We start from the raw sequence: 57,671 nt of genomic DNA, 5'->3' as shown, positions 1-57,671 counted from the left end.
GCCTCGGAGGTGCCCAACCGATCCGCCATCAACACCAGCATGATGCTCGGCGGCACCAGAATGCCCAGGGTTCCCACCGAACAGGCAGTGCCCACCGCCAGCGGTTTGTTGTACTGGGCCTGCATCATCGGCCCCAGCGACAACATGCCCAGCAACACCACGGAAGCACCAACGATGCCGGTGGACGCCGCCAGCAGAATACCGACCACCACCACCGTGATCGCGTAGCCACCACGCAGCGGCCCGAGCACCCGCACCAGACTGTGCATCAGTTTTTCGGCGATCCCGGAGCGGTCCAGCATGATGCCCATGAAGATGAAAAGCGGCAGCGCCACCATCAGTTCATTGGCCACGATGCCGTAGATGCGGGCATCCAGAACACCGATGGTGCCGGCCCAGGTGAACCAGAGATCGGCGTCGAAATACTGAACCAATACACTGCCAATAACGGCGAACAACAGTCCCACGCCCGCCAGCGCCCAGGCCACGGGAAAGCCCAACAGCAGCAGTCCCATGAAACTGGCGAACATGGTGATAACCAGAGTTTCTTCCAGACCCATAACAGTGATGCCTCTTGATCAGGGGTGGGGATGAGTGCCGTCGCGCTCATCCGTGCCGGGCTGGATTTCACGAGGAAAACGGAACAGGAAAGTGGCGCAGCGCAGTCCCCGGGAGAACAACGCCACGGCCACCAGCATCAGCCCCAGTGGCAACACACTTTTGAAAATGAACCGGTGCGGCAGCCCGCTGGGAGCCTGGGAGCGTTCGCTGAAGGTGTAGGCCTTGTAGGCGTAGGGCACCAAGGCATCGATCATCAGATAAAGGATCGGCAAGGCCAGCAATACGATGGCCACCAGTTCGATCCACGCCTGGGCTTTCAGGGAGAATTTTTCCCGCAAGACATCCACCCTGACGTGGTCATCCCGGACCACCGCGTAGCCCAGGGTCAACATCATGGCGGCGCCGAAAAAGTGCCAGGACAATTCCTCCAGAGCGATGGAGCCTTCGTTCATCACGAAACGGCTGAACACATTGCTTAATACCACCGCCAGAACCGCCAGCCAGAGCCAGGAGCACCAGCGCCCGACCCCGGCCACCAGCCGGTCCAGCCACCAGGACAGCCGGTTGTACGGCAAGGCATCGACCGCCGCATCAAGGGAAACAGGCTTGTTAGTCACGGTCACCTCTGCATCGGAAAGCAAATGACATCAGCAGGCACCGGACGGTGCCTGCCCCGGGGGTTATCCGGTTCGGGTCAGTCGTACTGTCGGATCAGTCGTACTGATAGAAATCCCGCGGCAGATACCCTTTGCTGTGCCAGATGGCGTGATGCTTCATGAACTCACGCTGACTGGTGAGCACGCGCTTGAACATGGCGTCCTTGGCGGCCATGTCGTCGAGCACCTTGTTGGTGACCTTCTCCAATTCGCGCAGCACCGGTTCCGGCAGGGTCTGGGCGGTGACGCCTTCCTTCTGGTATTCCCGCAGGGCGGTGGGCTGAGCCCATTCGCTCTGGGCAAATCCCTTGAGAACGGCGGATTCACAACCCATTTCGATCAAGGCGCGGCTTTCCGGCTTGAGCTTGTTCCAGGCTTCCTTGTTGACCAGCAGATGAGAAGTGGTCAGGGTCTGGTGCCAGCCGGGCATCACATAGTTCTTGATGATCTGATCCAGGCCCAGCATCTTGTCGATGGCCGGCTGGGAGAACTCGGTGGCGTCGATGGTCTTGCGCTCCAGGGACTGATACAGCTCGCCGCCGGGGATCATGGTGACCGAGGCGCCCAGTTCCTCCAGCACCTTGCCGCCGATACCGGCGAAACGGATCCGCAGCCCCTCGATGTCCTTCAACTCGGTAATCGGTTTGGCGAACCAGCCCGCGCCCTCGGGGCCGATGATGCTGCACAACATCGGATGGATGTTGCGCGCGTCGTAGATCTCCTCCAGCAGCGCCTTGCCATCGCCTTCGTAGTACCAGGCCAGATAGGCGGGCGGCTCCATGTTGAACGGGGCGCCCGAGTACAGTGGCAGAGCCGGAATGGTGCCCTGATCGTAGCCGACCCAGGTGTAGCCCGCCGGGTACTTGCCCTCACTGACGGCGTCCATGATTTCAAACGGCGGCACCAGTTCGCCGGGCTCGTAGTAACGCAGTTGAATATCGCCACCGGAAATCGCTTTCAGGTTGTCCGAGAGATATTTGATCGGGGTGGTCAGACCCACCAGGTGGGAAGGGAATGCCAGCGGTACCTGCCAGCGTATTTTTTCCTCCGCCACGGCCTGACCGCTGATCAGACTGGCGGACATCACCGTGGCGGAAAAAAGAGCAGCGAAAGTGGCGCCGCGCCCGAGATTGGAGAGCTGTTGCTTGAGCGACATGAAAAGAATCCTTCTTGTTGTTGTGCGATTGTCGGGGTGGTTGTTCCCACCTTCTGCGCACACCAACTAGCAGGCACCGTGCCAGCCCGAAAACCCTTTATAAAACAATAAGGTAGAGAAGTTATGGTGATTCTTCTTTGTTTGAGTGTCCGGAATTCAGAACAGTTTTAGACAAAGGTCTAACGAATTTGTCCTGAATCATGGACATCTGTCCTGATATCAGGACAGTTTATTCAGCTTTTCATACAGCGCCGAGCGGGAGATCCCCAGTATCCGCGCCGCGCGGGAACGGTTGCCACGGCTGGCCACCAGCGCCGCTTCGATGGCCTGGTGTTCCGCCTCCGCCAGCACCTGAGCCAGCGGACGGGCCGGTTGAGCCGCCCCCACCGGTTGCAGGCGTCCGCTTTTGCGCGGCAGCACTTTGAAGATGGCGTCGGCATCCAGCAGGCCGGTTTCCTCCCCCATGGTCAGGCCCCGTTCGAGCACATTACGCAACTCGCGGACATTACCGGGCCAGTCATAGCTGCTGAGGGCCGACACCGCGGCATCGGTGATCTCGGCACGCAGTTCCAGGCCGGCCCCGATATCCTCCAGAATCGCTTCACACAGCACGCCCAGATCCGGCAGGCGTTCCCGCAGGGGCGGGATGGTGATCTCCAGCACATTGAGCCGGTAATAGAGATCCGAACGGAAGCGGCCCTCGTCCATCATGGTTTCCAGATTACGGCTGGTGGCGGCGATCACCCGCACGTCCACTCGGGCCACCTTGTTGGAGCCCAACGGTTCGATCTCCCCTTCCTGTAACGCCCGCAACAGCTTGGCTTGCAGCGCCAGTGGCATGTCGCCCACTTCATCCAGAAACAAAGTGCCGCCATTGGCCAATTGGAATTTGCCGTCCCGGGTACGCCGGTCAGCGCCGGTGTAGGCGCCGGGCGCCACGCCGAAGAACTCCGCCTCCAGAAGGTTTTCCGGTATCGCCGCCACATTGACGCCGACGAAGGGACGCTCCGCCCGTCGCGACAGAGCGTGGATGGCCTGGGCCAGCACTTCCTTGCCGGTGCCGGTTTCCCCCAGCAACAGCACCGGCATGTCCCGCCCCGCGGCCAGCCGGGCCCGACGCTTGACCTCGAGAGCCGCCGGGCTGGCGCCGACGAAATCCCCCAGGCTGTAACGGGTACCGCGATTTTTTTTCGCCAGCGCCTTGCGGGCCGCCACCAAATCCTGGTGCAAACGGCGGTACTTGCTGACCAGCGGCGTCAACGGCTGCAGATCGTCGTACAACACGAACGCCACCGCGCCCATGACCTTGCCGCTGTCGTCGAAGTAAGGCAGCCGCGTCACCACCAGTTGCTGGGATTCGTATTCCATGATGTCCAGCAACAGGGGACGGCCGGTTTCCACCACCTCCGGCATGCGCGTCATGGGAATCACCCGGCGTACCGGTTCACCGATCACCGCCGCCGGATCTTCGATGCCCAGCAGCGAAGCGTAGCTGGCGTTGATCCAGGTAATCCGCGCCTGCCGGTCCACCGCGATGCCCCCTGCGCTGGCTTGCTCGAACATGGGAAACAGGGCTTCGATCAGGTCGCGGGTCAGCCCGCTCTTATCGTTTTTGCTGAACAGCTGTGTCATGCAAGTACCGCCGGAGACAGGGTCTCATGATAGGCCCACGCCATCGCGGGGCCGCGGGAGGTGGGATTGCGGAAAGTATAGGGGGGCGGCGTGAACAGGGTAAACGCCGGCACAATCGGACGCCGCCGGATGAAAGGTCCGGTTTGCTGCAATTTCGTCTGAATCGACGAATATCCCCAATCCTCACTGAGGAACACTCAAGCATGAATTTGCTGGGGCCGTCGCCCAAGCCACATCGAAACAAAGGATTCTACATGAGCAGTCCCGACCCGCGCTGTCTTCCCGTCCTTGTGGGCGTGGGTGAAATCACCGATCAGCCGCAACAACTGGAGCGGGGACTGGAACCGCTGGCGCTGATGGAGCATGCCCTGCGTCGGGCCGAACAGGACAGCGGCGTCGCCCTGCTCGATCAACTGGATTCCGTCGACATCGTTTATCAGTTGTCCTGGCCTTATCCGGACACCGAGGCGCAATTGTGCCAGCGCCTGGGGCGGCAGCCGCAACGGGTGGTACTCGGTCCCATGGGCGGGGAATCGCCGTTGCGCTACCTCCATCAGGCCGCCCTGGCCATCGCACGGGGTGAATGCCGGGTAGCGGCGGTGGTCGGCGCCGAATCCCGGCACACCACGGAACGGGCGGCGAAACAGAATCTGGATCTGCCCTGGCCCCCGCGCGATCCGGCGCCGAAGGTGCGGCGCGGCAAGGACATTCTGCATCCGCTGTCGCTCAAACACGGCATTCTGATGCCGCCAACGGTGTATCCGTTCTACGAAAACGCCCTGCCTCACCGCTATGGCCAGACGCCCCGCGCGGCCATGGAGGAATCCGGCCGACTGTGGGCGCGAATGGCCCGCATCGCGGCGGACAATCCCTATACCTGGTCCGAGCGCACCCCGAGCGCCGAGGAGATCATCACCCCGACAGCGGAAAACCGGGCGGTGGCCTGGCCCTACACCAAGTGGCAGGTGGCCAATCCGATGGTCAATCAGGGCGCCGCCCTGTTGCTGACCAGCGCCGCCGTGGCCAGGGAAATGGGGATTCCCGAGGAGCGCTGGATCCACCTTTGGGGCGGAGCGGCGGCGGTGGAGCCGGAGGATTATCTGCAACGGGATCAGTTCCACCGCTCCCACGCCCAGGACACGGTACTGGAAACCGTGCTGCAGTGGGCCGGCGGCGACGTCGGTGGCTTCCGCCATCTGGAGTTGTACAGCTGCTTCCCCTGCGTGCCCAAGATGGCCCGCCGCACTCTCGGTCTGGACGAGGATTTCGCGCCCAGCGTGACCGGCGGTCTGAGTTTTTTCGGCGCGCCAATGAACAACTACATGACCCACGCCGCCGCCGCCATGGTGCGCCACCTGCGCGACAGCGCCCCGGGCGAGGGGTTGCTCTACGGCCAGGGCGAATACGTCACCAAACACCATGCCGTGGTGCTTTCCAACCGGCCACCACCGGCACCACTGGCCGAGGACTACAGCGTGCAGGCGCAAGCCGATGCCCGCCGCGGACCGGTGCCGCCGCTGCGCGAACACTATCAGGGACCAGCCACGCTGGAGACGTTCACCGCGCTGTTCAACCGTGCCGGCGAGGTGGATTACGCCGTGGTGCTGGCTCTGACGCCGGCCGGCGAACGCGTGATGGCACGGGTTCCAGGCACCGATCGCGCCACCCTGGACACCCTGCTCGACCCCGAAAACAGCCCCATCGGCGCTGCCGGCGAAGCCATGCCGGGCGAAAACGATCTTCTGCACTTTGGCATCACAATACCTGGATGAGAGCCACAATGTCCCAGACCATGCTCGAGGGCGTACGCATCATCGACATGACGACGATGATCTTCGGCCCTTATTGCACACAGATGCTCGCCGATCTGGGCGCCGACGTGATCAAGGTCGAGGCGCCCGCCGGAGATCTCATGCGTATCGCCGGCAATCCGGCGAAAACACCGGGCATGGGGCCGGCGTTCGTGACCACCAATCGCGGCAAACGGTCGGTGGTGCTGGATCTGAAACAGGAGCAGGGCCGGCGCGCGCTGGCGGCCCTGCTGGGCGACGCCGATGTCTTCATTCATAACGTGCGCGCCGACGCCATCGCCCGCCTCGGCTTCGACTATGCCAGCGTCAAAGCGCTGCGCCCGGACATCATTTATGCCCACTGTGTCGGCTTCGGCTCCGGTGGCCCCTATGCCGGCTTGCAGGCTTACGATGACGTGATCCAGGCCGCCAGTGGCATGACCGATCTGGTCGGCCGCTACGACGGCGACGGCCGGCCCCGCTATGTCCCTTCGGTGATCGCCGACAAGGTGGGCGCCTTGTACGCCAGCCAGGCGGTACTGGCGGCGGTGGTGCACCGGCTGCGCAGCGGCGAAGGCCAGCAGGTGGAGATCCCCATGTTCGAGACCTTCACCCAGTTTCTGTTTCAGGAACATTTATTCGGCCAGACGTTTCAGCCGCCCACCAGCGAGGAAGCCGGTTATTTCCGGCAACTGGACCCGCACCGCAATCCTTTTCCCACCGCCGACGGCCACATCAGTATCGTCCCCCACAACGATCACTGCTGGCTGACCCTGCTGGATCTGCTCGGCTGTCCAGAGCTCACCGAACGGCCGGAGTTCAGCGGCCAGCCCGAGCGCCGCGCCAACATCTCCCTGCTCTACAAGGAAATGGCGCAACGCACGCCACAAAAAACCACCGCTGAATGGATGACACTGTGCCGGACGGCGTCGATTCCGGCCATGCCGGTGTGTCCCTTTGATCGCGTTCTGGAAGACCAGCATTTGTGGGCCACCGGCCTGTTCCAGCGCCGCCGCCACCCCAGCGAAGGGGATTACGTGGAAATGCCGCTGCCCACCCGTTTCAGTGCGCGGGCACCACGGCCGGCCCGGCCGGCACCGCACCTGGGCCAGCACACCGATGAAGTGCTGGCCGAATACAAAATCACGGAGCCTCCCCGATGATCACTCTTTACCACTGCCACAACGCCCGCTCGTTCCGCTGCCTGTGGGCGCTGGAAGCGCTTGAATTGCCGTACCAACTGAACATGATGCCGTTCCCACCGCGTGTCGAATGCCCGGATTACTTGCAGGAAAACCCGCTCGGCACCATTCCCCTGCTGGTGGACGGCGACACGCGCATGACCGAGTCCTCGGGCATTGTCCATTATCTGGTGAGCCGCTACGGAGCGGATTCGTCACTGGCGCTGCCGGCGGACCATCCCGAATACGGCGCCTGGATCAATTGGTTGTACTTTGGCGAGGCCACGCTGACTTTCCCGCAGACGCTGGTGCTGCGTTACACCCAACTGGAAGCGGAAGAACGGCGACTGCCGCGAGTGGCGGAGGATTATACGCGCTGGTTCCTGTCGCGTTTGAAAGGCGTGGAGCGGGCCTTGAGCGACCGCGAATGGCTGTGCGCCGGCCGCTTCACCGGCGCCGACATTTCCGTGGCCTATGCCCTGTTACTGGCCCAACGGCTCGACCTGTCCCAGTACTTCCCGCCACGCGTCAGCGCCTATTGGCAGCGAGCACAACAGGAGCCGGCCTACCTGCGGGCTCAACGTTCCCAGGACCGGCACCAGCCGTCCTCAGCCGCCGTTAGTCCGCTGGTGTAATTCGCGCCCGGCCGCCAGCACCTGCTCGGCGGTCATGCCATGCAATCGTTGCGGCTCCACATCCATAATCAGCTTCACCGACTGGTCGAACTCGATACGCAGGTCTTCCGGCAGTGACGAACGCACCCGGTCCAAGGACTGTTGCAGGGATTCCTCGGTGCCGGTATCCAACACCGGCGCGTTCCGGCCGGAAGAGCCGGCCTGATTATCCGTGGCGGCGTGGTTGGTGGTGGCATTGTTCATGATGGCATTGTCGGAGGCCGCATCCGCTGAATCATCCGCGGACGGGTTATCGGACGGGCCACAGCCCGTTACCATCGCCACCATGATCAGAGCAGCGGGCAGTTTCCAGATCGACATCTTGTTCCTTGGCGTTTTCCTGAGTGATTCTGCACGGTTGTCGAACCGGCTCAGAATAGCGCCGACGGGGAAGTTTGTCTGTCGTATTCGCGCTAGTATTAGGCGGTTTTCAGGTAAGAGCCTCAGACCAATCCGCGCCATCATAGGAGTTTCATCCTAGCCCCATTGACGGAGTCACCATGTCTCAGGATTCACCCTCGTCCAACCAGGCGCTGCTGACCGCTTTGCATGGTCAGCTCGAACGCATCGCCCACGCTTTGGAAACCGCCACCGGCACCGCTACGGTGACCTTTCCCGAAGACGCCCCGGCCTATCGCTGGGAACGGCGTCAGGGCCCCTTTGGTGGCGGCCGCCTGGTGCCGATCGAGAATCCCGCGCTGATCCGCTTCGATGATCTGCGCAACGTGGACCGCCAACGGCAGGCGATTGAACGCAACACCCGGCAGTTCGTCGCCGGCCGGCCCGCCAACAATGTGCTGCTCACCGGTGCCCGGGGTACCGGCAAGTCGTCGCTGGTGAAGGCCTGCCTGCAGGCGTTCCACGATGAAGGGCTGCGCCTGATCGAAATCGACAAGGAAGATCTCGCCGATCTGCGCCAGGTGGTAGCCCTGATCCGTCAGCGCCCGGAACGCTTCATCCTGTTTTGCGATGATCTCTCTTTCGAGGAAGGCGAAGGCGGTTACAAGGCACTGAAGACCGCCCTGGACGGTTCGCTGACCGGTGCCGCCGCCAACCTGCTGATTTACGCCACCTCCAACCGGCGTCATTTGCTGCCGGAAAAGATGAGCGAGAACCTGGAGGCCCGCCCCGGCGAGAACGGTGAGATTCATCCCGGCGACACCACCGAGGAAAAAGTGTCGCTGTCGGAGCGGTTCGGGCTATGGCTGAGTTTTTATCCCTTTACCCAGGACGACTATCTGCGCGCCGTGGACCACTGGCTGCATTACTTCGGTTTCAACGATGAGGACGCGGCGGCGTTGCGCGACGAAGCGGTGCTGTGGTCCCGCACCCGCGGCGCCCGCTCCGGCCGCATCGCCTGGCAGTTCGCCCGCGATCAGGCCGGCCGGCGAGGCTGATCCGGCGCGTGAGCCGCGATTCCCGGACCTACTCCCCCTCGGCTTCCATCACCAGCAACTCCTCGGTGGGCGCCTGCAGGTAATAACCTTGCAGGTAATCCACCCCGCCCAGGGTCCACAGTGCCTGCATCTGCGCGGCGGATTCGACGAAACCGACCACGGTGCGGCAGCCCTTTTCCCCGGCCCGCTTGACCAGTTCAGCGAAGCGGTCGCGGCTTTCCGGTTTGCCCAGTTCCTGGGTGAAGGACCCCTCGAACTTGACCATGCTGGCGGGCAGATGTTCGAGCAGTTTGAACGGGTCCAGACTGCCGCCGAAACGGCTGATCGACAGACCACAGCCCAGTTTGCGAAGGTCCCGGCCGAACGCCGCCGCCTGCTTCAGATGATTGACCGCGTCCCCTTCGGTAAGCTGGAAGGTAACCTGGGCCGGGCGCAACCGTGCCGCGCGCAAGGCCTTGGCCAGCCAGTCCACCAGACCGGCCTCGCCCACCGAAAAGCCACTGAGGTTGATCAACAGCCCCGGCACCCGCGATTGCGCGGCGGCGGCGCGCATGGCGTTCAGTATGATCCAGCGATCCACCCGTCCGGCCATGCCCATTTCCGCCGCCACCGGCATGAACTCAGCGGCGGCCAACGGCTCACCCTGACGTTGCGGCATCTGCACGAACACCTCGAACAGTTGCTCGCGATCATCGTCAAGGTTCATCAGAGGTTGATAGCGCAGTTGGAAACCGTTGTGTTCCAACGCTTCGCGCAGACTCAGCACGATCGCTTCCTGTGACCCGGAAGCGACGTCGTCCATGGGATCGTGCACCTTCACCGCATTGCCCGTGCCGCCGTTCTCGCGCTGGGCCTGGTGACAGCATTTCAACGCCAGCGTCAGGATCGAATGGCTGCTATGGGCGTCCTCACGGGCGAAGGCCAGCCCGACACTGGCACTGATATGAACGGTACGGGAAGCCACTTCCGGCATCAGCCCGGCGATGCCGGCACACAAGGACTCCGCCATGGCGCGGGCCTCGTCGATGTCGTTGACCGGCCGCAGCACGGCGAAATCCTCACCGTCCATGCGCGCCAGCTTGGCGTCGGCGCAGTGCCGGCGCAGCCAGTCCGCCACCGCCCGCAGCACCTGGTCCGCATCCTCCATGCCCAAAGCGGACTGGTGCTGCTCGAAATCATCCACGCGCAAATACAACACCGCCGCCAGTTGGCCCTGGCGTACCGCGTCACCGACCGCCTGATCCAACTGCTCCATGAACCAGGAACGGCTGTACAGGCCGGTGACCTGATCGGTCTGCACGATCTCGTCCAGCCGCGCCTGGATCGCGCTTTCATCCACTTCACTGACGCGAATGACGATCTGGGTGCAGGTCTCGCCGTCATAGGTACTGGGGGAGAACACAAAAGTCGCGTCGAACTCTTCGCCGTCGGTGCGCAGCCCTCGGCATTGCAGTTCGTCGGTCTGGCTGGCGTCGGCGGCGCGGCCACGCAGCAGCTGCTTCAGGCGGGCGTGGTCACTGGCGGAGATCAGGTCCATGATCGGCACGCCGGCCAGGTCGTCGGCGCCCTGATAGCCGAAAATCGAGACATAGTTGTCGTTGGCGTGGATGTGCATGCCGTCGAGGACGTAGGCGATGGCGTCCCGGCTCTGGTCCATCAGCAGTGCCAGCCGCTTCTCCGCCTCATGGCGAATGATCTCCGAGTGCTGCAGTTCCCGGCGCAGACGCAGGAACTCGATCATCCGATCCACCATCAGCATCAGCAATTCGCGGTCGTCCACCGGCACCACCGCCCTGGCGCCCGCCGCCATGGCGGTGCGCACCCGGTCCGCGGAGTAGTCATCGCACAGCAGCACCACCGGCAGGGCCCGCCCGAGGCGGTTGATGTGTTCCAGCGCCCGCTCGAAGCTGCCGTCACCAAAACGGGGCCGGCACAGCATCAGTTCCCAGGTACCGCCCTTGAGGGCCCGGACCAGATCGTCGTCGTTCAGGGCCAGGTGAGCCCGGGTGGCGCGCCCGGCATTGCGCAGGGCATTCATCAGTTGTTCCGCGTCGTCCTGGGAATCGTGCGCGATCAGCAGGCGAAGGGTATCGAGAGCGTAACTCATCGGCGCAGGTACTCATCCATTATTCGTAGACAAGCTATTGTGCCTGACCCTTTCGGGTTCTCCAAAACGATACTTCGATCGTATGGAAAGGGATCAGCCGCAATCCTGCGTCGATGCCCTGGACACGGGCTCCGGCTCCCAGGCCCAACGCAAATGATCATGCAAGCGCCGCGTCTCCCCCTCGCCCCGCCGGGTCAGGGCCGCGGCCAGTGGCCGGGGGTCGAAGTAACGTGTGTTGAAGCCGCCGCCGGAATCGGCGCGGGAAGGCGGCCGGTCGGAGTCCAGGTCCACCCGGAACAGAGCCTGCCCTTCCAGCGGCTCCAGAGTCAGCCAGCGCGCCCATTGCGCGGCGGCCCGGTACAGCGCCAGCACCGCCGACCGTGACAAGGACCCCGGTTGAGCGCTGGCCAGCAACACCAGGCGGCCGTAGGTCACCGCCACCGAGGTTTCCCGTCCCGGCCAGTCCACGTCGTCCACCGCCACAGCCGCCAGCCCCTGATGCTCGGCTACCGCGTAGAGGCGGTGCAAGCGCCGCCACAATCCCGGCTCGGGAGGGCGATGCAGCAGCAGATACAGCAACAGAGCGTGCCCCAGTTGCTCCAGGGTTCGCTGCAATGCCACGGCCGCCGCCTGCCGCGACGGCAGTCCCCGGCCCACCAGAGCCGAACGCGCCACGCCCTGATACCCCAGCGCCAGGCGATCATGCAGGCGCACGCCCAGGTACAGCGTGTCCAGATCGGCGCCCCGTGGCGACAACGGCAGGTTGAGCAGGTAGCTGTCCAGGGCCTGGCGGCATTGCCGGACCCGCGGCCGGCACAGTTCCAGCAGAGTCATCCGCAACGGGGCCTCGGCCCGCAGGCGGCAGAGATCGGAAAGCACCACGGCCAAGCGCTCCGCGCTTTCCAGGGGTTCCTCCATGGGCAACGTTGCCAGCCAGGCGGCCAGACGGCGGGGGCGGTGATTGGCGAACGGCAAGCGATCCAGGTCCGGCGCGCGTTCCTCGGCCGGTATGGTCCAGATGACCTCATCCATGACGGTGCTTCCCCAATAATTCGGGGCCCTTGATTCGGAGGTTCCTTAGAATCCGGGGGCCGATTCAATGATTATTTGTGACACAAGTCACAGAATTTAATTGAATAAAGAGAAAATGTAAAATCAATCACGCTCCGCATTCCCTTCACCCCGCCAATACGGTTTTCGCGTCCTCCCCGGGCTCTTCACGCGCCAGCCGCGGCACCAGGAAGCCCGGCAGGCGCCCGCGCATTTCCCGCACCAGCGCCAGAGCCCGCTGGTCATCCACGGCGAAGTGAGCCGCGCCAGCCACCGCGTCCAGTTGATGCAGGTAATAGGGCAGCACACGGGCCTCGTGCAGCGCCTCGGACAAGGCCACCAGGGCATCGCTGTTGTCGTTCACGCCGGCCAGCAACACCGCCTGGTTCAGCAGGGTGACCCCCGCCGCGCCAAGACCGGCACAGGCCACCGCCAGCTGTGGCGAAATCTCCCGGGCGTGATTGGCATGAAACACCATGGTGGTGCGCCAGCGCGGCCGGGCCAGCAACTCGATCAGTTCCTGATCCAGCCGGGCCGGCAGCACCACCGGCGTGCGCGTATGCACACGCAGCCGGCGCAGATGCGGCAAGGCCGCCAGTTCATCCAGCAACTGCCGCAACCGGCCGTTACTCAGGGTCAGCGGGTCCCCGCCACTGAGAATCACCTCCTGAATGTCCTCGCGTCGCGCCAGCCAGTCCAGTGCCGCCCGCCAGCGTCCGCCGCTGAGATGGGTCTGATAGGGAAAATGGCGGCGAAAACAATAGCGGCAATGCACCGCGCAGGCGCCGGTCACCACCAGCAAGGCACGCCCGTGGTACTTGTGCAGCACCCCCGGCACCGGCGTATGTACACTCTCATCCAGCGGATCCGGCCCGTAACCGGGCACCTCCCGGCGTTCATCCCGGTGCGCGAGCACCTGCCGCAGCAGCGGGTCCGCGGGGTTGCCCTTTTCGATCCGGTCCAGATAGGCCCGTGGCACCCGCAGGGGAAAATCACTGTCCGGGTCGGCCCCGTCGGCCAGTTCGGCACGGTCCAGTTCCAGCAGCTCGCAGAGTTGGTCCAGGTCGGTAACCAGGTCCGCCTGCTGCCGACGCCACTCTGGCACCTGCCAACCGTCGGCCTCCTGCGTTATCATGGCCAACCTTTGTAACGCCATCGAAAGATTCCTGAATCAACGGAAAGGGTTTATGGCCAACTATTCTACCAGTGAATTCAAGTCCGGCTTGAAAGTGATGCTTGATGGGGACCCCTGTTCCATCATCGAGAACGAGTTCGTCAAGCCCGGCAAGGGCCAGGCATTCAACCGGGTCAAACTGCGCAACCTGAAATCCGGCAAGGTCTGGGAAAGGACCTTCAAGTCCGGGGACAGCCTGGAAGGCGCCGACGTCATGGACGTGGAGATGCAGTATCTCTACAGCGATGGCGAATTCTGGCACTTCATGGATCCGCAGAACTTCGAACAGAAAGCCGCCGATGCCGCCGCCGTGGGCGACGCCAAGCAGTGGCTGAAGGAAGAAGACCTGTGCGAAATCACCCTGTACAACGGTGAGCCGCTGTCGGTGTCCGCGCCCAACTTCGTCGAACTGGAAATCGTGGAAACCGATCCCGGCCTGAAAGGCGACACCGCCGGTACCGGCGGCAAGCCCGCCACCCTCACCACCGGCGCGGTGGTCCGGGTACCGCTGTTCGTACAGGTGGGCGAGGTGGTCAAGGTGGACACCCGGACCGGCGAATACGTCGGCCGGATCAAAGGCTGAGCCCCGCCTGGCCGTGTCCTGACGCCGGATAACCATGCCGCCCCGGATCTGGCAACCCGCCGCCTCCCCGGAGGCCATGAAAGCGCGTGCCGCCCTGCTTCAAGCGGTGCGCGCTTTTTTTGATGCCCATGGCGTGCTGGAGGTGGAAACCCCGGCACTGGCCGCTCATGGCGTCACTGACCCGCACATCCACTGCATCGAAGTGCCCGGCTACGGCTGGCTGCAAAGCTCGCCGGAGTACCACATGAAGCGGCTGCTGGCCGCCGGCAGCGGCCCGATCTATCAGCTGTCCCGGGTGTTCCGCCACGGTGAGTCCGGCCCGCGCCACAATCCGGAATTCACCATGCTGGAGTGGTATCGGCCCGGTTTCTCCCTGGAACAACTGATCGACGAATGTCTGGCGCTGTTGGGTCAGTGGCTCCGGCGGCCCAATGTGATCCGCCCCTTCCGGCGCCTGTTCGCCGAGGTCACCGGGCTGGATCCGCTGACCTGCCCGCCAGCGGCGCTGGTGGCCGCCGCCGTCGAGGCCGGCGCGCCGCCAGGTCTGGATCACCGTCAGTCGGTGGACTTCCTGATGGCGACACGAGTGGAAACCGCGCTGGATCCGACCACGCTCACCGTGGTCACCGACTTCCCCGCTTGGGCGGCGGCGCTGGCTCAGGTGCGGGAAGATGAGGACGGTGTGCCGGTGGCACGGCGCTTCGAGATTTACCACGGCGGCCTGGAACTGGCCAACGGCTATCAGGAATTGACCGACGCCGGCGAGCAGGCCCGGCGCTTCGCCGCCGACAACCAAGAGCGTGCCGGGCACGGTGACCGCGCCATGGCACCGGACCCGCATCTTCTGGCCGCCTTGCAAGCTGGCCTGCCGCCCTGCAGTGGCGTGGCCATGGGGGTCGAACGGCTATTGATGGCCATCCACGGATATCGCGACATCCGCCAGGTGCTCACCTTCCCCACCCAACGGGCGTGACGCCCCGGCGCGCTGCGCGGTGGCGGCAATCAGCTCCCCGACACGCGGCAACACGGCGGGGGGCAGGTCATGGCCCATCCCTTCCAGAATCGCCAGACGGGCGCCGGGAATCGCCTTGGCCGAGGCCTTGCCGCCGGCGGGACGGATCAATGGATCACTGCCACCGTGAATGATCTGCGCCGGGCAGCGGACCCGGCGCAAATACCGATTGAGGCTGCCGGTGGCGAGAATGGCCATGAATTGATTACGGATACCGCGCGGATTCAAGCCGCGTTCCCAGCTCTGCCGGAACGCCCGCTCCAGATCCTCCTGATCCTGCGGCAGGGTGCCGCCGATCCTGCTCATCATGTCACGGCCAAACGCCAGATACTGATCCAGTGTTTCCACCTGCACCTTGGGCGCCACCAGGGTTTTCAGCGCCGCCGGTTTCGGTGGCGGCAGGAACGGGCTGTTGTTGCTGGACATGATCGAGGTAAGACTGAGCACCCGGCTGACCTGGGTTGCCGCGGTCAGTTGCGCGATCATGCCGCCCATGGAAGCGCCCACCAAATGCGCCTTGGCAATTCCGAGTGCGTCCAGCAGGCCCACGGTATCCGCCACCATATCCACCAGGGTGTACGGCGCCGCCACCGGCATCCCCAGCATGTAGCGCGCCATCGCGCCCACCGGTCCCTGCCGGATCGGCGCACGAATGGCGGTGGACATGCCCGCGTCCCGGTTATCAAAAGCGATCACCCGGTAACCGCGGCGCGCCAGATCATCCAGCAGCGCCTCCGGCCAGAACACCCACTGGGCGGATAATCCCATGATGAACAGGATCGGCTCGCCGTCCTCGGGCCCGCGGGCATCGTAGTACAGCTCCATACCATTGCTTTTGATGATTCCGGATGACACCTGGACGCTCCTCACCTGTGGCTGTCCGCCCGCTCCTGACGGGCGCCGACGCGATAACGGATTAAAGGTTAAGCAAGGCCGGGAAGGTCAACAAGACGTCCCCCACGGTTTGGCCCCGCCGGCATGACATTCAGCCTTCGTCATCCTGCAGACAACGGCGCAGTAACCGCGTCAGGGAGGCCTGATCGGAAGCGGATAACGGCTCACAGAGATGGTGCAACGCACGCCGCTCAATGCGGGCGCAGAGGGAGGCGGTGCTCAAGCCCTTGGCGGTCAGCGAGACCCTGGCGGCACGGCGATCCAGATCATTGACCTGGCGTTCCACCAATCCCGCGTCCACCAAAGCGGTTACCAACCTGGTCAATTGCCCCTTGTCCCTGCCGGAGCAAACCGCCACATCGCGCATCCCCATCGCCCCGCGCCGCTGCAGCAGCAACAGCACCTGCACCGCCGGCGGTGGCAAGCGGATTCCCTCGCGACGCAACCCGTCGCGCAACTCCCGGCGCAAGCGGATCAATACGCCGTCCAGAGCCTGGGACAGCTCATTCAATACGTCCAAGCCGAGTTCCTCTTGCCGCGATTCCCGATCGGATCATTCACCCAATCCGAATTATTGACCAAGTCTATCAAAGCCCCCACCAGGAAGCGCGGGACGCGGACGGCGCGACCGTTTTTTTACTTCATCTCATTCAGAGGGAAACACGATTGCCCACCATCAGGGACGCTGATCGGCGTTACGCCTTTGCGGGAACGCCCACGTACAGCCCCGTGCCCTCGATGGCGGGAGGCAGCGAGGCGCGGACGGTCGATCCGTCCGCGCCGCCGCGTTTTACTGGCTCAGTTCGGTGATGGAGATACTCTGTTGCCTGATCTGTTCCTCGGTGAACGGGAACTCGAGCCACTTCTTCTCTGAATAATCCTCGGTGGCCTCGCTGTAATACGGGCTGGCCGGATCCGTGGTCACCGCATGGGTGAGCATGGTGTAGGCCCGCACCGGCTCGCCTTCCGGGAAATCCACCACATGCATATAGGTGTTGCGCAGCACCGTGAAGTAGCCTTCATAACCCTCACCGCCATACTGCGGGATGTCGGTGCCGGCCTTGGCGTACTTCTGCCAGTCCGCGACGGTGGCGCCCAGAGGCACGCCAGAATCCACCACTTCCTGTACGGCTTCGGAGAAAGCGGCATCCACCGCCGCGACCACATCGGCGTTACCGGTATTCAGACCATTGGGCGTGTGCACCGGATCTTCCGGGTTGAACGGGGTGGCATAAAGATCGTCCTGGTTGCGGATCTTGAGCCAGAACGCGCTCCAGATGTGAACACCAGCGGCATCCAGGTTGCCGGTGTTGTCCCAGACGGTCAGCACGTCACAGGCGGTCTCCTCGTTACCGCTGGCGGTCCCGCACACCGTGGACAAAACGTCATCCTTGAGCAACTCCGCGCTCAGGTTGCGGCTGTTCAGCACCATCTCCCGAACCGTCTCACTGCTGGCGCCGGCCGTGCCGAGGCCATCGGTGCCCACCTTGCGGTCTTCCACCATCATGTGCCCCATACGGGTACGCAGACTTTGCTCATAGTCTTCCTGACCCATGATGCCGGCGTAACCGGTCAGCGGCTGGTCCGGATTACTCAGCCAGTAGCTGTCGTTCATGTTGGCGATGTAATCCGTGGTCAGCAGTACCGGCAGGTTGGCCGGACCAAAAGTCCCCGGCGCGACGGAATCCGAGTCGGTTTTCCAGTCACACTCGGAACGGCTGCCGTCCAATAATGGCAGACCGGGTACCGCCTGCAGGATGACCGGTCCCAGGGTCGGCACCAGACAGCCCGCCAACATGCTGTCCGGTACGTTGGGCACCGCGGTGATATCGGAATACAGCGCACGCTCATCGTCGCGGCCAATGGCGGAGGTATTCACCCAGGGAATGCCCACGTACTGCTTGATGCTGGCCACAAACTCGTCCAGCGAACCGGCATGGCCGAAGGCGAAGAAGTTCTTGAAGGAACGGGTGTTTTCCAGGTTCACGTCGCGCAATGTGAACGCCTGATTGGTGTCCCAGGCCAGCGCTGGATGCAGGGATGACAGATTGATCATCGGCCCATATTCGGAACGATAAAGCGTGCGGGACACCGGCGCCAGAGAACCGTCCTCCTGCAGCACCTGAACGGTGATGGTTTCCTCTTGCAGGGGCTGTTCCGCGCCATCCTTGATGTAGGTGGTCGGGTCGCCGTCCTTCAAAGCGAGGCGATAAAGCGTGAACCGCCGCGCGGTGGAAACCGTATGCGACCAGGACACATTGTTGTTGAAACCCAACAGCACCATGGGCGCGCCGATGATGGAAACCCCGGCCACATCGAGCTTGCCCGGCAAGGTCATGTGCATCTGATAAAAGCGATCCACGCCTTCCAGATACCAATGGGGGTTACCGAAGTTGAGCGAGCGGCCATTCTGGGTGGCTTCGCCACCAAAGGCATAGGTGTTACTGCCAATGCCGAACTGGCGCCCAAGCTGGAACCGCTCCGGATCCAGATTGATCCCGCCGTCGCTTTCAAGGGAAGGGTTACGCAGACGCTGCGGCGCCGCCGAAGGTGGCATGGCGGCGGTGATCTCCTCGACCCAGTTGGCGGAACTGGCCGCCAGATTCAACGCCACCAGACGACGAAATACGGCTTTTTCATCGATTTCGCCAAGCCATTCCGCGTCACGGCAATCGGCATGGCGACCGGTATGCTGGCCGGCTTGGATTTCATTCAGGTAGCGGTTGTAGCCGACGGCGAAGCCATCGGACAGGTCACGCATCTCCCGCGGCTGCTCCGCCATGAAGTCCTCGACCGCCTGGTCATTGACAACAAACCGGAAGAAGAAATCCGCTTCCAGGTTCGACGGGGAACCGAAAGTCCCCATCACCGCCGCCGGTTCGTCCGGACCGAAATACCGTGACCGTTCTCCGCGGAAGGTCACATAAGCGTCCGCCAGCACACAAAGATTGTCCTCGGCAATGGCATAGCCGTGGCCATAACCGAGACCACGATAGTCGTCCGCGGTGATGTGGGGGATACCCTGAGTGGTCCGTTCGATGGTGGCGTTGTAGGAAACCGAGGATCGGTTGGAGGAGGAACTCCCGCCACAGGCGCTCAGAGCGACCGCGGCGGATAGTACGCAAGCGGCGGATAAACCGCCCCTATAGCGAAGGGAAAAGTCAGGAAAAGGCATTACAGCACTCCCGTTCTTGTTATTAAAACAGCGTTATTGAAACCGTGTTATTGAAACAAGGAAGTCTAGGGGCGTACTGACGGGTAGGCTTGAACGCAGCGGCTATTTCATGTGCAGGTGCATGCTTCTTGCCAGAAACGATGGCGTCAATCCAAAAAACGCCTTCAAGGTACGGGCAAGGTGAGCGGAATCGGAGAAACCCACATCATGGGCCACGCTGATCAGAGTATCGCCGCGGGCAATGCATTCCACCGCCCGGCGCATGCGGGCCCACAATAAATAGCTTTTTATGGAAATCCCGAGGGACTCGGAAAACAGGTGGGTCAGGCGGTCCTGGGACAGCCCCACTTCTTCCCCCAGCTCCGCTACCGTGCTGGTCAGCGGTAATTCCTTTTTGATCTTCTGGGCAATGTGCATGACGCGCATGTCAATGGGCATACGGATCGGTTGGTATCCGACGATGGCGCGTGGCAACTGCGTGGTGAGCCGGAAAAACGCCGAGTCCTCGAAAGCCTCGCTGGTACAGCGACGAACCCAGTCCGACGGCAAGGCAGCGTCATCCAGAGTCACCGCCTTGACCCCCTCCTCCCCGAGAAAAGCCGAAAGCGCATGATACTCATAACTTTGTGGGTCGAAATTGAGCGACAACAAAGGAACCGAGCCGGCATCCAGCGATCGGGTCACCTGTTTGCCCACCAAAGCCGCGTGGTAGGGCTGCACCGCACCGTCGGATTCACACAGCGTGAAGGGCGTGTCATTCAATGACAGCAGCAAGGTGACGGTGTGACGCTGGGTATACCCGGACGCAATCCCTTCGGTCAGGTATAAAAAGCGGTCGTCCCAGACATAAAGCACATTGGGAAATCCCATCTCGGTTTCTCGTTGTTATTGTCCATTTTTTGTAAGCAGCGTAATAAACCGCGTTCCGGGCGGCCTTGCCCTGGCCGCCTCATCGATACCGGAGATCTACCACATCAGATCGTCGGGCACCTCGTAGCCGGCATAGGGATCGTCTTCATCCTGCTTCTTCGCGGATGGGGTGTTGCACACCAGGACGACGCCTTCATCCCGCTCGCGGATCTTGTCCACCACCTCGGCGGGCACCAGCTCATAACCTTCCCCCAGCGCCACCAGGGCCAGCCGTCCATTGGCCAGTTGAGCTTGCTGGGCAGCGGTAACATAGATGGTTTTCACCTTGCGCTCCTGCACAAAGCGGAATCCCACCTCGCCCTGTTCCCGGGGCAGGCGATGGGCTTCGATCAGTTGCCGCACCTGGGCCTGCTTCTCCTTTTCCTCACGCTCGGCCTGCCGCTGGACCTCCAATTGGCGGTCCCGCTCGGCCTGCTCCTGGCGCTGACGGCGGGCACGCTCCGCGGCGTCTTCGTCACCCCCTTCACGGCGGGCTCGGTTGACGTCCTCACGTTTTTGCTGCTTGGCTCGGCGGGCGGCTTTCTTGTCCGCCAGCCCGGCTTTCATTAACTGCTGTTGCAGGGAATTGGCCATGGTTCTGTTCCCGGTCTGTCCGAACCCACAAGGATAGCCGTGAAGGGCCCCCGGGGCCATCGGCGTGGCCGCTTTTCCGGGGTTGGTCTGCGGCGAAGGCGATGCAATACTGCGCCTCAACCGCAGCCCTCAAATGCAACAAGGATACCCTGATTATGAAACGATTGATGCTTGGCGCCCTGGTACTGGGCGCGCCCCCCCTGGCTCAGGCCGCCCCGCTGGTGGATGCGTATTTCGGGGCCTACACCTGGGACGCGGAAATCAGCGGCGACATCGCCTCCGGTGGAGGCAACATTGACGTGGAACACGACCTGGGGCTGGACGACAGCCGCGAGAACGTGCTGTTCGTGGGCGTGGAGCACGCCATTCCTCTGATTCCCAATGCGCGCATCCGGCATATGGAGTTCTCCGAAGGCGGCAGTCATACCCTGGGCCGTGGCATTTCCTTCAACGGCCAGGACTTTCTGGCTGGTGAGGAAGTCAGCGGCGACCTGGATCTGGAGCTGCTCGACGGCACCCTTTACTGGAGCCCGCTGAATAACGTGGTGAAGCTGGATCTCGGGGTGACGGTGCGCCGCATGGAAGCTGACTTCAAAGTGAGCGGCCTCGGTCGCAGCGCTTCAGAGAGCGCCAACAAGACCTTCCCCATGGGCTACCTGGCGGCCCGCGTCAATCTACCACTCACCGGTTTGTATGTGGGCGGGGAAGTCAACGCGATCACCTACGATGGCAGCGACATGCGCGACTATACCGCCCGGGTCGGCTGGCAGTCCGACTTCCTGCTCGGTGTGGAAGCCGGCTACAGCCGGTTGGAAGTGGAACTGGATGACATCAGCGGCGTGGATACCGACCTGGAGATCGGCGGGCCTTATCTGGCGGCGACACTGCGGTTCTAATATCGCCTGGCGGCCATGAATTCAGAAGTTGCCACGAAGCCTCTGTAGGAGCCAGCCCTGCAAGCGAATTGGGTTTCAGACCAAAAGATTCGCCAGCAGGGCTGGCTCCTACAGCGGCTTCGTAGTCCGGTCTCTGTGGGAAGCTCTGCCTAGGAGGCCTTGCGGGTCGCGGGACTCACACTGCTCGGGTTGCGATCCGCCAGCTCATCAATCAAGGCGTCTTTTTCCCGCCACAAATCGTTGACCCACCGTTGAATCACGGTACGGAATTTGGGGTCGTTCTCGTAGTCCCCCTGCCACAACGCCGGATCCAGCTCACGCATGCGCAGGTCCACGATGACCCGTTCCACCCGGCCGCTGATCAGATCCCAGAAGCCCGGCGGTGTGTCATGCGGGTAGACGATGGTCACATCCAGCAGGGCGTCCAGGCTGTCACCCAGCGCCGCCAGCACAAAGGCGACGCCGCCGGCCTTGGGTTTGAGCAGATGCTTGAAGGGGGAGTTTTGCCGGGCCTGCTTCTCCGGGGTACGCCGAGTCCCCTCCAGGTAATTCACCACCGTCACCGGCATATCCTTGAATTTTTCGCAGGCGGCTTTGGTGATTTCCAGGTCCTTACCGAGTAATTCCGGGTGCTTCTTCAGATAGCTCTTGGTGTAGCGTTTCATGAACGGGTAATCCAGCGCCCAGAACGCCAGCCCCAGAAACGGCACCCAGATCAGCTCTTTCTTGAGAAAAAATTTGAAGTAGGGCACTTGCCCATTGAGCACTTGCACCAGCGCCGGAATGTCCACCCAGGATTGATGGTTGCTGACCACCAGATAGGAGGTGTTTCGGCGCAGCCCCTCTGCGCCGCGCACTTCCCAGCAGGTCGGCGTCATCAAAGAGAAAATCGCCTTGCAGATCCCCGCCCAGGTCTCGGCGATCCACATGACGCCGCGGGAACAGCGGTTACGCAGGGTCTTGCCCGGCAAAACCAGTTTGAGCAGGGCGACCACCATCATCGGCCCGATCAGGATCAGCGTATTCAGCAGTAACAACAGGGCGGTGGTAACACCGGTCAACATGGCACGCATGACGCGGCTACTCCTTTTGGTCTAAGAGCCTGTTTACGATCTATTCGCCACCGCGTTGCTGCTGGAAAAGCCGCCAGAGGGCGTTGCGGACTGCAGGCTCTGGTGGGTCCAAAGTCAAAGGCCACAACGTCGTCTGGCGGCTTTTCCAGCGCAACCCGAAGGGCCGGGCCCCTTTTGCCGCCAGGCCGCGATTACGTTTGTTTATGTAGATTGACTACACCGCACAATCGGAATCACGGCCTGACGACACTTTCTACCAAGTGAGAAGGGAGCTCCGGCGCGGCGGTGAATAGATCGTAAACAGGCTCTAACCCGGATCATAACCAAAAGCGGCGATTCGGGCGCCCCCTGGCTCAGTCGCGGGGCTCCACATCCATGGTGTCCACATTCTGGAAACCGCGCGGCAACTTGGCGCCACGGCGCCCCCGCTCTCCCATGTAGTGCTCCAGGTCCGCGGGTTTGAGTTTCAAATGACGCTTGCCGGAACGCACCACCAGGGCATCCTCGGGGCCAAGCACCTGGATGTCCTGCACGAATTCCACCCGGTCCGCCACTCGCGCCGACGGAATGGAGACCATCTTGTTACCCTTGCCACGGGCCATTTCCGGCAGATCCGCCGCCGGGAACACCAGCAGCCGGCCTTCGTTGGACACCACCGCGATCAGCGCCTGATCGATCGCCGGCATCGGCTTCGGCGCCATTACCTTGGCGCCTTTGGGCACGGTCAGCACGGTCTTGCCGGCTTTCTTGTTGGCAAGCAGATCAGCGTAACGGACCACGAAACCGTAGCCGGCGTCGGTGCTCATCAGGAAGGCGTCTTTTTCCTTGCCCATGATCGCCGCCACGAACCGGGCTCCGGAAGGCGGATTCACCCGCCCGGACAACGGCTCGCCCTGGCTGCGGGCGCTGGGCAGGGTGTGGGCCGGCAGTGAGTAGCTGCGGCCGGTGGAATCGAGGAAGCACACCGGCTGGTTGGATTTGCCCTTGGCGGCGGTCAGGAAGCCATCACCGGATTTATAGCTGAGCCCCTCCGCGTCCACATCGTGGCCCTTGGCGGCACGCACCCAGCCTTTCTCGGACAACACCACGGTGACCGGGTCCGAGCCCAGCAGATCCGCTTCGTCCATGGCCCGGGCCTCGCCACGCTCCACCAGCGGGGAACGGCGGTCATCGCCGTAAGTGACGATGTCTTCTTCCAGCTCCTTGGCCACCAGTTTCTTCATCTTGGCCATGGAACCGAGGGTCGCCTCCAGGTTGTCGCGCTCCTGGGACAGGTCGTCACGCTCACCCTTGATCTTGAATTCTTCCAGCTTCGCCAAATGACGCAGCTTCAATTCCAGGATCGCTTCCGCCTGCTTGTCGGAGAGCCCGAAGCGCTCCATCAGCACCGGCTTGGGCGCGTCCTCGCGACGAATGATCTCGATCACTTCATCGATATTGAGGAAGGCGATCAACAAACCTTCCAGGATGTGCAGTCGATCGAGCACCTTGTCGAGTCGATGCTGCAGCCGGCGGCGCACGGTGACCATACGGAATTGCAGCCACTCGTTGAGGATCACGTCCAGGCTCTTCACCTGCGGCCGCCCGTCGATACCGATCATGTTCAGATTGACCCGGTAGTTCTTTTCCAGATCGGTGGTGGCGAACAGGTGCGCCATCAACTGCTCCACGTCCACCCGGTTGGAGCGCGGCGTGATCACCAGGCGGGTGGGGTTCTCATGGTCGGATTCATCGCGCAGGTCACTGACCATGGGCAGCTTTTTCTTCTGCATCTGATCGGCGATCTGCTCCAGCACCTTGGCGCCGGAGACCTGATAAGGCAGCGCGGTGACCACGATGTCCCCCTCTTCCCGGTCGTAAACCGCGCGCTGCTTGAGCGTTCCCCGACCTTCCGAGTACATGCGGATGATGTCGTTGCGGGAAGTGATGATTTCCCCTTCGGTGGGGAAGTCCGGTCCCTGGATGTACTCCATCAGATCATCCAGGGAGGCACCGGGGTCCTTGAGCAGATGGATACAGGCCTGAGCCACTTCGCGCAGGTTATGCGGCGGGATATCCGTGCTCATGCCCACGGCGATACCGGTGGTGCCGTTCAGCAGCACATTGGGCAGACGCGCCGGCAGCAGTTTCGGTTCGTCCATGGTGCCGTCGAAGTTCGGCGCCCATTCCACCGTGCCCTGGCCCAGTTCCGCCAGCAGCGTCTCGGCATAGGGCGCCAGCTTCGACTCGGTGTAACGCATGGCGGCGAACGATTTGGGGTCGTCCTGGCTGCCCCAGTTGCCCTGCCCGTCCACCAGCGGGTAGCGATAACTGAACGGCTGCGCCATCAGCACCATGGCCTCGTAGCAGGCACTGTCGCCATGGGGGTGGTACTTACCCAGCACGTCGCCCACGGTACGGGCGGACTTTTTGTACTTGGCGGTGTTCTTCAGGCCCAGCTCGCTCATCGCATAGACGATGCGACGCTGCACCGGTTTCAGGCCATCGCCGAGGTGCGGCAGGGCCCGGTCCAGAATCACGTACATGGAATAATCCAGGTACGCTTTCTCGGTGTAGTCCCGGAGGGAAAAATTCTCGAAATCGTCGGCCATAATGATTCGCTTCGCTCATTGGCTCGCACGCTAACACGCAACACGCAACACGCAACACGCTTTGGCATATCGCGATCTGTAATCCTTGCGGCTAGATGCCCACCTCTGTTTACAATCCTCAATAATCCAGAAAACGCCAAACCAACCCGCTTCATCGCCAACCTGAAAAGAATGTTTCTTTCGCGTGCAAGCGTGAAGCGTGTTTGCGTGTATGCGCGTCTATATTTCCGCCAGGTTGCCCTTCTCTTCCAGCCAGCTCTTGCGGTCGGACGCGCGCTTCTTGCTGAGCAGCATGTCCATGAGCTGATGGGTGTCGTCGCCGCTGGTCATGGTCAATCGCACCAGGCGGCGGGTATCCCGGGCCATAGTGGTTTCCCGCAGCTGCATCGGATTCATCTCGCCGAGGCCCTTGAAGCGGGTGACGCTGACCTTGCCGCGTTTCTTCTCGGCCTTGATGCGATCCAGCACGCCTTCCCGCTCTTCTTTATCCAGGGCGTAATAGACGTCCTTGCCGATGTCGATGCGATACAGCGGCGGCATCGCCACGAAAACGTGCCCGTCGCGCACCAGCGCCGGGAAATGACGCAAGAACAGCGCGCACAGCAGGGTGGCGATGTGCAAGCCGTCGGAATCGGCATCGGCAAGGATGCAGACCTTGCCGTAACGCAGACCGGACAGGTCGTCGGCGCCCGGCTCGATGCCCAGGGCCACGGCGATATCGTGAATTTCCTGACTGCCCAGCACTTCCGTCGGATCCACTTCCCAGGTGTTCAGGATCTTGCCGCGCAGCGGCATGATCGCCTGGTAAACCCGGTCCCGGGCCTGCTTGGCGGAACCGCCGGCGGAATCCCCCTCCACCAGGAAAATCTCGGTTTGGGCCGGGTCATCGCTGGTGCAGTCGGCCAGCTTGCCGGGCAACGCCGGACCACTGGTGACTTTCTTGCGGGTGACCTTACGCGCCGCGCGCAGGCGTTTCTGGGCGTTGCTGATACACAGCTCCGCCAGCTGTTCCGCCTCGGTGGTGTGCTGATTGAGCCACAGCGAGAACGCATCCTTGACCACCCCGGATACGAAACTGGCGGTTTGCCGGGAACTGAGCCGTTCCTTGGTCTGGCCGGCGAACTGCGGGTCCTGCATTTTCACGCTGAGCACGTAGCAGGCCCGATCCCAGATGTCTTCCGGGGTCAGCTTCACGCCACGCGGCAATAAATTACGGAATTCACAGAATTCGCGCAGCGCGTCCAGCAGGCCGGAACGCAGCCCGTTCACATGGGTACCGCCCTGGGGGGTAGGAATCAGGTTCACATAAGACTCGGTGATCAGCTCGCCGCCTTCCGGCAGCCACAGCACCGCCCAGTCCACCGCTTCGGTATCGCCTTTCATGGCGCCATCGAAGGGCTCCGCCGGTACCCGCTCCCAGCCCCGGGTACTCTCCAGCAGATACTCCACCAGGCCATCACTGAACTGCCAGTTCTCGGTCTCGCCGGTGGCCTGGTTTTCCAGTGTCACCGCCAGCCCCGGGCACAACACCGCCTTGGCACGCAGCAGGTGACGCAGACGCGCCACCGAGATCCTGGGCGAATCGAAATAGCTCTCATCCGGCCAGAACCGCAGCAGAGTGCCGGTATTGCGTTTGCCGACGGTATCGACCACTTCCAGCTCACTGGTCTTTTCGCCGCCGGCAAAGCTGATGTGGTGCAACTGGCCGTCCCGTTTGACCAGGACTTCCAGTTTGCGTGACAGGGCGTTCACCACCGAAACCCCGACGCCGTGCAAACCGCCGGAGAACTGGTAGTTATTGTTGGAGAACTTACCGCCGGCGTGCAGGGTGGAGAGGATCACTTCGACGCCGGGCTTCTTCTGCACCGGGTGCAGATCCACCGGCATGCCGCGGCCATCGTCTTCCACTTCCACGCCGCCGTCCTTGAGCAGGGTGACGCGGATACTGCTCGCATGCCCGGCCAGGGCTTCGTCGACGGAGTTGTCCACCACTTCCTGGATCAGGTGGTTGGGGCGGGTGGTGTCGGTGTACATGCCGGGACGCTTGCGCACCGGCTCCAGGCCCGAAAGGACCTCGATATTCTCTGAGGTATAGGTGTTGGTCATAGATCCCTGAAAACAGTCAACGGCCCGGCATTCGGACAGACTCGCCGGGCGGTACCGGACGTCACAGGCCGGACGTCAGGCGAATTCCACAAAAGCGCAACACTAACGGAATAAAGGCATCGAAGTCATCGAACCCGTGGCTGCCGCCCAACCCGCAGTAGCGATGGCAGTCGGCATAGTATTCCCAGCCGTCGGTCCAATCCAGGGACTCATCCCCGGTTTGTGTCAGCAGCAGCATGCGCTCGGGCTTGCTGACCTCCGGTACCTCGTAACGCTTGAGTTCATCAAGCCAAGCCGGATCAAAGTCATAGGCCTGGCCGGTGTGATAGTTATGATTGATACCTGTGTATTTGTCCAGTAGTGCCCAGGGGCGAACCACCGGATTCACCAGCACCGCGGGCAAATCGTGGTGCTCCGCCAGCCAGGTGGCGTAGAACCCCCCCAGGGACGACCCCAGCAGGGCCACCGGACCGGCACCGGCGATTTCCGCCTCCAGCGCGGCCATGGCCCGTTTGGGCTGGGGCTCCAGAGCCGGGATATGCAGGCGGTGCCCGGCGCCGGCGGCCTCGAATACCTGCCGCAACAGCCCTGCTTTGTGGGACCGCGGCGAGCTGTTGAAACCGTGGATGTAGATCAACGAGGTTTCGGTCATGGTCTTCAGCCATTCATGATGTTTTACATCGGGCCGGCACGAACACCATCCGCCGAGCCGAACCAGGCCCAAGGCTCCCGAGTTTGCCGGTCAGCGTCAAGCACCATGGGGGCAACCGAGGTTAAGGGCCTGTTCATGATCTTAAAGGCTCAACACCGGCCGGAATCCGCCCCACATCATCCGCTTGCCATCGAAGGGCATGGTGGCCGGATCCATGCCGGCGATGCGCGGATCCTGCATCACCTGCTCATTGATGCGATCCCGCTCCTCCCGCGAGGCGTAGGTGATCCAGGAGAACACCACCACTTCTCCGGGCTCCAGCTTGACGCTCATGGGAAAGGAGGTGACTTCACCGTCCGGCACATCATCGGCCACGCATTCCACGTAATCGATGGCGCCGTATTCCTTCCACACTTCTCCGGCCTTGCGGGACATCTCCAGATAAGCGTCCAGGTCCTCTTTCGGTAAAGGCAGTAAGAAACCGTCCACGTAGTTCATCGTTATCTCCTTGATTTAAGAGCCTGTTTAAGGTCTCTAAGGGCTTTCCTGATCTGGTCGAACCGGCCGGCGCCGGATCGACATCCACGGTTATCTCAGAACGATGATTTTCGATACCAGTTCAGCGGTGTTCTTCGCTTCCAGCTTCTTCATCAGACGACCACGGTGGACTTCCACCGTGCGATGGGAAATACCCAGCTTGCGCCCGATCTCCTTACAGGTGAGACCGTTGACGATATAGGCGGAAATCTGCCGTTCCCTGGGGGTGAGTTTCACCGTCGCCTGGATCGGGTTATCGATGCGTTCGAAGTGCCACACCATCAGCTCGAAGGGCGACTCCGGCGTCAACGTGTAGCCGTTGGCGCGGGCCCAAAACACCTCGCCGGAACGGTGCTGCATGAAGCGTTCATCGGAATAGGAGCGGTTGCGCTGCAACCAGCTCAGGCAGCGATCGCCGATGGCCTGGAAATCCGCCATGGAGGGGTACAGACGCAGGATCAGCTGGCCCAGCAATTGCTCCCGGGAATAACCGAACAAAGCGTTGAACGCTTCATTGAAATCCAGCATGGCCCGCTGCCGGGTAATCACCTGGGGCGCCGGCGAAACACGGAAAGCCAGACGTTCCAGATCCTCGCTGGTGACGGAATCGTGCATCGCGACACCTCTCGCAGTCAGGTCCCCGGAAGGCACTCTTAGTCACGTACGTAGTTGCACGAATAGCGGTACGGGACGGGAATGGACCACATTGTAAATAGAACCGACGGTCTGGCAAGTGCCGGTACCGCGACCCCCGCGAACAAAAACAACAGAGGTGCCTCATGACTCAGCAGGACCACTCCGTCGCCATTGTCGCCAGCGGTCATACCCGCTTCGGTCGCCTCAACGACACCACCCTGGAAGACCTGATCGTCGAAGCCAGCCGCGAGGCGCTCGACGACGCCCAGGTGGACGCCAGCGACATCGATCAGATTTTTCTCGGCCATTTCAACTCCGGCATGGTCCCGGATGGCTTCCCCGCCTCGCTGGTATTGCAGGCGGATCCCGGACTGCGCTTCACTCCCGCCAGCCGCTGCGAAAACGCCTGCGCCTCCGGCGCCGCGGCGGTGTTCGCTGGTATCAACGCGATCCGTTCCGGCGCCGCCGACCTGGTACTGGTGGTGGGCGCGGAGAAGATGACCGCCAACAGCACCGCCGATGTCACCCGCGCCCTGGCTGGCGCCGGCTATCAGAACGACCCGCGCGAAGCCGGGCTCAGTTTTCCGCAGGTATTCGGCGTCGCCGCCCGCGCCTACCAGGAGCGTTACGGCGACCCGCTGGCGGCCATGGCCCGCATCGCCGAGAAGAACCACGGCAACGCCATGGACAACCCGCTGGCGCAAATGCACCGGCCTCTCAGTTTTGACGAGTGCAACACTGTCTCGGAACAGAACCCGATGATCGCCGACCCGCTTCGGCTCACCGACTGCTCGCTGATCACCGACGGCGCCGCCGCCATCGTGCTCGCCTCGGCGGAGCGGGCCCGGGACTTCCCTCGCCAGGTGGCGATTCGCTCGGCGGTGCAGGTGAACGATCTGCTGCCAATGAACAGCCGCAACTTCCTCGCCTTCGAAGGCCCGCGACGGGCTTTGTCCCAGGCTTACCAGCAAGCCGGGGTGACCCTGGAGGATCTGCATTTCGCCGAGGTCCATGACTGCTTCACCATCGCTGAACTGTTGATCTACGAAGCCATGGGCCTCGCCCCCGCTGGCCAGGGTGCCCGCGCGTTGGAGGAAGGCACCGTATTCGCCGACGGCCGTCTGCCGGTCAACCTGTCCGGGGGGCTCAAGGCCAAGGGACATCCGGTGGGCGCCACCGGCGTCTCCATGCACGCCCTGGCGTTCCGGCAACTCACCGGCCAGGCCGTCGGACGGGCCCGTCCCGGTGCCGAAACCGGCCTGATTTTCAACATGGGCGGTGCCGCCGTGGCCAATTACGCCTCGGTGCTGCAGGCGAAGAGGGCCTGATCACCGATGAATATCGCAAACTGGCTGCACGATCAGGCCCGCTGCCACCCGCAACGCCCGGCACTGTTTCACGGTGCCGAACAGGTGGCGGATTACCGCACCTTCGCCGACCGCGCCGCCGCTGTCGGCGGCCTGCTGCGGGAGCGCCATGGCGTGGTCCCCGGCGACCGGGTGGCGCTGTTCATGAAGAACGGCGTGGACTACCTGCCGCTGATGTACGGCATCTGGTGGAGCGGCGCCGTGGCGGTCCCCGTGAACGCCAAACTGCACGCCGCGGAAGCGGCCTGGATCGCCGGCAACGCGGAAAGCAAGCTGGTGATCACCGACGACGGCCACACTTTCCAGGATCGGCCCCTGGAGAGCGGCGTCGAACTGGCCGCCGGCGATCTGGTTGCCAGCGGCACGCCAACGGCCCGCACGCAACCTCCGCATCCGCGCCGTTCCGATGATCTGGCTTGGCTGTTCTATACCTCCGGCACCACCGGCCGCTCCAAAGGCGTCATGCTCTCCCACGGCAACCTGGTCGCCATGGCACTGTGCTACCCGGTGGATGTGGAGCCGGTAACCGGCGACGACGCCCTGCTCTACGCCGCGCCCATGTCCCACGGCGCGGGCCTGTATAACTTCATCTTCGTTCGCGCCGGCGCCCGCCATATCCTGCCGGTCTCGCGGGGCTTCGATGCCGCCGAGGTGCTGGACCTGGCCCGGCGGCTCGACCGGGTATCACTGTTCGCGGCGCCGACCATGGTCAAACGGATGGTGGCGGAAGCGCGCCGCCAGGGCGAGCACGGAGAAGGCCTGAAAAGCGTGGTCTACGGCGGCGCGCCGATGTACACCGCGGACATTCGCGACGCCCTTTCCGTGCTCGGCCCGCGTTTCATCCAGATCTACGGCCAGGGCGAAAGCCCGATGACCATCACCGCCCTGGACCGGCGGCACATCGCCGACCACGACGCCCCCGACTGGGAACGCCACCTGGCCTCCGTGGGACGCGCGCAATCCTGCGTCGACGTGCAGGTGGTGGATGCGCAAATGTGCCCTCTTCCCCCAGGGGAGCCCGGTGAAGTGGTGGTGCGCGGCCTCACCGTGATGGCGGGCTACTGGCGTAATGAAGACGCCAGCCGCGACACCCTGGTGGACGGCTGGCTGCGCACCGGGGACATCGGCTTCCTCGATGAGCAGGGCTTTCTGACCCTCACCGACCGCTCCAAGGACGTGATTATTTCCGGCGGCACCAACATTTATCCACGCGAGGTGGAAGAGGTACTGGCGCAGCACCCGGCCATCAGCGAGGTCTCGGTGATCGGTGAACAGGATCCGGAATGGGGTGAAATCGTGGTCGCCTTCGTGGTGGCCGACGACGTCCAGGCCGAAGACCTGAATCAATGGTTCAGCCAACGCATGGCCTCGTTCAAAAAGCCAAAGAAATATTACTTTTGCGACGACCTGCCGAAAAACAGCTACGGCAAAATTTTGAAGACCGAGCTGCGCAAACGAGTGGAGAGCCGAGTGGAGAGCGGCGCCACCGCTTCTCTCTGAAGAAACAGAAAAACAATCCCAATGACACTGACCAAGACAATAACAGGAGACACGTGATGACAATAAAAAGAAGGGATTTCCTCAAAGGCAGCGCCGCCCTCGCCGGCGCCGGCATGCTGAGCGGTTTGTCGGTACCGGCCTGGTCCGCGTCCACCACCCGCATCAAGTTCGATACCTACATTTCCGAAACCGCCGGCCCTTCGCGCCTGGACAGCTGGTTCCTCGACGAACTGGAAAAACGCGCCGGCGACGCGGTGAAAATTCGCCGTTTCTGGGCCCAATCGCTGAACAAGGTCGGCGAGCATCTGGCGGCGGTCCGCGACGCCACGTCCGAAATGTCCCTGATTTCCCCCGGCTACTATCAGGCGGAACTGCCGGTGACCCGGGGCCTGGACTGGTATTTCCGCATGCAGCGCGCCGACGCCCTGCAGCTGGTGTGCCGCGATCTGTACCAGCAGTTCGAGCCGCTGCGTCAGGAGTGGGAGCAACGGCACCGGTCCAAGGTGATGTACTGGACCAACTGGTATTACGCCCCTCTGGTGACCCGCGAACCGATCCGCTCCCTGGAGGACATCAAGGGCAAACGGATTCGCGGCTACGGCGTGGCCACGGAAGTGATCGAGCGCCTCGGCGGCACCGCCGTGCCGATGGCGGCACCGGAAGTTTACACCGCCCTGGAACGGGGTGTTCTGGACGGCGTCTACGGTTTCGATTTCATGACCTCCATTGCTTACAAGCTGCATGAAATCGCGCCCTACTTCACCGACCTGGGCGACGGCCCTCATGCTCCCGCCGCCACCATCATGAGCATGAGCACCTGGAACGAACTGCCGGACAAGGTGCAGGGGATCTGCAACGAGCTGGTGGAAGAGATTTACGCTGGCAAGTACACCGAAATCTACGGCGCCACTTCCCGGGAGTATGTAAAAACCGCGCTCAAGGAAGGCGCCAAATTCTCCTCGCTCAGCGATGCCGAGAAAGCCGAAGCCAAGGGACTGATCCAACCGGCCCAGGTGGAGGGCTGGATCGAACGGGTAGCCAAACCGGCCAACATCGACGGCGCCAGGATGCAGGCGCTGGTGGACGCGGCCATCGCCAAGCACGACGCCAACGGTACCCTGGAGCGGCCTATAGAACTGGCGGCGGAGCGGTAAAGCTCCGCCCCTCCCGGCACCGCATCGGATGACAACAATAACGAGGCAATCATGACCTTCCTTGAACGGCCATTCCGGGCCCTGGCCAATGTGTTTGGCGGCGTGGCACTGGTTTCGCTCGCCTTTCTGATGGTGGCGATCACCCTGGACGCCACCGTCCGCTCCGTGCTCAACCGGCCGATCACCGGCATCTTCGAGCTGTCGGAAATCGCCCTGGTGCTGATCGTGTTCCTCGGCCTGGGCTGGACCCAGATGGAACACGGCCACATCCGCGTGGATGCCCTGGTGAAACTGGCGCCGGTGCCGGTGGCCCGGGCCATGAACGCCTTTTCCTGGGCCGCCGCCGCGCTGGCCCTGGCCTTGCTGACCTGGCCCTCGACGCTGGATGCGATTCACTCGTTCCAGATCAAGGAGTTCCGCTGGGGCTACATCGAATTCCCGATCTGGTGGGCGAAAATCGCCCTGGCTGTCGGCCTCTGGTTCGCCACCGCGCAAATGCTGCTGTATTCCGGCCTGGCTCTGCTGGGCCGGGATCAGCCTTCCACGCCAGCCCCGCACACCGACTGACAGGCCAATGAGAGACCCGCTATGGATGAAATGACCGCTACCCTGCTGGCCATTGGCCTGGTCTTCGTGCTGCTGGCCACCGGCGTGCCCGTCTTCGCCTCCCTGGCCCTGGCCGGCGTCGCCGGCGTGGTGATGGTGGAGGATCTGGACTTCGCGCTGAACCGCCTCAAGGCATTTTCTTACACCCAGACCGCGGTCTACCTGCTGACCGTGATCCCGCTGTTTATCCTGATGGGCAACTTCGCGCAAAAAGCCGGTGTCGGGCAGAGACTGTTCAGTGTGGCACGCAAATGGGTCGGCCAGTTGCCCGGCGGCCTGGCCATCGCCAGCGTCCTTACCAGCGCCGGGTTCGCCGCCACCTCCGGTTCCAGCGTGGCCACCGCCGCCACCGTCGGCGCCGTCGCCCTGCCGGAAATGAAACAGGCCGGTTACGACCGCCGGCTGAGCACCGGCGCGGTGGCCGCCGGCGGCGTGCTGGGTGTGCTGATTCCGCCGAGCGTGCTGTTGATCTTCTATGCCGCGCTCACCGAAGTGTCCGCCGGCGCCATGCTGGTGGCCGGGGTACTGCCGGGTTTGTTGTCCACCCTGGTGTTCATCGTCGGCATCGTGGTGGTCAGCAAAAAGATCATGCCCGGTCGCCACCAGACCCAGCCCCGCTATGGCTGGGGGGAACGCTTTACCTCCCTGGGCGACGCCTGGCAGGTGATCGTGCTGTTCGTGGTGGTGCTCGGCGGCATTTACCTGGGCTTCGTCACCCCCACCGAGGCCGGGGCGATCGGCGCCTTCGCCGCCTTCCTGATGCTGCTCTGCTCACGACAGGCGCGCGCCAATCTCGGCGGCAACCTGAAGGACAGCTTCCGCTCCTCGATCAGCACCACGGTGATGATCCTGATGACCATGCTCGGCGCCGGCATCTTCAGCTACTTCCTTACCCTGGTGGGCGCGCCGCAATACATCGTCGAGGCCGTCACCACCGTGGATCTACCGCCACTACTGATCATCGGCCTGCTGCTGTTGATCTATCTGCCGCTGGGCATGTTCCTGGACGCGTTCTCGATGCTGGTGATCACGCTGCCGATCCTGTTCCCCACCGTGCAGTCACTCGGCTTCGACCCGCTCTGGTTCGGTATTCTGGCGGTGAAAATGTGCGAAATCGGTCTGATCACACCTCCAGTGGGCCTGAACGTCTATGTCACCGCCGGCATCGACCGTGACACCCCACTGGTGGACGTGTTCCGTGGTGCCGGCTGGTTCATGATCATGGAAGCGGTCACCACCTTGCTGATTTTCTTCTTTCCGGTCATTGTCACCTGGTTGCCCGCCAACATGCTCGGCTGAAGGCCGAATCATTGAAGGTCGAAAGAAAAGCAGCGTTCAATCACAGGAGAGATGCCGTGAAAGCCATGATCATCGACCGTTCCGACGCGACACCGGCCATCCGGCAAGGTGACATCGAGCCCCCTTCCCGGACCAGAGGACAGGTGCTGATCCGGGTCCAGGCCGCTTCGGTGAATCGCGCCGACCTGGCGGTTCTGGCCGGCACCCACGCCGCTCCCGGGGCCGCCGGCGCCCCCGCCGTGGTGGGCCTGGATGCCGCCGGCACCGTCGTCGAAGCCGATGAGGACAGCGGATTCAGCGTCGGCGACCGGGTGATGACCATGGTGGGCGGCGGGCTGGCGGAGTACGTCGCTATTGACGCGCGCTTCCCGGTGCCCCTCCCGGACTCGTGGACGTTCGAGGAAGGCGCCGGTGCCATAGTTGCCCTGATGACCGAACACAACGCGCTTCGTACCGCCGGGCAGCTGCGCGACGGCGACGCCGTGCTGATCAATGCCGCCAACTCCGGGGTCGGTCAGATGGCGATCCAGATTGCGCGACATCTGGGCGCCGGGCGGATCATCGCCGGCGTCCGCACCCACCGGGAAGACGCCCTGCTCACCACGCTCGGCGCGGACACCGTCATCAATACCGGAGCCGGCGGGTTCGCTGAGCAAGTACTCGACGCCAGCGATGGGCAGGGCGTGGATATCATCATCGACCATGTGGGCGGCCCCTATCTGGCGGACCACATCAAAGCCGCGGCGCTACAGGCGCGCCTCATCGGCGTGGGCCGTCTCGGCGGCGCCGAAGGCACCCTGGACATGGAAACCCTGGCCTTCAAGCGGGTGGAAATCATTGGCGTGACGTTCCGCACCCGTAGTCTGGAAGAGAAGGTGCGCATCGTCGAGGCAATGCGTGAGGATCTGGACAACGCCCTGGCCGCGGGGAAGCTGAAGCCGCGTATCGATCGGGTACTGCCTTGGACGGAAGTGCGTTCGGCGCAGAACCTGGTGGCCGGCAATGACCACCTGGGCAAGGTTATCCTCCAGGTCGGGACTTGATCATCCGGCGGCCCCGGTCGTGGTTATTTCGGAGACCTGGGCAGGAACGACAAATCCATGTGATAGCGGCCCGGATCGTCACACCCGATGAACACCGGCACGCTCACGTCCTGCAAATAAGGGGAAGGGTCGTACCATAAGTAATCGCTGAGAAAACGGCGGCTGTCCCCGCTCAACGGATCGCGTCCTCGTGTCACCACCCGATAAGGATGGCGATACTGCACCTTCACCGAAGTCACCTGCTCCACTTGCTCCAGTTCGGTCTCGATCCGCCGCCCTTCACGCTTCAGCACAGCCACCCGGCGCCGCTTTCGCCGGCCGGCCGCAATCCAGATGCCACCGATCAAAAGGAATACCGGTCCGATCAACCCACCGATTATCGAACCGCCCCAGAGCGCAAAGAAATCATCAACCCGAGCCTCCGCGGGCCGGGCCGGCGAATACAGGATCGGCACGGCATCGCCTATCCGCACTCCAGAGCAACGCGTCCCTGCCCTGGTGGAAAACTCGATTGGGCGTCCGTCCTCCGTATGAAATCGCAATACCCATTCACATATGGTCTTTTCGTCCACACGCCGCTCACGGACATTCTCCAACGTCCCCTGCCCTGACACTGCCTCCTTCATGAAAGAGGCGGTATCCAGATACAGCACGATCGCCGTCACAATCGCGGCAAGTCCGAAGATGGCGAAGAAGTATTTAAAAAGACCCAGAACGTTCATTCATTACCTTATCTAGCCGGGTCAGATCTTTATAGCGGCAGTTCAAGAGGATAAGGCGAACCCAAGACTACCCGCCAAAAGAGTTCACACCCGCGACCCTGATCGACGACTAACCATTTTCACTTCTGCAATAACCACGCTTGATATCAAGGCAACCACTGGGAGCCAGACTCCTCTTCTTCGGCGGGCGCGTCCGCATCATGATCCTTGGGGACCCACAGATCCGCATTCAAATACAACCGGCGACAGGTCTCCGGATCGTAATCTTCCGCGGTGGTGAATTCGGGGGTCGGTTTGCCGGGTTGACCGGCTTCACGGATAACCTTGGGCCAGCGGGGTTCCCAGCACAGTAGTTGAGATACCCAATGCCCCGCCCCCAGAATCAGGAACGCGGGGCTCATCAGCAGTTTACCCAGCCATAGCTTCCAGCCTCCATGACGCAGAATCGGCCACAGACCCTCGAATTGGGGTTCCAGGCTGTACCAGGGCCAGGGAATCTTGCTGCGTACCCGGGGTTTGGGCACGGATTCGGGGCCTTCCTCCATGTAGCGGCGGATGAACTCCCATTCGTCGAGTAGTTCCTTAGCGGTACCGGCACGTTTTCCGACGGCGGCAAAGGTTACAAACGGCTGTCCGGTTCGGTGCGGCATCCAGGCCAAGACCAGACGCGTCCCCGCCCCTTCATGGATCGGAATAATCTTGTCCCAGGGCATTGTCACCACCCCACCTGCGTACTTGGGGCGATGTAAATGCACCTGCTTGGTTTTGCGGTTAAAGCGGATTAACAAGCGGCGATGAGTGAACAGCTCCCAGCGGATAGGAATGTAGAATTTGAATTTGAAGAAGCAGTACCAAAAAGCGATTGTCAGAGTAGAGAAAACCCCTATACCTAATAAAGCTCCAAAGAGAGTTCTTGAAGGAATAAATCCAGCGACAACTCCAACAATTCCCCATATCGGAAAAATACTCGTAGCATAAAGTACGACCAACACCAACGGCGTAATCAATCCTCGGTAATGCTCCAAAGACCCACAACGCATTTCCAGATAAGTGTCGTTGAACGCGTACACCGGCCCCCGGCTGTGAGGGTGCTCACTGACAGGCCGGTCCAGGGGCGGCTGTTCTTCTTCCAGGGCCGCTTTCAGTGACTCCTGGCTCTCATCCATGAAGTCCTTACCAAAAACCTTGTCCTTCCTCTCTTCAGCTAGTGTCGTCCCCCACCAAAGCATCCACTCAAAAAAATACATCAGGTCACCTCGGCAACAGCCATCCACAACTCGGATAACTCCGTGTCCAAGTCATCGTAGCCAGTACCATCATTCTTGCGGAAGGCGCTCTTGTCACACCACGCCTCCAGGGCATCCGGTGTGACCAAATACCACACCCCGGTGGCCATCCAGAATACGGCATTGCTGCCCACCAGGACACGGGTCAAGAATTTCTGAGCGGCCTCCTCACCAAGCCACGTTGCAACACGTGCACTTGCCCTGGCAATGATAACCGCTACTCTATTGGTGGATTTCTTCGCCACGTTCTCAAAGAACGGTTTGGCAGTGGCGATGGCCAGCAAGGAACTGGACAAGCCCAAGCCAATACCTGCGAAGCCACGGGCTAAATAGGCCCAAGCAATGGGGGATTCAATGCCTTGTCTCTTAAATGCTTCCCGACCATCCCCGAAGTCATACACCGCCAACACCACCCCGCCCACGGTGCCCATTGAGGCCGCCCACAGCTTGCGGCTGCCTTGCAGGATGCGGGCTCCCTCGGCACTGTTCCCCGCCGCGGCAGCACGTCGGGCCGCCGACTCGGCGGCACTGGCCAGCAGTTCCGCTCCACAAGCCGCACCGGCCATCACGGCGGCCATGGCCTCCATGTAAAACCGTTGGTCTTTGGCGCCCACGCTTTCCGCTTTGAACGCCAGCATCAATGCCTCGGCGGCGATCAATACCGACAAGGCGCGCCCATAGCGCACCTCACTGGCTTTCGGTTGGGTGATGAAACCGTCCAACCCGATTGTGGCACCTCGCGCGGCGCTGCCGGCGGACTGTTTCGCCAGATTTTCAACCAACCGGGGCGCGGTCCGTGAGACACTCTGGGCCGTGGACCTGGACAGTTGTTTGTGCAGTTCCGCATCGAAGGCATAGCGCCCCAGTTGCGCCCGGCTCGCCGTTCCCAGCAACCGGTACAACGCACTTTCGCCTTTGCTGGGATGGCCGCTGCCGAACAAATTACGCAACAGCCCCGCCTGCCAGGCGAGTACGCCACTAACGGCCACGCCGCTACCTTCCAGCGAACTGATGGCGGTATCCAGCTTTTCGAACTGCTGGGTAGCGGCCTGAACCGCCTGGAGCGCACCGAGGGCCACCCAGTTCGGGCCCTCATCATCGGTGTCAGCTTGTCCTTCCAGCACCTTGGCCATTTCAACCAAGTTGTCTTCCAGCGCCTGCTGGTTGTAGGCCATGGCACGCCAGCACAGGTTGGCCGGACCACCGCCGGGGCCTTGGCTCCACCAGCCATCGATCACGGATCGGCCACTTTCGCAGCCTACCAGGCCATCCACCGCCAACCCCAAGGTCGCGGTAAAACGGGTGCCGTTCTCCTCATCCGCCTTGTCGTAGGCCTGCAGGGCTCCCTGCAGATAATCGCTTTGCAGCACCGCAATCTGTTCCGGTGCTCGACGGTCCATTTCCGTCTCCGCCTCGGCACTGTGTTGTAGGAAAGCAGTTTGTACCTGATCCATCTGGCCGGTATTCAGACGGGACAGATAGTCCTGCTCGAACTCTTTCCGATAGGCGTTCTGCTGTGCCGCGCTATATTCGGTGTGACGGGCCGCTTCAACCGTGTCTTGATGCCCTTGTTTAATCCGTTCCCGGCGTCTAGCGAACTGCGCGGCGTATTTTTCTTCAAAAACACGGTCTCCGTGAACGCGCCGTCGCTGCCGTTCTTCCTCTTCGAGGCGATGCAACTGATGTTCCACACTGCCGTGGCCGGCCTCCCAGCGAAGGCTTTCTCGTTGCACCGTCCCCGCCGCCTTCTGCCCCGCATACCCCTGATGCAGCTGCTCGATCTGCTGTTGGATCTGTACTTTCCAGTCGTTGCTGACGCCTTGTTCGTCCTCTTCCTGAAGCCAATCGTGCAGTGGGTCCAGGGCGGCGTTACGCCAGGCGTTCAGGGTTTGGGCGGCGCCGAGGGCGTCGTTCAGGGCCAGGACGGCGCCGTGGGTGGAGACCGCCTGGGTGACGGTGGTCAGCGTTCCCTTCAATACTCCGACGTTGGCATACTGAATCAGGCCTTGATCATCCGCCAGCCAGGCGGGGGCGAACGGGTCCTGCGACAGCGCCTGTTGCAGGGCCGGATTGCCGTCAAGGCACGCCTCGGTCACCGCGTTACCGATCTGCTCGCCGTGCAAGGTATCAAGCTGGGAGGTTCGGCCTTCGGCCCATTCCTTCGGCGAAAAGGTTTGCCAGTAACCTTTGGCGGTATAGTCGTCGGCGTTTTCATCATAATCCGCTTTGCGGGCGTCGGTGAGCGGGTCCGGGGTGAACAACCACCATGAGCGTTCAACGGTCTCCGCTTTTTCGATCTCCACCGCCAGGGTATTGGGCGTCACGGGTTCGGGTTGGGCCGGTGCTTTTGGCGCCTCACCCTCAAACCGGGTCAGGTCGCCGTTGGGCTTAACCTGATACTGCTGCCATTCCTTCCGGCCGCCCCGGTCCAGCAGTACGTACAGATAGCCTGTCCTCAATAATCTCAGGGTCTCCCTGGATTGGGACAATGAGGTGGGCGGAACAAGCTGTTTCGGCAGTTGCGGCGCGTGCTCGGCCAATGCCCCCGTGGCCACGGCGTGACGCACAGGCAGAATCGTGAGCGTCAGCGTCTCCATCATTTCCTGTTCGGTGGTTTCCTCTTCCTCATCTTCCCACTCGACATCCGCCAAACGCTGTGGAGCGAGGGGCGCTTTGGCGGTCAGGGAGGGCGCCAGTCCAGCCACTTTTTTTGCCAAGGGAGCGACGGAGAACAAACCCGCGGGCAAAGCGGGAAGGCTGGTGTTGCCCGATTGCCCGCCTTCCAAGGACTTGATGGAGCCTTTCACGGTAAAGGTCCCCGGGCAGCGGAAGGTGATGTTGGCGCCGTCGAGGACGATTTCGGTCTGGCCGCTTTGCAGGGTGATTTTTTCCTTGGCGAGGACGCTGACCTTGCCTTCACTGCTGGTGGCGGTGATGGCCTGGTCCGACAGCAGTTCCAGCGGCCCGCCGTTGGCCTGCAGGGAGACCGGGCCGTTTTCGCTGATGATCTTGAGCGGGCCTTTGTGGCTGTAGAGGCCGGCGCTGCCGCCACTGGCCAGGGCCAGGTTGTCGCCGGCGCTGATGTGGCCGTCGCTCTGGGTGGTGATGTGCAGGTGCTCGCCGGCCATGGCGGCGGCGCTTTTGTCGCTGTTGAGGACGATGTGGTCCGGGCTTTCCAGTACCAGTTTCGGATCGGCGAAGGTTTCCACCGGCTGGTCGCTGTCTTCCCGGCTGCCGGGCTTCGGTTTGAACGGCGACTGGCCCGCTACCGGGGCGGTGTAGCGGCCGTCCACTTGCGGGTCCAGGGCTTCACGGAAGGCGGTTTGCGCGGCATTGCCGGCCAGCCCCGGCGCGCCGGCGGCGGTGGCGGCGTCGTGCAGGGCCTGGGCGGTGCGTTCGGCGCCTTTGAGCTGGGCCACCGCTTCGTTCATTTCCATCTGGGTGCCCTGGCCTTTGGCCTTGGCGCTGGCCGATATCAGCAATCCACGGCCGGCGCGCACGGTGGTCCAGGCCTGAGTGACCAGTTCCCAGCCCTGGCCACGCAGGGCGCCACGCCGGGTGGGTCCCGGGGTGACGCTGTAATCCACCAGGTAGCCCAGCCCCAGGCCGCTGCGGGCCAGGCTGGTTTCCAGCCGCACGCTCACCTGTTTCGGGGTGTCGTCCAGCAGCAGGCGCTGCAGGGTCGGGCTGTGGTCGCCCTGGCCGTCGTGCTCCCGGGTTTGCAGGCCACTGACGGTGCCGGCGTGGTTGGTGCCGTCTTCCCGGGCGACGCCGAACGGCGGCTTCACTTCGCCGTTGTAGAGTTGGCCGATGACCACCGGTTGATCGATGTCCCCCTGGCGGAATTCCACCAGTACCTCGCTGTCGATCCGAGGCAGGAAATTGCCGCCCCAGTTAGGGCCGGCCACAGCTTCCGCCACCGGTACCCAGATGCCGGAAGAATGGTCTCCCGGCGCATGGCCGGGGTGCTGCCCTCCGGTGTCGTCAAGGCTGCCCGGATTGGGCGCCGCGCCGCGCTGCCAGGCGTATTGAATGCGCACCTGGTGGTCGCGGTTGCTGGTGACGGCATCGCCGGGCATGCCCACCACACGCGCCACCAGCGGCCCGCCCACGGTGGGTTTGGGGCGGTATAGCGGCGCCACCGGGGTGGTTGCCGGTACCGCCAGGAAGGTGTTGCGGTACTGACCGGCCTTGAGGGTGTCGTCGCCGAGCAGCTCGCCAGCGTGGGCCAGGTTGTTCACGGCGGCGTGTTCCACCGCCAGAGCCAGATAGGGCCCCTGGTCACAACGGGGATGGCCGCTCAGGGTAAACGCCTCGCCGGCCGCGAGAGTGCGGGAGCGGCCTTCGCCCCGGTGCACACGCCGCAACACCCGCAGCGCGTCGAGATGATGGCGGGCGCTTTGCTCCGCCTGATCGGCGCCGTCGAAGCGGGCGTCCTGGCGGTGCCAGTAAACTTCCCGCACCGGCAGGCCATCCGGGTCGGCTTCCTCGGCACGGCCGGTAACGGTGCGCACCTTGCCACTGTGCCAGCTGGCCACTTGCACCGCGTTGGGGGTCAGGCGGGTGCCGTCAGTGAAGCGGGTGATCGCGGCCCGGCCTTCTTCGGAAAGGTCGTTATGGAAATGCAGCGGCGCGGCGTCGGGGTGTTTGGCATGGCGATCAAAGATCACCAGGGTCACCGGCGCGCCGGAATCGCCCTCCCCTTCGTCCTGGCGATGCTCGAAACGCCAGGCCAGACCACATTCGGCCATCAGTCGCCGCACGAAATGCCAGTCACTTTCCCGGTACTGGGTGATCATCGGCCGCTGCGGCAACGGATCCATCAGGTCGAACCGCACGGCACCGTCGGGGTACTCCGCGAACACCTGCTCCAGCACGTCCCGAACGGTGCATTGGGGAAACACCAGGCTGTTGAGGCGCTGTTCCAGCCACCAGGTCCAGGGCGCCACCGTGAGTTCACAACGAGGCAGGCCATCCATGTCGACGAAGTGGTGGCCGTCCACGCAGACACCGTGCCAACGCCGCCAGCCGCCGTCGGTGCGGCGCAAGGACAAAGTCAGGGGCTGACCGATCAGGGCGTCGAGAAAGCCGTCATCACGACGATCAGAACCGGAGATGAAGCATTGCAACTGGAAGCGGTAGTCGCCGCAGAGTTCCTCGCGGCCACGGAAGCGCTCCACCACCAGACCGTCCACCGGAGCGTCCAGTTCGATCAGGCGCTGGTCTTGCAGAGGGTTGGCCAGAGAGGCCAATAGATCACGGGCGAGGGATTGAGCATCGATCATGGAAAGTCCTTTTCCAGGAGGCGGGTCCTGTCTTAGCCTCCCGCCGAATCCGCAGAGCATAGCAAGGCGGCCGGATGAGTCAACCCGGCCGCCGCCGGGGTCAATAGCCGTTGACGGTGAGATCCACGGTGAAGTGCATGCCCTGGACCCGGCTCACTCCGGATTCGATACGCCCGTCGGGATAGAGATCCAGCCAGCGGTAGCCCGGATTGCATTCGTCCAGGGCGAAATCCGCGCTGTGTGGTTTGAATTGAACGCAGGTGCTGGGCACCGCCAGCAAACGCACATTTTTGCGCCGGCTTTCGTATTCCTGGTGAACGTGCCCCCATAACACCGCCCGCACCTGGGGGTGCTGGTCGATGATGCGGAAAAAGGCGTCGGAATTGGCCACTTGCTGCTCGTCGAGCCAGCGGCTGCCCATGGGCACCGGATGGTGATGCAGGCAAATCATCACATGGTGGTCACGGCTCTCGATCAGCGCCTGTTCCAGAAACGCCAGGTCCCGCTCGAACAGCTCGCCGGGGACCTGACCGGGAATGGTGGAGTCGAGCATGATCACCCGCCAGCCGTCGACGGCGCCGACACAGGGGCTGACCCGGCCGGCTTCATCGGCAAGCATGGCGCGCATGGGGTGGGTTTCATCGTGGTTCCCTTCGAGCCAATAGATCGGCACATCGAAGGCCCGCAGCGCCTGTTTGAGGCGCGTATAAGACGCCTCGGAGCCGTCCTGGGACAGATCCCCGGTAGCCAGGATCGCCCGCATATCCGGCTGCTCGGCGCGAACCAGACGAAGAACGGTCTCCAGGCTGTGCTGCGTATTCAACCCCAGCATGGTGCTGGCCGGGTCGGCGAACAGGTGGAAGTCCGACAGTTGCACCACCCGAACGGGTGTTACCGGTTGCGACAAGGTACGCGCTCCCGCTGTTTGTAGTGATCCGTTTTACCCTCAAGCGCCGTGGCGCCCATCCCATGCGTCGCCGGCCTCTTCCCCAAGCGGCCGAACCACGCTTTCGGGAACTTATAACGCAACCATTACAGGATTGACCAGGAACCTGGTTCCGTTTCAGGAACCGGCCGCCGGCCATACCGGGGCGGCACTGCGGCCATGGTCGCTGACATGGGTCAGCCACTCACCGAGAAAGCGATTCCACTGCGCCTTTTCGTCGCGCTGATGCATGTCGGGGTTGGGATAGGGATAGCGGGCGCTGACGCGCCGGAACCGGCTGGCTTCGGTGACTTCCGCCACTCGCGCGTCGTGGTAAAGCCGCACGGTGAGGCGCTGCCCCGGCATGGCTTCGTGCAGCCCCTGATCCTCCAGTCGCAGGATGGTGGTATAGGGCGCCCGTTCCAGCACCCGGATGTTCAGGGTACGGGGGCGTTCGGCTCCCAGCGACAGATCCAGGCTGTCCTGTTCACCCAGAGCCCGGATCAACGGCAAAAGGCGGGCATAGTTGGCCTCGCACTGCGCCATCAGATCACGAAAATTCAGGCGATAGCGGCGCGAGACAGTCATGAACGTCCCTCCTGAACAGTCATCCCCGCCACTCCCGGTCCAGAGCATCCCGGTGCAACAGCAACCATTGCAGAGTGATCAGGGAGGCGGCGTTATCCACTCGCCCGCTTTCCAGCAGCGCCGGGATCTCCGTCACCGGCAGCGTCGTCGCCAGGATGTCCTCGCCTTCCTCGGCGCAGCCATGGACACCGCCGGCACCGGCCAGATCGGCGCGGGCGACAAACAGATGCAGCCGTTCATTGGTGCCGCCGGGGCTGGGCATGTAGCTGAGCACCGGGCGCATCTCGCCGAGCTCGATGCCCGCCTCCTCCATCGCTTCACGGCGCACCAGTTGCTCCACCGGCTCGCCCTCCTTGTCGGCGATACCGGCGATCATTTCCAGGCACCACGGAGTATCACGCCAGCCCAGGGCACCGACGCGGAACTGCTCCACCAGCAGGATCTCGCCACGCACCGGGTCATAGGGCAGCACCGCCGCCGCCGGCTGGCGCAGGAACACCTCACGGGTCAGTTCGGGGCCCCAATCGCCTTGATAGCGGCGATGACGCAGGGTCAGCCGGTCCACCTGAAAAAAACCTTTGAACGGAGTTTCCCGCTTCAGCACTTCCACATCGGCGGCGCTGAAGCGGGGGGCGCGGGGATTACTCATCGGCCTCATGATAGAGCTTGGAGCCCTGTTCAAGGAACTCGCGGGATTTTTCCTCCATGCCGGCACGGGCCTGGTCGACCTGTGCCTGCCCATCGCCGTAGGTCTCGCGAACCTCCTGGCTGATCTTCATGGAGCAGAACTTCGGCCCGCACATGGAGCAGAAGTGAGCCACCTTGTGCGCCTGCTTCGGCATGGTCTCGTCATGGAAAGCCCGGGCCCGGTCCGGGTCCAGCCCCAGGTTGAACTGGTCCTCCCAGCGGAATTCGAAGCGCGCCTTGGACAGCACGTTATCACGCAGCTGGGCACCCGGGTGCCCCTTGGCCAGGTCGGCGGCGTGGGCGGCGATCTTGTAGGCGATGATGCCTTCCTTCACGTCTTCCCGGTTGGGCAGACCCAGGTGCTCCTTGGGCGTCACGTAGCACAGCATGGCGGTGCCGAACCAGCCGATCATGGCGGCGCCGATGGCGCTGCTGATGTGATCGTAGCCCGGCGAAATATCCAGGGTCAGTGGCCCCAGGGTATAGAAGGGCGCCTCGTGGCAATGCTTGATCTGCTCGTCCATGTTTTCCTTGATCATGTGCATGGGCACGTGACCGGGGCCTTCGATCATCACCTGAACGTCATGTTTCCAGGCGATCTTGGTCAGCTCACCCAGGGTGCGCAGCTCCGAGAACTGGGCTTCGTCGTTGGCGTCGGCGATGGAGCCGGGACGCAGACCATCACCGAGACTGAAGGTCACGTCGTAGGCCTTCATGATCTCGCAGATGTCTTCAAAATGCGTGTAGAGGAAGCTTTCCTCATGGTGCGCCAGACACCACTTGGCCATGATCGAGCCACCCCGGGAAACAATGCCGGTCACCCGGTTGGCGGTGAGCGGCACATAGCGCAGCAACACGCCGGCGTGAATGGTGAAGTAGTCCACGCCCTGCTCGGCCTGCTCGATCAGCGTGTCGCGGAAAATTTCCCAGGTCAGGTCCTCGGCAATACCGTTGACCTTCTCAAGCGCCTGATAAATCGGTACCGTGCCGATGGGCACCGGCGAGTTGCGCAGGATCCATTCCCGGGTTTCGTGAATGTTCTGCCCGGTGGAGAGATCCATCACGGTGTCGCCGCCCCAGCGGGTGGCCCAGGTCATCTTCGCCACTTCCTCCTCGATGGAGGAGGTCACCGCGGAGTTGCCGATATTGGCATTGACCTTGGTGAGGAAGTTGCGGCCGATGATCATCGGCTCGATTTCCGGGTGGTTGATATTGGCGGGGATCACGGCACGGCCGCGGGCGACTTCATCGCGGACGAATTCCGGGGTGATCTCGTCCGGAATGGCGGCGCCGAAACTGCGGCCCGGATGCTGTGCCACCGGCAAGCCGGCTTCGCGATGCTCGCGCAGGCGCTGGCTTTCGCGGATGGCGATGAATTCCATCTCCGGCGTGATGATGCCCTGGCGCGCGTAATGCATTTGCGAGACATTGGCGCCCTGGCGCGCACGGCGCGGAGCGCGGATATGCGGGAAACGCAAACCGGCGGTGGCCACGTCGGCGGCGCGGCGGCGGCCGTAGTCGCTGGTCAAGCCGGCAAGCTGTTCACTGTCACTGCGCTCCTCAATCCAGGCATCGCGCAATGGCGACAACCCCTGACGGATGTCGATACGCGCGTCAGGGTCGGTATAAGGACCGGAAGTGTCGTACACCGACAAGGGGGGATTGTGTTCCAGTTCCCCGTTGGCCAGGGGGGTCGGATCCTGGCGGATTTCACGCATCGGCACGCGGATATCCGAGCGGCTGCCGGAGACATACACCTTCCGCGAACCCATGATGGGTTGGCAAGCCTCGTCGATGGCATTGGGTGCGGCATTACGTTGCTCGTCTGGCACGATCGGCCTCCAGGGCTACACAAACATGGGGGAGGCGAACACTATACGCAGCGACCCATTTACGGACAACCGAGGGCGCGACGAAGGGAGTGTCAATCCGTCTCGCTTGCTATTACCATACTGGCCAGTTCACCATTTCACCGTTACCTGTCGGTGGGGATCAAGCGCCAGCCATATCGGGACAAGATGCCCCGGCACGGCCGGGGCGAGACACAAGCCGGAACAAAAGAATGAGGAAGGAAACGCATATGAAGCGGAGCCCGCTGAAACCTCTGGCCCTGGCCATCACCCTGCTGTCCATGGGCGCCCAGGCCGCTGATCTGAAACAGGTCGCCAACGCCGCCTGGGACTACGACAGCACCTGGCGCGCCGAGCGGCAAACCTGGGAAGCGGAGCAGGAAACTCTGGTGCAGGGCCGCGCGGCGCTGCTGCCCACCATTGATGCCCGCTACGGTCGCTACCGCACTGACCGGGACATCGAGGAAGGCAACTTCAACCAGAAGTACGACTCGGAAGCCACCACGGTGACGCTGTCGCAGCCGCTGTTCCGGCTGGACGCCTGGTACGGCTTCAAGGAAGCCAAGGCCGTGGTCTCCACCGCCGAGGCCGAATTCCAGCAAGCGCGTCAGGACTTCGTGCTGCGGGTGGCCCAGGGCTACTTCGGCGTACTGCGGGCCTGGGACACCCTGGTGTCGGCCCAGGCCGAGGAAAAGGCCATCGCCCGGCAACTGGAGCAAACCAACGAGCGCTTCGAGGTGGGCCTGGTGCCCGCCACCGAAGTGGAAGAAGCGCAAGCCGCCTATGACCTGACCCGGGTGACGCTGATCGTCGCCGAGCAGGACTTCGCCATTGCCCGTGACCAGTTGGAAACCCTTACCGGTCAGCGTTGGGAAACGCTGGCGGAGCTGCGCGAGCAGTTGCCGATGGAAGGGCCGCAACCGGCGGCGATGCAGGACTGGCTGGACAAAGCCTCGGTGCAGAATCCCCAGGTGCTGGTGGCTCAGGGGAACGCCACGGCGGCCGGCTTCACCGCCGACCGTCAGTTCGGCGCGATGATGCCGCAGGTGGCGTTGGTGGGCAGCTACACCCACACCCACACCTCTCCGCGAGGGGACAGCGCGGTGGGCACCACGTCTTCCGGCATCACCCCGGACAATCACGGCACCGAAGTGGGGATCGAAATTTCCATGCCGCTGTTCCGTGGCGGCGGCCTCAACAGTCAGCGCAAACAGGCCGCTCTGCGCGCCGATGCCGCCGATCAGTTGTACCAGCAGGCGATCCGCGACGTTACCCAGCAGACCCGCACCTTCTACCGTACCGTGGAAGCCGATGCGCTACGTGTGAGTGCCCGCAAGCAAGCGATCCGTTCCGCCCGCGCGGCCCTGGAAGCGACCCAGTCCGGTTACGAGGTGGGCACCCGCAACGTGGTCGATCTGCTCAACGCGCAACAATCTCTGTACGGCGCACTGCGCGATTACGCCAATGCCCGCTACGACTACATCCTCAATACGCTGAACCTGAAAGCCGCCACCGGCGAACTGGATGTGGCGGATCTGGCGTCCTTGAATGACTGGTTGTCCGGTCAGGAAAATCTGGATCTCTACAATCCGGACCTGGAAGGCCAGAGCGAAGCGCAAATGGTGATCCCGCGCTGAAGCGCGCCGCGGTTGGCGGCCACCACGGCCGCCGCCGCTTCCCCCCGCCGACGGCACTCATCGGTGTCGGCGAACAACGCCGCCACCGCGCGCGCCAGCGCATCGCCATCGGCCACCAATTCCAGAGCCCCGGCCTGATCCAGCAAATCGGCAATGGCGGTGAAATTATGCAGGTGGGGTCCACTGAGTACCGGCAGCGACCAGGCCGCCGGTTCCAGCAAATTGTGGCCGCCCACCGGCACCAGGGAACCGCCCACGAACGCCACGTCACTAACGCCAAACAGCATCAGTAATTCGCCCATGGTGTCCGCCAGGTAAACTTGCGTCTGCTCATCCACTGTATCGTGTCGACTGCGCCGGGCGACGCCAAATCCACGCCGCCGGGCCAGACCGGCCACCTCGTCGAAGCGCTCCGGGTGGCGCGGCACCAGCAGCAGCAACGCTTGCGGCTGATCCGCCAGAATTTTGCGATGGGCGGCAAGCACCATTTCATCCTCGCCGGGATGGGTGCTGGCGGCGATCCACACCGGCCGTTGCGCGAATCCGGCCCTCAGTGTGGAAGCCGCCGTTTTCACTTGGTCGCTCAGGGTCAGGTCGAATTTGACGCTGCCGTTGACCTTGATCCGTTGCGGATCGGCGCCCAACTGGCGGAATCGTTCCGCCTCCGTCTCGGTCTGCACCGCCAGCACCTGGAAGCGGCCCAGCATCGGGCGCACCAGGGCGCCCAGCCTGGCGTAACCGCGATAGCTTTTCTCCGACAGCCGGCCATTCATCAGCATCAGTTTGGCGCCTCGGGCTTCGGCGGCGGCGCACAGGTTCGGCCACAGCTCGGTTTCCAGCACGATCACCAGGCGCGGATCGAAGGCACGGAAAAAGCGCCGATAGGCGCCGGGCAATTCCCACGGGCAATAGACATGAGTAACCCGGTCGCCGAACAACGCCCGCACCCGCTCCGAGCCGGTGGGTGTGGTGGTGGTCACCACCAATGGCGTTTCCGGGAAACGCGCCAGCAGGGCTTCGATCAATGGCGCGGCCGCCAGGGTCTCCCCCACCGATACCGCGTGGATCCAGACGCTGCCTTTCAGCATACCGGGGCGATAACCCAGAGCCATGCGCTCACGCCAGCGTTGCCGATAGGCCGGCGCCCGCCGTCCCCGCCACCACAGACGCACGAACAGCAGCGGCAGCAACAAATACCAAAGCGAGGTGTAGAAAAAACGCATAGAACGATCCAAACGGTGGCACGGGCGAGACGGTTGACCTTGAGGTCGCCGGCTATCATCCCCAGAGATGACCCACATCGGCATCCTTGACGGCGGCCTATGCTAGCATAGCCGCAACTTTTTCCGGCGGTGAGCCATGACTACCCAGACCCTAGAACCGGACGTTCTCATTTTCGGCGGCGGCGTCGCCGGCCTGTGGTTGATCAACCAATTGCAGAATCAGGGCTACCAATGCCTGCTGCTGGAAACCGGCGCCCTGGGCGGGGCCCAGACCCTGGCCAGCCAGGGCATTATTCACGGCGGGCTCAAGTACGCCCTCGGCGGCGCCCTGTCCAACGAATCCGAGGCCATCGCCGGCATGCCGGAGCGCTGGCGCGCCGCCATGGCCGGCCAGGGGCCGGTGCCGCTGAATGGCCTTGATGTGCTCTCGGACACTCAACATCTGTGGTCCGCCGGTTCCGTGGCCAGCCGCATGACCACCTTCTTCGCCAGCAAAATGCTGCGCGGCCGTATCGAGCGTTTACGTCGCGGTGACTACCCTTCCGCTCTTGCCAACGCCCGTTTCAAAGGTCAGGTCTACCGGCTCGACGACCTGGTGGTGGACACCGAGAGCCTGCTCGATGTGCTGACCGCGCCAGTGCGGACCCGATTGCTGCAGGCGCCGGATTTAAACGGCCGACTGACCTGGGATGAGCGGGGCCTTCGCGAGGTACGGCTCGACGGCGCCGTGATCCGCCCGAAAGTGTCGGTGCTGGCCGCCGGCGAGGGTAACGCGGCCTTGTTGGACGGTGCCCACGCCCGGCATCTCTTCACCCAGGAGGAGAGCCAGAGCCGGCCCCTGAAAATGGTGCTGGTGCGCCATCGTCTCGGCCATTCGCTCTACGCCCACTGCGCCGGCGCCAGCAGCAAGCCGCGTCTGACCGTCACCACCCACCCGTTACCGGACGGTTCCCTGGTCTGGTATCTCGGTGGTGATCTGGCGGAACGGGGCGTGGAACGCAATGACGCCGAACAGATCGCCGCCGCCCGGACGGAACTCGATCAGTTGTTCCCCTGGCTGGACTTCAGCGGCGCCGATTGGGCCACCCTGGACGTAAGCCGGGCGGAGCCGCGTCAGAACAGCCTGGCCAAGCCCGACAACGCCTATGCCCGCCGTGACGGCGACCTGATCCTGACCTGGCCGACCAAATTGACGCTGGCGCCGGATCTGGGCGACCGGGTCGAGGCCCTGATCCGCGAACACGGTCCGCAGCCGGGCCCCGCCATGGCACCGCCCAGGAACCTGCCGCTGGCCCCTCTGGGGCAACCCTATTGGCATCACTGCTTCGCGCGGGAGAATCACTGATGGCGTTTCTGCGCCCGCTCGGCGACACCGGGCTGACCATCAGCGCCCTCGGGCTCGGCACGGTGAAGATCGGCCGCGACCAGGGCGTGAAATACCCTGACGCCTTCACTATTCCTGATGACCAGGCGGTGCGTGAACTGCTGGCGCTGGCCCGGGAGCTGGACATCAATCTGATCGACACCGCGCCGGCCTATGGCCGCAGCGAGGAGCGGCTGGGACAGCTGCTGACTGGACGCCAGGACTGGGTCATCGTGTCCAAGGTGGGCGAGGAATTCGAGAACGGCAAAAGCCGCTTTGACTTCACCCCCGAGCACACCATTGCCTCGGTGGAGCGCAGCCTGCGCCGGCTCAACACCGACTATCTGGATTGCGTGCTGATTCACTCCGACGGCAACGATCTGGAAGTGCTGCGTCAGGGCACGCTGGAAGCCCTGGCGGAACTGAAACGCAAAGGCCTGATCCGGGCCATCGGTGTGTCCACCAAGACCGTGGAAGGCGGGCTGGAAACCCTGCGGCGGGCGGATGTGGCCATGGTCACCTACAATCTGGCCCACGACCAGGAACGGCCGGTGATCGATTACGCCGCCGAACACGGCAAAGGTATTTTGATCAAGAAGGCGTTCGCCAGCGGCCATCTTCAGGCCGGCCACGCCGACCCGGTTCAGGCCAGTCTCGACCGGATCCTGGGTACAGCGGGCGTCGGTGCCGTGATCGCCGGCACGGTCAACCCGAAGCATCTGCGGGAAAACGTGGAGAAAGCCCGCAGAGCGGTGGGGGATCTCTGACGCTGGATGCGGAGCGCATCACAGCACTGCTGTAGGAGCTTGCCCTGCAAGCGAATCTTTTTTGGGGACACAACCACAATTCGCTTGCAGGGCAAGCTCCTGCAGCGAGCATGGAAAGACCGGCGTCCAGCTGTCAGGCCCTTACCGCCTCCGCTTGCGGTTGTCTCTCCGTCACCTTCTCCCAGCGATAAACGGACTCGTCCACGGAACGGGTCTTCAGCCAGTAGCGCCAGGTGGAGTACGGCCAGATCGCCACGTTGCGGCCATCCGCCTGCTGATACCAACTGGAACAGCCGCCGCTCTGCCACACCGTGCCCTTGAGATCCTTCTGCAACCGGTCATTGAAGGCGTCCATGTCCGAGCGCTTCACATCCAGGTAGTCCACGCCACGCCGCGCCACCTTGCCGATGGCATCGACAATATAACGAGCCTGGCATTCGATCATGAAAATAATGGAGTTGTGGCCGAGCCCGGTGTTGGGTCCAACCATCTGGAACATGTTCGGATAACCGGCCACGCTGATCCCTAGATAGGCCTCGGAAGCGTTGCGCCAGTCGTCCTGCAGACGATGGCCCGGCAGCCCGGTGATCTCGAAATCCTTCATGTAGATGCGCGGATCCACCACGAAGCCGGTCCCCAGCACCAGACAGTCCATTTCCCGCTCGCTGCCGTCACTGAACACAATGCTGTGTTCCCGTATTTCCTTCACCCCTTCGGTGACCAGCTCCACGTTGGGCCGGTTGAAGGTGGGGTAATAACGATTGGAAATCATGATCCGCTTACAGCCCAGCCGATAGTTGGGCGTCAACTTGCGGGCGGTGTCCTTGTCCTTCACCTGATAGCGGATGAACTGCTTCACCAGCGGCTCCAGCAGCGACGCCAGACGCGGATGGAAGATCGGCAGCACCCGAGACTCGTTGCTCCAGTACAAGCGCGCCCGATGCAGCTTGCGCAACAGCGGGAAGCGGCGGAACCAGCTCTTGTCCCGCTGTGAATAAGCCCTCTCATCACGGGGCACGATCCAGCCCGGGGTGCGCTGCACCACGGTCAGCTGATCCACCTTCGGCGCGATCTCCGGCACGTACTGAATGGCACTGGCACCGGTGCCGACGGACACCACTTTTTTGCCGCTGAGGTCGTAGTCGTGATCCCACTGGGAAGAATGGAACACTTTGCCTTTGAAGTTTTCCAGTCCCGGGAATTGGGGTATCGACGGCACATGCAACGGACCGGTGGCCAGCACCCAGTGCTGACAGTCCACCGTGGTGCCATCGGTGAGCCGCAGCGTCCAGCGGGCCCGCTTTTCATCGAAACGGGCAGCGCGCACTTCCGAATTGAAACGGATGTTGTCGTGGAGCCGGTGCTGGTCCGTGACTTGAAGGATGTAGTCCTGAATCTCCCGCCAGCCGCTGTAGCGGCGCGACCAATCCGGATTGCCTTCGAAGGAGTAGGAGTACATATGCGATTGCACATCACAGGCGGCACCGGGATAGGTATTGTCCCGCCAGGTGCCGCCTACTTCGGCGGCTTTCTCCAGCACCACGAAATCCTCGATCCCGGCCTCTCGCAGTTTGATCGCCATGCACAGGCCACCAAAGCCGCCACCGACGATCGCCACCTTGGTGGTCAGATCGGTCCGATCGCGAACCTCCAGGTTCACCTTACTGTTCATATTGTTCTCCTGTTGGACACGCCATGCCCGCAGTCTAGCTTGGCGACCGTCGGCGGGAACGTGTTAGGCTGACCTGGAAATTGATAATTCCGGCCACGACCAGACACCTATGTCACAACGCTCCGTTCTTGCCTTGATGTACACCCTGGATCTGCTGGAGCAGCGCGGCATCCAGTGCGCGCCGGTATTGGCACGGCACGGATTGGACGCGGCCAGACTGGATCCCAACGGTGAAATCGAGCGCGATCGGGAACTGCGATTACTGGCGGAATTGCTGCCCCTGGCGGAGGACCCGCAACTGGGCATGGAGATGGGAAAGCGGTTCGGGCTGGCCGGCTACGGCCCGCTGACCATGCTGCTGATGACCAGCGCCAGCGCCTTCGATGGCTTCCAGCTCGGCGTCCGTTATCAATCCCTGACCTATCTCTACGGCGAGTTGTCGTTGGTGCCGGGCAATGACACCACTGCCCTGATTCTGAAGCCGATTCCGCTGCCTGAGCCGGTGCGCCGCATTCTCATCGAGCGCGACATGGTCGGCACCTTCAAATTGGTCAACGATATCCAAACGCAGCTGGGCCTGGACCTGACACCAAAGGAAGTCTGGTTGCCCCTGCCCGAACCGGAACACGGCGAACTTTATGAACAGTTTTTCCGCGCGCCGGTGAAGTACGACATGCCCTGGTGCCAGGCCACCATCAGCAACCGTGATCTGGCCGTGCCCCTGCCGGGCTACAACCGCAGCGCCCATGAACTCTACCGCTCACAATGCGATGCTCTGCTGGCACGCCGCCAGAACCCGAGCGAACGGTTGGCCGCCCGCGTCAGCGCCTATCTGGATTTGTTTCTGGAGGATTTCCCCGGCGCCGCCCAGGTGGCCGTCACCTTCGATCTGCCGGAACGCACCCTGCGCCGCCGCCTCAGCGCCGAAGGCCAGCCGTTCCAGCAGCTTCTCGACGAAGTGCGCCTGAACAAGGCCCTGAACTACCTGGCGGACTCCAAACGCAGCGTCGAGGACATCGCCCGCCTGCTCGGCTACAGCGAACCCGCCGCCTTCATCCGCGCGTTCCAGCGCTGGACCGGGGAGACCCCGGCCAAACACCGGAGAAGCAGTTGACAGTTGATAGTGGACAGTTGACAGCGAAAAGCAAAAAAGTGCGTTATTGCAATGACCATTTGCATATTGGCAACGACGGAGTTGACTCATGTCTTCTTCTTAAAAGTAAAGAGGCCACTCCCAATCTTTGGGCGCGGCCTTTCTAATCTCAGATCGCTCCGTTTTTTTTCCGCGTCGCTGTCAACTGTCCACTATCAACTGTCAACTTACCCTTCATTTTTCCTGATTTTTTGCACAATATGCGTGGTGGAAATGTCCTCGACGAAGTCCAGTACTTCCACCTTGCCGCCGTAGGTTTTGACGATGTCGGCGCCGACCACTTGATCGACGGCGTAATCGCCGCCCTTGACCAGGACATCGGGCTTCACCTTTTCCAGTAGCGGTTCAGGCGTGTCGGTGTCGAAGGCCACCACATAGTCCACCGCTTCCAGCGCCGCCAGTACCGCCATGCGCCGCTCCAGCGGATTGATGGGGCGGCCGGGGCCTTTGAGGCGGGTGATCGAGGCGTCGCTGTTGACCGCCAGCACCAGGCGGTCGCCCAGACGGCGGGCGGAATCCAGGTAACCCACGTGGCCGGCGTGGATGATGTCGAAGCAGCCGTTGGTAAAGACGATTTTTTCTCCCTGGGCGCGGGCGTCCTCGATCGCCACCAGCAATTGCTCCTCGGTCATCACGCCCCGTCCCAGGCCGCCGGTCTGGTGCACCGCCCGGCGCAATTCTGGTGCCGACACCACCGCGGTGCCCAGTTTGCCCACCACGATGCCGGCGGCGATGTTGGCCAGCGCCACCGCCTCTTCCATGGGGCTGCCGGCGGCCAGTGCCACCGCCAGGGTGGAAATCACCGTGTCGCCGGCGCCAGTGACATCGAACACTTCACGGGCGCGGGCCGGCAGGTGCAGTTCCGGTTTGCCGGCGCGAATCAGCGTCATACCTTTTTCGCTGCGCGTCACCAGCAGCGCTTCCAGGTCCAGGCTGGACAGCAGTGCCTGCCCTTTGGCGACCAGGGTTTTCTCGTCCGGCACCGGTCCGACCACCGCTTCCAGCTCCGCCAGATTGGGCGTCAGCAGAGTGGCCCCCCGATAGCGTTCAAAGTCCGTGCCTTTGGGGTCCACCAGCACCGGCACTCCGGCCTGACGCGCCAGCGCGATCAGTCCCTGACAATCCCGCAGTGCGCCCTTGGCGTAATCGGAAAGCACCAGAGCCCCGCAGTCACGCAGGCCCTGCTCCACCTCGGCGGCGAACGGAGCCGGATCCTCGCCCTGGAACGATTCCTCGAAATCCAGCCTCAGCAATTGCTGTTGACGACTCACCACCCGCAGTTTGGTGATGGTGGGCAACCCCGGGATCTTCTGAAAACGGCTGGTGACCTCCGCCGCGGCGAGCCGCTCCTCAAGCAGACGAGCGGCCTCATCATCACCGGTGACCCCCACCAGAGAGGCCTTGGCGCCCAGCGCGGCCATGTTCAGGGCCACGTTGGCGGCCCCGCCGGGACGATCCTCGATGTCCGTGACCCGCACCACCGGCACCGGCGCTTCCGGCGAGATGCGCCCGGTGGGCCCATGCCAGTAGCGATCCAGCATGACATCACCGGCCACCAGCACCCGGGCCTGGCCGAAAGGGGGAATTTGCGGGTTGTGCATCACCGTCTCCTCAAGCACCTGCTCAGACCTACTCAGTCGGAATAGCGGCGCAAGCCAATATTTGCCGCGCAGTGTAGCATAGGACACTGTCGACACTGTCGCCTCCGGCGTCGCTGCCGGCTGCCCGCCGGGCTGTGGTTTTTCCCCGGCGCGCTCAGTACACTTCCGACTCGCCGGTGAAGGCGGACAACATGCACGCAAGGGCTTTATCAGGTTCTCCCTCGATGGAGGACCGGGAGCGATCAACGGGATAAGCATCTATGACGGCATTGCGCCCTAACGTATTGGAAGGCCGGGGACTGCGGCTTTGGTTGACGGTTTCCTTCGCGGTGATGTTCACCGGACCCTTTCTGTTCCATTCCCGGGTCGCCCTTCTCAACGTGGTGGACGTGCTGTTCTTTCTGCCGTCACTGACCCTGTTGACCCGGGCCGTGGTCAGCGGCGATCGCCGCTTGCTGCTGTCTCCCTGGCTGGTGCCGCTGTACGCTCTGCTTGGCTGGTTGCTGCTGACCATGGCCTGGGCGGACAACGCCAATACTTCTCGCACCGTGCGCGGGGTGGTGGAGATCATCACCCTGGTGGGGATTCTGCGCTGGCTGCATCTGTATTACCGGCACACGCTCAAGCAGGCGCTGACCAACGGCGCCCTCACCTCCACCGTGCTGCTGGTGGTGATCATGATCAGCTACTACACCACCCAGTCCCTGGGCAGCCCTCTGTTCGGCGAGTCAGTACGTTTGATTTTTGATCTGCCGCAACCCGGCCCGCTGCTGACCACCATGGCCCTGGTCACGCCCTGTTTCATCCTGCTGGCACAGGCGGTGGAGGAAGGCATCAGTGCCAAAGGCGGACGGCGCGCCGCCGGCGCCCTGGTGGGATTCGGCTTCCTGGTGCTGGTGCAATGGCA

General features: G+C 62.9%; 47 protein-coding genes (2 of these 47 only partly in view). 18 read left to right on the top strand and 29 right to left on the bottom strand.

Annotated elements, in window-relative coordinates; genetic code table 11:
- The 4 genes from B5T_RS03440 to B5T_RS03425 form a co-directional block, all read right to left on the bottom strand.
- A protein-coding gene (locus B5T_RS03440; protein WP_014993067.1) for a TRAP transporter large permease crosses the window boundary here: on the bottom strand, positions 1–560 show its 5' end (the start). The gene continues 811 nt to the left of window position 1, outside the view; only the first 560 of its 1,371 coding nucleotides appear in the window; the start codon lies at positions 558–560; its stop codon lies off the left edge, out of view.
- An 18-nt stretch (positions 561–578) separates the two neighbouring features.
- Positions 579–1,178: a TRAP transporter small permease subunit gene (locus B5T_RS03435; RefSeq protein WP_014993066.1), complete on the bottom strand. Its 600-nt coding sequence runs from the start codon at positions 1,176–1,178 to the stop codon at positions 579–581.
- A 94-nt stretch (positions 1,179–1,272) separates the two neighbouring features.
- Complete coding sequence (locus B5T_RS03430; protein ID WP_014993065.1) at positions 1,273–2,373, bottom strand: TRAP transporter substrate-binding protein; 1,101 nt, start codon at positions 2,371–2,373, stop codon at positions 1,273–1,275.
- A gap of 219 nt (positions 2,374–2,592) precedes the next feature.
- Positions 2,593–4,005, bottom strand: coding sequence for a sigma-54 interaction domain-containing protein (locus tag B5T_RS03425; protein WP_014993064.1), 1,413 nt, complete (start codon positions 4,003–4,005; stop codon positions 2,593–2,595).
- A 254-nt stretch (positions 4,006–4,259) separates the two neighbouring features.
- Here B5T_RS03425 and B5T_RS03420 point away from each other — a divergent pair, with 254 nt between their 5' ends.
- The 3 genes from B5T_RS03420 to B5T_RS03410 are packed head-to-tail and all read left to right on the top strand — an operon-like array spanning position 4,260 to position 7,611.
- Positions 4,260–5,777, top strand: a complete 1,518-nt coding sequence (locus B5T_RS03420; RefSeq protein WP_014993063.1) for an acetyl-CoA acetyltransferase — start codon at positions 4,260–4,262, stop codon at positions 5,775–5,777.
- A gap of 8 nt (positions 5,778–5,785) precedes the next feature.
- A complete protein-coding gene (locus tag B5T_RS03415; RefSeq protein WP_014993062.1) occupies positions 5,786–6,958 on the top strand; it encodes a CaiB/BaiF CoA transferase family protein in 1,173 nt (390 codons plus the stop codon).
- Entirely contained in the window at positions 6,955–7,611 is a 657-nt protein-coding gene (locus B5T_RS03410) for a glutathione S-transferase family protein (RefSeq protein WP_014993061.1), read from the top strand. The genes B5T_RS03415 and B5T_RS03410 overlap by 4 nt, the downstream gene beginning before the upstream one ends.
- Here the strand turns inward: B5T_RS03410 and B5T_RS03405 are convergent.
- The gene (locus tag B5T_RS03405; protein ID WP_014993060.1) at positions 7,585–7,971 is read right to left on the bottom strand and encodes a DUF6694 family lipoprotein; all 387 of its coding nucleotides are present in this window, start codon (positions 7,969–7,971) and stop codon (positions 7,585–7,587) included. The genes B5T_RS03410 and B5T_RS03405 overlap by 27 nt on opposite strands.
- A gap of 179 nt (positions 7,972–8,150) precedes the next feature.
- Here B5T_RS03405 and B5T_RS03400 point away from each other — a divergent pair, with 179 nt between their 5' ends.
- Positions 8,151–9,047 (top strand): ATP-binding protein, encoded by an 897-nt coding sequence (locus B5T_RS03400; RefSeq protein ID WP_014993059.1) that lies wholly within the window; start codon positions 8,151–8,153, stop codon positions 9,045–9,047.
- Positions 9,048–9,075: 28 nt separating this feature from the next.
- Here B5T_RS03400 and B5T_RS03395 read toward each other — a convergent pair whose 3' ends face one another.
- The 3 genes from B5T_RS03395 to epmB all read right to left on the bottom strand — a co-directional run bounded on the left by B5T_RS03395 (position 9,076) and on the right by epmB (position 13,339).
- On the bottom strand, positions 9,076–11,154 hold the full coding sequence (locus tag B5T_RS03395) for an EAL domain-containing protein (RefSeq protein ID WP_014993058.1): 2,079 nt from the start codon (positions 11,152–11,154) through the stop codon (positions 9,076–9,078).
- Between the two features lie 93 nt (positions 11,155–11,247).
- On the bottom strand, positions 11,248–12,186 hold the full coding sequence (locus B5T_RS03390) for a hypothetical protein (protein WP_014993057.1): 939 nt from the start codon (positions 12,184–12,186) through the stop codon (positions 11,248–11,250).
- A gap of 145 nt (positions 12,187–12,331) precedes the next feature.
- Positions 12,332–13,339: an EF-P beta-lysylation protein EpmB gene (gene epmB / locus B5T_RS03385; protein ID WP_041717277.1), complete on the bottom strand. Its 1,008-nt coding sequence runs from the start codon at positions 13,337–13,339 to the stop codon at positions 12,332–12,334.
- Positions 13,340–13,391: 52 nt separating this feature from the next.
- Between epmB and efp the strand changes: the two genes are divergently transcribed.
- Both efp and epmA read left to right on the top strand, forming a co-directional pair.
- The gene (efp, locus tag B5T_RS03380) at positions 13,392–13,961 is read left to right on the top strand and encodes an elongation factor P (protein WP_014993055.1); all 570 of its coding nucleotides are present in this window, start codon (positions 13,392–13,394) and stop codon (positions 13,959–13,961) included.
- Positions 13,962–14,037: 76 nt separating this feature from the next.
- On the top strand, positions 14,038–14,934 hold the full coding sequence (epmA, locus tag B5T_RS03375) for an EF-P lysine aminoacylase EpmA (RefSeq protein ID WP_237740376.1): 897 nt from the start codon (positions 14,038–14,040) through the stop codon (positions 14,932–14,934).
- Here the strand turns inward: epmA and B5T_RS03370 are convergent.
- The 5 genes from B5T_RS03370 to B5T_RS03350 form a co-directional block, all read right to left on the bottom strand.
- On the bottom strand, positions 14,866–15,828 hold the full coding sequence (locus B5T_RS03370; protein ID WP_014993053.1) for an alpha/beta fold hydrolase: 963 nt from the start codon (positions 15,826–15,828) through the stop codon (positions 14,866–14,868). The two genes, epmA and B5T_RS03370, sit on opposite strands and share 69 nt — an antisense overlap.
- Positions 15,829–15,958: 130 nt before the next feature.
- Positions 15,959–16,387 carry a MarR family winged helix-turn-helix transcriptional regulator gene (locus tag B5T_RS22180; RefSeq protein ID WP_014993052.1) on the bottom strand — a complete coding sequence of 143 codons (429 nt, stop codon included), beginning with the start codon at positions 16,385–16,387 and terminating at the stop codon, positions 15,959–15,961.
- Between the two features lie 270 nt (positions 16,388–16,657).
- Positions 16,658–19,042, bottom strand: a complete 2,385-nt coding sequence (locus B5T_RS03360; RefSeq protein WP_014993051.1) for a penicillin acylase family protein — start codon at positions 19,040–19,042, stop codon at positions 16,658–16,660.
- Positions 19,043–19,144: 102 nt separating this feature from the next.
- A complete protein-coding gene (locus tag B5T_RS03355) occupies positions 19,145–19,912 on the bottom strand; it encodes a helix-turn-helix transcriptional regulator (RefSeq protein ID WP_014993050.1) in 768 nt (255 codons plus the stop codon).
- A gap of 96 nt (positions 19,913–20,008) precedes the next feature.
- Positions 20,009–20,545 carry a DUF2058 domain-containing protein gene (locus B5T_RS03350; protein ID WP_014993049.1) on the bottom strand — a complete coding sequence of 179 codons (537 nt, stop codon included), beginning with the start codon at positions 20,543–20,545 and terminating at the stop codon, positions 20,009–20,011.
- A gap of 155 nt (positions 20,546–20,700) precedes the next feature.
- On the opposite strand from B5T_RS03350, the gene B5T_RS03345 reads away from it, so the two are divergent.
- Positions 20,701–21,441, top strand: a complete 741-nt coding sequence (locus tag B5T_RS03345; protein ID WP_014993048.1) for a TIGR04219 family outer membrane beta-barrel protein — start codon at positions 20,701–20,703, stop codon at positions 21,439–21,441.
- Positions 21,442–21,590: 149 nt separating this feature from the next.
- Here the strand turns inward: B5T_RS03345 and B5T_RS03340 are convergent, their stop codons facing one another.
- From B5T_RS03340 to B5T_RS03315, 6 genes are all read right to left on the bottom strand, one after another.
- Complete coding sequence (locus tag B5T_RS03340) at positions 21,591–22,514, bottom strand: acyltransferase (RefSeq protein WP_014993047.1); 924 nt, start codon at positions 22,512–22,514, stop codon at positions 21,591–21,593.
- Positions 22,515–22,867: 353 nt separating this feature from the next.
- On the bottom strand, positions 22,868–25,105 hold the full coding sequence (gene parC / locus B5T_RS03335; protein ID WP_014993046.1) for a DNA topoisomerase IV subunit A: 2,238 nt from the start codon (positions 25,103–25,105) through the stop codon (positions 22,868–22,870).
- Between the two features lie 219 nt (positions 25,106–25,324).
- Positions 25,325–27,211, bottom strand: coding sequence for a DNA topoisomerase IV subunit B (gene parE / locus B5T_RS03330; protein ID WP_014993045.1), 1,887 nt, complete (start codon positions 27,209–27,211; stop codon positions 25,325–25,327).
- A 61-nt stretch (positions 27,212–27,272) separates the two neighbouring features.
- Positions 27,273–27,863 carry a YqiA/YcfP family alpha/beta fold hydrolase gene (locus B5T_RS03325; RefSeq protein ID WP_014993044.1) on the bottom strand — a complete coding sequence of 197 codons (591 nt, stop codon included), beginning with the start codon at positions 27,861–27,863 and terminating at the stop codon, positions 27,273–27,275.
- Between the two features lie 141 nt (positions 27,864–28,004).
- A complete protein-coding gene (locus B5T_RS03320) occupies positions 28,005–28,361 on the bottom strand; it encodes a DUF1428 domain-containing protein (RefSeq protein WP_014993043.1) in 357 nt (118 codons plus the stop codon).
- Positions 28,362–28,451: 90 nt separating this feature from the next.
- Entirely contained in the window at positions 28,452–29,015 is a 564-nt protein-coding gene (locus tag B5T_RS03315) for a response regulator transcription factor (protein WP_014993042.1), read from the bottom strand.
- Between the two features lie 164 nt (positions 29,016–29,179).
- On the opposite strand from B5T_RS03315, the gene B5T_RS03310 reads away from it, so the two are divergent.
- The 6 genes from B5T_RS03310 (at position 29,180) to B5T_RS03285 (ending at position 36,005) form a co-directional block, all read left to right on the top strand.
- Positions 29,180–30,364: an acetyl-CoA acetyltransferase gene (locus B5T_RS03310; RefSeq protein ID WP_014993041.1), complete on the top strand. Its 1,185-nt coding sequence runs from the start codon at positions 29,180–29,182 to the stop codon at positions 30,362–30,364.
- Positions 30,365–30,370: 6 nt separating this feature from the next.
- Complete coding sequence (locus B5T_RS03305; protein ID WP_014993040.1) at positions 30,371–31,903, top strand: class I adenylate-forming enzyme family protein; 1,533 nt, start codon at positions 30,371–30,373, stop codon at positions 31,901–31,903.
- A 56-nt stretch (positions 31,904–31,959) separates the two neighbouring features.
- Positions 31,960–33,057, top strand: coding sequence for a TRAP transporter substrate-binding protein DctP (gene dctP / locus B5T_RS03300; protein WP_202803051.1), 1,098 nt, complete (start codon positions 31,960–31,962; stop codon positions 33,055–33,057).
- Between the two features lie 51 nt (positions 33,058–33,108).
- The gene (locus B5T_RS03295) at positions 33,109–33,624 is read left to right on the top strand and encodes a TRAP transporter small permease (RefSeq protein WP_014993038.1); all 516 of its coding nucleotides are present in this window, start codon (positions 33,109–33,111) and stop codon (positions 33,622–33,624) included.
- Positions 33,625–33,645: 21 nt separating this feature from the next.
- The gene (locus B5T_RS03290) at positions 33,646–34,962 is read left to right on the top strand and encodes a TRAP transporter large permease (RefSeq protein WP_014993037.1); all 1,317 of its coding nucleotides are present in this window, start codon (positions 33,646–33,648) and stop codon (positions 34,960–34,962) included.
- Positions 34,963–35,027: 65 nt separating this feature from the next.
- Positions 35,028–36,005 carry a zinc-binding dehydrogenase gene (locus B5T_RS03285; RefSeq protein WP_148279339.1) on the top strand — a complete coding sequence of 326 codons (978 nt, stop codon included), beginning with the start codon at positions 35,028–35,030 and terminating at the stop codon, positions 36,003–36,005.
- 23 nt (positions 36,006–36,028) lie between these two features.
- On the opposite strand, the gene B5T_RS03280 is transcribed toward B5T_RS03285, so the two are convergent.
- The 7 genes from B5T_RS03280 to thiC all read right to left on the bottom strand — a co-directional run bounded on the left by B5T_RS03280 (position 36,029) and on the right by thiC (position 47,330).
- Positions 36,029–36,727, bottom strand: coding sequence for a DUF3592 domain-containing protein (locus B5T_RS03280; RefSeq protein ID WP_014993035.1), 699 nt, complete (start codon positions 36,725–36,727; stop codon positions 36,029–36,031).
- 146 nt (positions 36,728–36,873) lie between these two features.
- Positions 36,874–37,974, bottom strand: a complete 1,101-nt coding sequence (locus tag B5T_RS22960) for a DUF6708 domain-containing protein (protein ID WP_014993034.1) — start codon at positions 37,972–37,974, stop codon at positions 36,874–36,876.
- Positions 37,974–43,298 (bottom strand): T6SS effector BTH_I2691 family protein, encoded by a 5,325-nt coding sequence (locus B5T_RS23490; RefSeq protein WP_014993033.1) that lies wholly within the window; start codon positions 43,296–43,298, stop codon positions 37,974–37,976. Before B5T_RS23490 ends, B5T_RS22960 begins: the two co-directional genes overlap by 1 nt.
- Before the next feature lie 100 nt (positions 43,299–43,398).
- A complete protein-coding gene (gene cpdA / locus B5T_RS03265) occupies positions 43,399–44,205 on the bottom strand; it encodes a 3',5'-cyclic-AMP phosphodiesterase (RefSeq protein ID WP_014993032.1) in 807 nt (268 codons plus the stop codon).
- Between the two features lie 156 nt (positions 44,206–44,361).
- Positions 44,362–44,811, bottom strand: coding sequence for a DUF1249 domain-containing protein (locus B5T_RS03260; RefSeq protein ID WP_014993031.1), 450 nt, complete (start codon positions 44,809–44,811; stop codon positions 44,362–44,364).
- A gap of 19 nt (positions 44,812–44,830) precedes the next feature.
- Positions 44,831–45,460 carry an NUDIX domain-containing protein gene (locus B5T_RS03255; protein ID WP_014993030.1) on the bottom strand — a complete coding sequence of 210 codons (630 nt, stop codon included), beginning with the start codon at positions 45,458–45,460 and terminating at the stop codon, positions 44,831–44,833.
- On the bottom strand, positions 45,453–47,330 hold the full coding sequence (gene thiC, locus B5T_RS03250) for a phosphomethylpyrimidine synthase ThiC (protein ID WP_014993029.1): 1,878 nt from the start codon (positions 47,328–47,330) through the stop codon (positions 45,453–45,455). The genes B5T_RS03255 and thiC overlap by 8 nt, the downstream gene beginning before the upstream one ends.
- 248 nt (positions 47,331–47,578) lie before the next feature.
- Here thiC and B5T_RS03245 point away from each other — a divergent pair, with 248 nt between their 5' ends.
- On the top strand, positions 47,579–48,985 hold the full coding sequence (locus tag B5T_RS03245; RefSeq protein WP_014993027.1) for a TolC family outer membrane protein: 1,407 nt from the start codon (positions 47,579–47,581) through the stop codon (positions 48,983–48,985).
- Here the strand turns inward: B5T_RS03245 and waaA are convergent.
- A complete protein-coding gene (waaA, locus tag B5T_RS03240) occupies positions 48,931–50,208 on the bottom strand; it encodes a lipid IV(A) 3-deoxy-D-manno-octulosonic acid transferase (protein WP_014993026.1) in 1,278 nt (425 codons plus the stop codon). The genes B5T_RS03245 and waaA overlap by 55 nt on opposite strands.
- Before the next feature lie 136 nt (positions 50,209–50,344).
- Between waaA and B5T_RS03235 the strand changes: the two genes are divergently transcribed.
- Positions 50,345–51,553 (top strand): FAD-dependent oxidoreductase, encoded by a 1,209-nt coding sequence (locus B5T_RS03235; RefSeq protein ID WP_014993025.1) that lies wholly within the window; start codon positions 50,345–50,347, stop codon positions 51,551–51,553.
- A complete protein-coding gene (locus B5T_RS03230; RefSeq protein ID WP_014993024.1) occupies positions 51,553–52,338 on the top strand; it encodes an aldo/keto reductase in 786 nt (261 codons plus the stop codon). Before B5T_RS03235 ends, B5T_RS03230 begins: the two co-directional genes overlap by 1 nt.
- 133 nt (positions 52,339–52,471) lie before the next feature.
- On the opposite strand, the gene B5T_RS03225 is transcribed toward B5T_RS03230, so the two are convergent.
- Positions 52,472–54,010, bottom strand: coding sequence for a flavin-containing monooxygenase (locus B5T_RS03225; protein WP_014993023.1), 1,539 nt, complete (start codon positions 54,008–54,010; stop codon positions 52,472–52,474).
- 109 nt (positions 54,011–54,119) lie between these two features.
- On the opposite strand from B5T_RS03225, the gene B5T_RS03220 reads away from it, so the two are divergent.
- Positions 54,120–55,124 (top strand): AraC family transcriptional regulator, encoded by a 1,005-nt coding sequence (locus B5T_RS03220; RefSeq protein ID WP_014993022.1) that lies wholly within the window; start codon positions 54,120–54,122, stop codon positions 55,122–55,124.
- A gap of 206 nt (positions 55,125–55,330) precedes the next feature.
- Here B5T_RS03220 and hldE read toward each other — a convergent pair whose 3' ends face one another.
- Positions 55,331–56,764, bottom strand: coding sequence for a bifunctional D-glycero-beta-D-manno-heptose-7-phosphate kinase/D-glycero-beta-D-manno-heptose 1-phosphate adenylyltransferase HldE (hldE, locus tag B5T_RS03215; protein WP_014993021.1), 1,434 nt, complete (start codon positions 56,762–56,764; stop codon positions 55,331–55,333).
- 260 nt (positions 56,765–57,024) lie between these two features.
- Here hldE and B5T_RS03210 point away from each other — a divergent pair, with 260 nt between their 5' ends.
- A protein-coding gene (locus tag B5T_RS03210) for a hypothetical protein (protein WP_014993020.1) crosses the window boundary here: on the top strand, positions 57,025–57,671 show its 5' portion. Its footprint extends 541 nt past the window's final position; 647 of the gene's 1,188 nt are visible here — the first part of the coding sequence; it begins with the start codon at positions 57,025–57,027; its stop codon lies beyond the right edge, outside the window.

The organism is Alloalcanivorax dieselolei B5 (assembly GCF_000300005.1).
Lineage (GTDB): Bacteria > Pseudomonadota > Gammaproteobacteria > Pseudomonadales > Alcanivoracaceae > Alloalcanivorax > Alloalcanivorax dieselolei.
This window is presented reverse-complemented; position numbering and strand designations above follow the sequence as displayed.

What these genes read in the sequence shown, in the direction of transcription:
- B5T_RS03430 (WP_014993065.1), bottom strand. Translation starts at nt 2,373, where the DNA reads ATGTCGCTCAAGCAACAGCTCTCCAATCTCGGGCGCGGCGCCACTTTC.
- B5T_RS03425 (WP_014993064.1), bottom strand. Translation starts at nt 4,005, where the DNA reads ATGACACAGCTGTTCAGCAAAAACGATAAGAGCGGGCTGACCCGCGAC.
- B5T_RS03420 (WP_014993063.1), top strand. Translation starts at nt 4,260, where the DNA reads ATGAGCAGTCCCGACCCGCGCTGTCTTCCCGTCCTTGTGGGCGTGGGT.
- B5T_RS03415 (WP_014993062.1), top strand. Translation starts at nt 5,786, where the DNA reads ATGTCCCAGACCATGCTCGAGGGCGTACGCATCATCGACATGACGACG.
- B5T_RS03410 (WP_014993061.1), top strand. Translation starts at nt 6,955, where the DNA reads ATGATCACTCTTTACCACTGCCACAACGCCCGCTCGTTCCGCTGCCTG.
- B5T_RS03405 (WP_014993060.1), bottom strand. Translation starts at nt 7,971, where the DNA reads ATGTCGATCTGGAAACTGCCCGCTGCTCTGATCATGGTGGCGATGGTA.
- B5T_RS03400 (WP_014993059.1), top strand. Translation starts at nt 8,151, where the DNA reads ATGTCTCAGGATTCACCCTCGTCCAACCAGGCGCTGCTGACCGCTTTG.
- B5T_RS03395 (WP_014993058.1), bottom strand. Translation starts at nt 11,154, where the DNA reads ATGAGTTACGCTCTCGATACCCTTCGCCTGCTGATCGCGCACGATTCC.
- B5T_RS03390 (WP_014993057.1), bottom strand. Translation starts at nt 12,186, where the DNA reads ATGGATGAGGTCATCTGGACCATACCGGCCGAGGAACGCGCGCCGGAC.
- epmB (WP_041717277.1), bottom strand. Translation starts at nt 13,339, where the DNA reads ATGATAACGCAGGAGGCCGACGGTTGGCAGGTGCCAGAGTGGCGTCGG.
- efp (WP_014993055.1), top strand. Translation starts at nt 13,392, where the DNA reads ATGGCCAACTATTCTACCAGTGAATTCAAGTCCGGCTTGAAAGTGATG.
- epmA (WP_237740376.1), top strand. Translation starts at nt 14,038, where the DNA reads ATGAAAGCGCGTGCCGCCCTGCTTCAAGCGGTGCGCGCTTTTTTTGAT.
- B5T_RS03360 (WP_014993051.1), bottom strand. Translation starts at nt 19,042, where the DNA reads ATGCCTTTTCCTGACTTTTCCCTTCGCTATAGGGGCGGTTTATCCGCC.
- B5T_RS03355 (WP_014993050.1), bottom strand. Translation starts at nt 19,912, where the DNA reads ATGGGATTTCCCAATGTGCTTTATGTCTGGGACGACCGCTTTTTATAC.
- B5T_RS03350 (WP_014993049.1), bottom strand. Translation starts at nt 20,545, where the DNA reads ATGGCCAATTCCCTGCAACAGCAGTTAATGAAAGCCGGGCTGGCGGAC.
- B5T_RS03345 (WP_014993048.1), top strand. Translation starts at nt 20,701, where the DNA reads ATGAAACGATTGATGCTTGGCGCCCTGGTACTGGGCGCGCCCCCCCTG.
- B5T_RS03340 (WP_014993047.1), bottom strand. Translation starts at nt 22,514, where the DNA reads ATGCGTGCCATGTTGACCGGTGTTACCACCGCCCTGTTGTTACTGCTG.
- parC (WP_014993046.1), bottom strand. Translation starts at nt 25,105, where the DNA reads ATGGCCGACGATTTCGAGAATTTTTCCCTCCGGGACTACACCGAGAAA.
- parE (WP_014993045.1), bottom strand. Translation starts at nt 27,211, where the DNA reads ATGACCAACACCTATACCTCAGAGAATATCGAGGTCCTTTCGGGCCTG.
- B5T_RS03325 (WP_014993044.1), bottom strand. Translation starts at nt 27,863, where the DNA reads ATGACCGAAACCTCGTTGATCTACATCCACGGTTTCAACAGCTCGCCG.
- B5T_RS03320 (WP_014993043.1), bottom strand. Translation starts at nt 28,361, where the DNA reads ATGAACTACGTGGACGGTTTCTTACTGCCTTTACCGAAAGAGGACCTG.
- B5T_RS03315 (WP_014993042.1), bottom strand. Translation starts at nt 29,015, where the DNA reads ATGCACGATTCCGTCACCAGCGAGGATCTGGAACGTCTGGCTTTCCGT.
- B5T_RS03310 (WP_014993041.1), top strand. Translation starts at nt 29,180, where the DNA reads ATGACTCAGCAGGACCACTCCGTCGCCATTGTCGCCAGCGGTCATACC.
- B5T_RS03305 (WP_014993040.1), top strand. Translation starts at nt 30,371, where the DNA reads ATGAATATCGCAAACTGGCTGCACGATCAGGCCCGCTGCCACCCGCAA.
- dctP (WP_202803051.1), top strand. Translation starts at nt 31,960, where the DNA reads ATGACAATAAAAAGAAGGGATTTCCTCAAAGGCAGCGCCGCCCTCGCC.
- B5T_RS03295 (WP_014993038.1), top strand. Translation starts at nt 33,109, where the DNA reads ATGACCTTCCTTGAACGGCCATTCCGGGCCCTGGCCAATGTGTTTGGC.
- B5T_RS03290 (WP_014993037.1), top strand. Translation starts at nt 33,646, where the DNA reads ATGGATGAAATGACCGCTACCCTGCTGGCCATTGGCCTGGTCTTCGTG.
- B5T_RS03285 (WP_148279339.1), top strand. Translation starts at nt 35,028, where the DNA reads ATGATCATCGACCGTTCCGACGCGACACCGGCCATCCGGCAAGGTGAC.
- B5T_RS03280 (WP_014993035.1), bottom strand. Translation starts at nt 36,727, where the DNA reads ATGAACGTTCTGGGTCTTTTTAAATACTTCTTCGCCATCTTCGGACTT.
- B5T_RS22960 (WP_014993034.1), bottom strand. Translation starts at nt 37,974, where the DNA reads ATGTATTTTTTTGAGTGGATGCTTTGGTGGGGGACGACACTAGCTGAA.
- B5T_RS23490 (WP_014993033.1), bottom strand. Translation starts at nt 43,298, where the DNA reads ATGATCGATGCTCAATCCCTCGCCCGTGATCTATTGGCCTCTCTGGCC.
- B5T_RS03260 (WP_014993031.1), bottom strand. Translation starts at nt 44,811, where the DNA reads ATGACTGTCTCGCGCCGCTATCGCCTGAATTTTCGTGATCTGATGGCG.
- B5T_RS03255 (WP_014993030.1), bottom strand. Translation starts at nt 45,460, where the DNA reads ATGAGTAATCCCCGCGCCCCCCGCTTCAGCGCCGCCGATGTGGAAGTG.
- B5T_RS03245 (WP_014993027.1), top strand. Translation starts at nt 47,579, where the DNA reads ATGAAGCGGAGCCCGCTGAAACCTCTGGCCCTGGCCATCACCCTGCTG.
- waaA (WP_014993026.1), bottom strand. Translation starts at nt 50,208, where the DNA reads ATGCGTTTTTTCTACACCTCGCTTTGGTATTTGTTGCTGCCGCTGCTG.
- B5T_RS03235 (WP_014993025.1), top strand. Translation starts at nt 50,345, where the DNA reads ATGACTACCCAGACCCTAGAACCGGACGTTCTCATTTTCGGCGGCGGC.
- B5T_RS03230 (WP_014993024.1), top strand. Translation starts at nt 51,553, where the DNA reads ATGGCGTTTCTGCGCCCGCTCGGCGACACCGGGCTGACCATCAGCGCC.
- B5T_RS03225 (WP_014993023.1), bottom strand. Translation starts at nt 54,010, where the DNA reads ATGAACAGTAAGGTGAACCTGGAGGTTCGCGATCGGACCGATCTGACC.
- B5T_RS03220 (WP_014993022.1), top strand. Translation starts at nt 54,120, where the DNA reads ATGTCACAACGCTCCGTTCTTGCCTTGATGTACACCCTGGATCTGCTG.
- hldE (WP_014993021.1), bottom strand. Translation starts at nt 56,764, where the DNA reads ATGCACAACCCGCAAATTCCCCCTTTCGGCCAGGCCCGGGTGCTGGTG.